Annotated in this window: 59 protein-coding genes, 1 pseudogene and 1 other annotated feature (1 of these 61 running past the window's edge); of the genes and pseudogenes, 52 read left to right on the top strand and 8 right to left on the bottom strand. The window is 32.9% G+C overall.

The annotated features are described in order from the left end of the window. From BO51_RS00300 to BO51_RS00280, 5 genes are all read left to right on the top strand, one after another. Positions 1 to 379, top strand: the 3' portion of a protein-coding gene (locus BO51_RS00300) for an NADPH-dependent oxidoreductase (protein ID WP_496483003.1). It extends 371 nt beyond the left edge of the window; 379 of the gene's 750 nt are visible here — the last part of the coding sequence; its start codon lies beyond the left edge, outside the window; it ends in the stop codon at positions 377 to 379. Then, a complete protein-coding gene (gene thpR, locus BO51_RS00295; protein ID WP_496483002.1) occupies positions 376 to 903 on the top strand; it encodes an RNA 2',3'-cyclic phosphodiesterase in 528 nt (175 codons plus the stop codon). The genes BO51_RS00300 and thpR overlap by 4 nt, the downstream gene beginning before the upstream one ends. A gap of 163 nt (positions 904 to 1,066) precedes the next feature. Beyond that, positions 1,067 to 1,954 carry a VIT1/CCC1 transporter family protein gene (locus BO51_RS00290; protein WP_496483001.1) on the top strand — a complete coding sequence of 296 codons (888 nt, stop codon included), beginning with the start codon at positions 1,067 to 1,069 and terminating at the stop codon, positions 1,952 to 1,954. Between the two features lie 25 nt (positions 1,955 to 1,979). Further along, positions 1,980 to 4,064: a sensor domain-containing diguanylate cyclase gene (locus BO51_RS00285; protein WP_496483000.1), complete on the top strand. Its 2,085-nt coding sequence runs from the start codon at positions 1,980 to 1,982 to the stop codon at positions 4,062 to 4,064. A gap of 4 nt (positions 4,065 to 4,068) precedes the next feature. Further along, entirely contained in the window at positions 4,069 to 5,127 is a 1,059-nt protein-coding gene (locus tag BO51_RS00280) for a DMT family transporter (protein WP_496482999.1), read from the top strand. Here BO51_RS00280 and BO51_RS00275 read toward each other — a convergent pair. Further along, positions 5,124 to 6,557 (bottom strand): alpha-amylase family glycosyl hydrolase, encoded by a 1,434-nt coding sequence (locus BO51_RS00275; RefSeq protein WP_496482998.1) that lies wholly within the window; start codon positions 6,555 to 6,557, stop codon positions 5,124 to 5,126. The genes BO51_RS00280 and BO51_RS00275 overlap by 4 nt on opposite strands. Before the next feature lie 101 nt (positions 6,558 to 6,658). Here BO51_RS00275 and BO51_RS00270 point away from each other — a divergent pair, with 101 nt between their 5' ends. The 21 genes from BO51_RS00270 (at position 6,659) to BO51_RS00170 (ending at position 28,759) form a co-directional block, all read left to right on the top strand. Then, positions 6,659 to 7,123 carry an NUDIX domain-containing protein gene (locus BO51_RS00270; protein WP_496482997.1) on the top strand — a complete coding sequence of 155 codons (465 nt, stop codon included), beginning with the start codon at positions 6,659 to 6,661 and terminating at the stop codon, positions 7,121 to 7,123. A 10-nt stretch (positions 7,124 to 7,133) separates the two neighbouring features. Continuing rightward, the gene (locus BO51_RS00265; RefSeq protein ID WP_496482996.1) at positions 7,134 to 9,059 is read left to right on the top strand and encodes a sigma-54-dependent Fis family transcriptional regulator; all 1,926 of its coding nucleotides are present in this window, start codon (positions 7,134 to 7,136) and stop codon (positions 9,057 to 9,059) included. 166 nt (positions 9,060 to 9,225) lie between these two features. Next, positions 9,226 to 9,582 (top strand): Lin0512 family protein, encoded by a 357-nt coding sequence (locus tag BO51_RS00260; protein ID WP_496482995.1) that lies wholly within the window; start codon positions 9,226 to 9,228, stop codon positions 9,580 to 9,582. Between the two features lie 14 nt (positions 9,583 to 9,596). Beyond that, positions 9,597 to 10,580: a pyruvate dehydrogenase (acetyl-transferring) E1 component subunit alpha gene (gene pdhA, locus BO51_RS00255; protein ID WP_496482994.1), complete on the top strand. Its 984-nt coding sequence runs from the start codon at positions 9,597 to 9,599 to the stop codon at positions 10,578 to 10,580. Beyond that, on the top strand, positions 10,577 to 11,548 hold the full coding sequence (locus BO51_RS00250; RefSeq protein ID WP_496482993.1) for an alpha-ketoacid dehydrogenase subunit beta: 972 nt from the start codon (positions 10,577 to 10,579) through the stop codon (positions 11,546 to 11,548). Before pdhA ends, BO51_RS00250 begins: the two co-directional genes overlap by 4 nt. Before the next feature lie 40 nt (positions 11,549 to 11,588). After that, positions 11,589 to 12,587 (top strand): ATP-NAD kinase family protein, encoded by a 999-nt coding sequence (locus BO51_RS00245; RefSeq protein WP_496482992.1) that lies wholly within the window; start codon positions 11,589 to 11,591, stop codon positions 12,585 to 12,587. 12 nt (positions 12,588 to 12,599) lie between these two features. Continuing rightward, positions 12,600 to 13,898, top strand: a complete 1,299-nt coding sequence (locus BO51_RS00240; protein WP_496482991.1) for a dihydrolipoamide acetyltransferase family protein — start codon at positions 12,600 to 12,602, stop codon at positions 13,896 to 13,898. Between the two features lie 4 nt (positions 13,899 to 13,902). Next, the gene (gene lpdA / locus BO51_RS00235) at positions 13,903 to 15,288 is read left to right on the top strand and encodes a dihydrolipoyl dehydrogenase (RefSeq protein ID WP_496482990.1); all 1,386 of its coding nucleotides are present in this window, start codon (positions 13,903 to 13,905) and stop codon (positions 15,286 to 15,288) included. Positions 15,289 to 15,487: 199 nt separating this feature from the next. Next, on the top strand, positions 15,488 to 18,133 hold the full coding sequence (gene ppdK / locus BO51_RS00230) for a pyruvate, phosphate dikinase (RefSeq protein WP_496482989.1): 2,646 nt from the start codon (positions 15,488 to 15,490) through the stop codon (positions 18,131 to 18,133). Positions 18,134 to 18,262: 129 nt separating this feature from the next. Beyond that, positions 18,263 to 18,958: a TVP38/TMEM64 family protein gene (locus tag BO51_RS00225; protein ID WP_496482988.1), complete on the top strand. Its 696-nt coding sequence runs from the start codon at positions 18,263 to 18,265 to the stop codon at positions 18,956 to 18,958. Further along, entirely contained in the window at positions 18,951 to 19,748 is a 798-nt protein-coding gene (gene proC / locus BO51_RS00220; RefSeq protein ID WP_496482987.1) for a pyrroline-5-carboxylate reductase, read from the top strand. The genes BO51_RS00225 and proC overlap by 8 nt, the downstream gene beginning before the upstream one ends. A 19-nt stretch (positions 19,749 to 19,767) precedes the next feature. After that, the gene (locus BO51_RS00215; RefSeq protein ID WP_496482986.1) at positions 19,768 to 20,475 is read left to right on the top strand and encodes a LiaF transmembrane domain-containing protein; all 708 of its coding nucleotides are present in this window, start codon (positions 19,768 to 19,770) and stop codon (positions 20,473 to 20,475) included. 206 nt (positions 20,476 to 20,681) lie between these two features. After that, positions 20,682 to 21,257, top strand: a complete 576-nt coding sequence (locus tag BO51_RS00210) for a glycerol-3-phosphate responsive antiterminator (RefSeq protein ID WP_496482985.1) — start codon at positions 20,682 to 20,684, stop codon at positions 21,255 to 21,257. Between the two features lie 17 nt (positions 21,258 to 21,274). Continuing rightward, entirely contained in the window at positions 21,275 to 21,892 is a 618-nt protein-coding gene (gene dhaL / locus BO51_RS00205) for a dihydroxyacetone kinase subunit DhaL (protein ID WP_496482984.1), read from the top strand. An 11-nt stretch (positions 21,893 to 21,903) separates the two neighbouring features. Further along, positions 21,904 to 22,305 (top strand): dihydroxyacetone kinase phosphoryl donor subunit DhaM, encoded by a 402-nt coding sequence (gene dhaM / locus BO51_RS00200; RefSeq protein ID WP_496482983.1) that lies wholly within the window; start codon positions 21,904 to 21,906, stop codon positions 22,303 to 22,305. Between the two features lie 18 nt (positions 22,306 to 22,323). Next, positions 22,324 to 23,319, top strand: a complete 996-nt coding sequence (dhaK, locus tag BO51_RS00195) for a dihydroxyacetone kinase subunit DhaK (RefSeq protein WP_496482982.1) — start codon at positions 22,324 to 22,326, stop codon at positions 23,317 to 23,319. 116 nt (positions 23,320 to 23,435) lie between these two features. Further along, positions 23,436 to 24,146, top strand: coding sequence for an MIP/aquaporin family protein (locus tag BO51_RS00190; RefSeq protein WP_496482981.1), 711 nt, complete (start codon positions 23,436 to 23,438; stop codon positions 24,144 to 24,146). 50 nt (positions 24,147 to 24,196) lie between these two features. Next, positions 24,197 to 25,693, top strand: coding sequence for a glycerol kinase GlpK (gene glpK, locus BO51_RS00185; RefSeq protein ID WP_496482980.1), 1,497 nt, complete (start codon positions 24,197 to 24,199; stop codon positions 25,691 to 25,693). 17 nt (positions 25,694 to 25,710) lie between these two features. After that, positions 25,711 to 27,150 carry an NAD(P)/FAD-dependent oxidoreductase gene (locus BO51_RS00180; protein WP_496482979.1) on the top strand — a complete coding sequence of 480 codons (1,440 nt, stop codon included), beginning with the start codon at positions 25,711 to 25,713 and terminating at the stop codon, positions 27,148 to 27,150. After that, positions 27,151 to 28,404 (top strand): NAD(P)/FAD-dependent oxidoreductase, encoded by a 1,254-nt coding sequence (locus BO51_RS00175; protein WP_496482978.1) that lies wholly within the window; start codon positions 27,151 to 27,153, stop codon positions 28,402 to 28,404. It begins immediately after the preceding gene. Then, a complete protein-coding gene (locus BO51_RS00170) occupies positions 28,397 to 28,759 on the top strand; it encodes a DUF1667 domain-containing protein (protein ID WP_496482977.1) in 363 nt (120 codons plus the stop codon). The genes BO51_RS00175 and BO51_RS00170 overlap by 8 nt, the downstream gene beginning before the upstream one ends. A gap of 53 nt (positions 28,760 to 28,812) precedes the next feature. Here BO51_RS00170 and BO51_RS00165 read toward each other — a convergent pair whose 3' ends face one another. Beyond that, positions 28,813 to 29,076, bottom strand: a complete 264-nt coding sequence (locus BO51_RS00165; protein ID WP_496482976.1) for a hypothetical protein — start codon at positions 29,074 to 29,076, stop codon at positions 28,813 to 28,815. Between the two features lie 20 nt (positions 29,077 to 29,096). Next, positions 29,097 to 30,338, bottom strand: coding sequence for a Y-family DNA polymerase (locus tag BO51_RS00160; protein WP_496482975.1), 1,242 nt, complete (start codon positions 30,336 to 30,338; stop codon positions 29,097 to 29,099). A gap of 128 nt (positions 30,339 to 30,466) precedes the next feature. On the opposite strand from BO51_RS00160, the gene BO51_RS00155 reads away from it, so the two are divergent. After that, a complete protein-coding gene (locus BO51_RS00155) occupies positions 30,467 to 31,615 on the top strand; it encodes a hypothetical protein (RefSeq protein WP_496482974.1) in 1,149 nt (382 codons plus the stop codon). Between the two features lie 15 nt (positions 31,616 to 31,630). Here the strand turns inward: BO51_RS00155 and BO51_RS00150 are convergent, their stop codons facing one another. Genes BO51_RS00150 through BO51_RS00135 form a run of 4 tightly spaced genes read right to left on the bottom strand, consistent with a single transcriptional unit; the run spans position 31,631 to position 34,705 of the window. Further along, a complete protein-coding gene (locus BO51_RS00150) occupies positions 31,631 to 32,044 on the bottom strand; it encodes an OsmC family protein (RefSeq protein ID WP_496482973.1) in 414 nt (137 codons plus the stop codon). 48 nt (positions 32,045 to 32,092) lie between these two features. Beyond that, the gene (locus BO51_RS00145; protein ID WP_496482972.1) at positions 32,093 to 32,860 is read right to left on the bottom strand and encodes an ABC transporter ATP-binding protein; all 768 of its coding nucleotides are present in this window, start codon (positions 32,858 to 32,860) and stop codon (positions 32,093 to 32,095) included. Next, positions 32,826 to 33,731: an ABC transporter permease gene (locus BO51_RS00140; RefSeq protein WP_496482971.1), complete on the bottom strand. Its 906-nt coding sequence runs from the start codon at positions 33,729 to 33,731 to the stop codon at positions 32,826 to 32,828. The genes BO51_RS00145 and BO51_RS00140 overlap by 35 nt, the downstream gene beginning before the upstream one ends. A 2-nt stretch (positions 33,732 to 33,733) precedes the next feature. Continuing rightward, positions 33,734 to 34,705, bottom strand: a complete 972-nt coding sequence (locus BO51_RS00135) for an ABC transporter substrate-binding protein (RefSeq protein WP_496482970.1) — start codon at positions 34,703 to 34,705, stop codon at positions 33,734 to 33,736. 50 nt (positions 34,706 to 34,755) lie between these two features. Beyond that, positions 34,756 to 34,994 (bottom strand) — a binding site (T-box leader). A gap of 115 nt (positions 34,995 to 35,109) precedes the next feature. On the opposite strand from BO51_RS00135, the gene BO51_RS00130 reads away from it, so the two are divergent. The 25 genes from BO51_RS00130 to BO51_RS00010 all read left to right on the top strand — a co-directional run bounded on the left by BO51_RS00130 (position 35,110) and on the right by BO51_RS00010 (position 57,353). Then, entirely contained in the window at positions 35,110 to 35,700 is a 591-nt protein-coding gene (locus BO51_RS00130) for an HD domain-containing protein (protein WP_496482969.1), read from the top strand. A 103-nt stretch (positions 35,701 to 35,803) separates the two neighbouring features. Further along, positions 35,804 to 36,511 carry a hypothetical protein gene (locus BO51_RS00125; protein WP_496482968.1) on the top strand — a complete coding sequence of 236 codons (708 nt, stop codon included), beginning with the start codon at positions 35,804 to 35,806 and terminating at the stop codon, positions 36,509 to 36,511. A 25-nt stretch (positions 36,512 to 36,536) separates the two neighbouring features. Continuing rightward, the gene (locus BO51_RS00120; protein WP_496482967.1) at positions 36,537 to 36,713 is read left to right on the top strand and encodes a hypothetical protein; all 177 of its coding nucleotides are present in this window, start codon (positions 36,537 to 36,539) and stop codon (positions 36,711 to 36,713) included. Between the two features lie 82 nt (positions 36,714 to 36,795). Beyond that, positions 36,796 to 37,554: an ABC transporter ATP-binding protein gene (locus tag BO51_RS00115; protein ID WP_496482966.1), complete on the top strand. Its 759-nt coding sequence runs from the start codon at positions 36,796 to 36,798 to the stop codon at positions 37,552 to 37,554. A gap of 1 nt (position 37,555) precedes the next feature. Next, on the top strand, positions 37,556 to 39,106 hold the full coding sequence (locus BO51_RS00110; protein ID WP_496482965.1) for a permease-like membrane multi-spanning protein: 1,551 nt from the start codon (positions 37,556 to 37,558) through the stop codon (positions 39,104 to 39,106). A gap of 10 nt (positions 39,107 to 39,116) precedes the next feature. Continuing rightward, the gene (locus BO51_RS00105) at positions 39,117 to 39,761 is read left to right on the top strand and encodes an HAD family hydrolase (RefSeq protein WP_496482964.1); all 645 of its coding nucleotides are present in this window, start codon (positions 39,117 to 39,119) and stop codon (positions 39,759 to 39,761) included. 158 nt (positions 39,762 to 39,919) lie between these two features. Beyond that, complete coding sequence (gene pyrB, locus BO51_RS00100; RefSeq protein ID WP_496482963.1) at positions 39,920 to 40,840, top strand: aspartate carbamoyltransferase; 921 nt, start codon at positions 39,920 to 39,922, stop codon at positions 40,838 to 40,840. Further along, positions 40,841 to 41,266 (top strand): aspartate carbamoyltransferase regulatory subunit, encoded by a 426-nt coding sequence (locus BO51_RS00095; protein WP_496482962.1) that lies wholly within the window; start codon positions 40,841 to 40,843, stop codon positions 41,264 to 41,266. Between the two features lie 5 nt (positions 41,267 to 41,271). Then, entirely contained in the window at positions 41,272 to 42,486 is a 1,215-nt protein-coding gene (locus BO51_RS00090; RefSeq protein WP_496482961.1) for a dihydroorotase, read from the top strand. Beyond that, a complete protein-coding gene (pyrF, locus tag BO51_RS00085; protein WP_496482960.1) occupies positions 42,476 to 43,345 on the top strand; it encodes an orotidine-5'-phosphate decarboxylase in 870 nt (289 codons plus the stop codon). Before BO51_RS00090 ends, pyrF begins: the two co-directional genes overlap by 11 nt. Next, entirely contained in the window at positions 43,326 to 44,060 is a 735-nt protein-coding gene (locus BO51_RS00080; protein WP_496482959.1) for a dihydroorotate dehydrogenase electron transfer subunit, read from the top strand. Before pyrF ends, BO51_RS00080 begins: the two co-directional genes overlap by 20 nt. Beyond that, on the top strand, positions 44,053 to 44,958 hold the full coding sequence (locus tag BO51_RS00075) for a dihydroorotate dehydrogenase (protein ID WP_496482958.1): 906 nt from the start codon (positions 44,053 to 44,055) through the stop codon (positions 44,956 to 44,958). The genes BO51_RS00080 and BO51_RS00075 overlap by 8 nt, the downstream gene beginning before the upstream one ends. Positions 44,959 to 44,960: 2 nt before the next feature. Then, entirely contained in the window at positions 44,961 to 45,521 is a 561-nt protein-coding gene (gene pyrE, locus BO51_RS00070) for an orotate phosphoribosyltransferase (protein ID WP_496482957.1), read from the top strand. 81 nt (positions 45,522 to 45,602) lie between these two features. Continuing rightward, positions 45,603 to 46,817 (top strand): NAD(P)H-hydrate dehydratase, encoded by a 1,215-nt coding sequence (locus BO51_RS00065; protein WP_496482956.1) that lies wholly within the window; start codon positions 45,603 to 45,605, stop codon positions 46,815 to 46,817. 22 nt (positions 46,818 to 46,839) lie between these two features. Then, positions 46,840 to 48,009 carry an alanine racemase gene (gene alr, locus BO51_RS00060; protein ID WP_496482955.1) on the top strand — a complete coding sequence of 390 codons (1,170 nt, stop codon included), beginning with the start codon at positions 46,840 to 46,842 and terminating at the stop codon, positions 48,007 to 48,009. Between the two features lie 88 nt (positions 48,010 to 48,097). Continuing rightward, the gene (locus BO51_RS00055) at positions 48,098 to 48,328 is read left to right on the top strand and encodes a hypothetical protein (RefSeq protein WP_496482954.1); all 231 of its coding nucleotides are present in this window, start codon (positions 48,098 to 48,100) and stop codon (positions 48,326 to 48,328) included. After that, positions 48,325 to 48,675 carry a type II toxin-antitoxin system PemK/MazF family toxin gene (locus tag BO51_RS00050; protein ID WP_463261366.1) on the top strand — a complete coding sequence of 117 codons (351 nt, stop codon included), beginning with the start codon at positions 48,325 to 48,327 and terminating at the stop codon, positions 48,673 to 48,675. Before BO51_RS00055 ends, BO51_RS00050 begins: the two co-directional genes overlap by 4 nt. A gap of 110 nt (positions 48,676 to 48,785) precedes the next feature. Then, positions 48,786 to 49,262: a hypothetical protein gene (locus tag BO51_RS00045; protein WP_496482953.1), complete on the top strand. Its 477-nt coding sequence runs from the start codon at positions 48,786 to 48,788 to the stop codon at positions 49,260 to 49,262. Then, positions 49,255 to 50,028: a GNAT family protein gene (locus BO51_RS00040; protein WP_496482952.1), complete on the top strand. Its 774-nt coding sequence runs from the start codon at positions 49,255 to 49,257 to the stop codon at positions 50,026 to 50,028. The genes BO51_RS00045 and BO51_RS00040 overlap by 8 nt, the downstream gene beginning before the upstream one ends. Before the next feature lie 14 nt (positions 50,029 to 50,042). After that, positions 50,043 to 50,990 (top strand): PIG-L deacetylase family protein, encoded by a 948-nt coding sequence (locus tag BO51_RS00035; protein WP_496482951.1) that lies wholly within the window; start codon positions 50,043 to 50,045, stop codon positions 50,988 to 50,990. 11 nt (positions 50,991 to 51,001) lie between these two features. Beyond that, positions 51,002 to 53,209 carry a polysaccharide pyruvyl transferase CsaB gene (gene csaB / locus BO51_RS00030; RefSeq protein ID WP_496482950.1) on the top strand — a complete coding sequence of 736 codons (2,208 nt, stop codon included), beginning with the start codon at positions 51,002 to 51,004 and terminating at the stop codon, positions 53,207 to 53,209. A gap of 4 nt (positions 53,210 to 53,213) precedes the next feature. Beyond that, a complete protein-coding gene (locus BO51_RS00025) occupies positions 53,214 to 53,978 on the top strand; it encodes a WecB/TagA/CpsF family glycosyltransferase (RefSeq protein WP_496482949.1) in 765 nt (254 codons plus the stop codon). Positions 53,979 to 53,989: 11 nt separating this feature from the next. Further along, positions 53,990 to 55,963 (top strand): transketolase, encoded by a 1,974-nt coding sequence (gene tkt / locus BO51_RS00020; RefSeq protein ID WP_496482948.1) that lies wholly within the window; start codon positions 53,990 to 53,992, stop codon positions 55,961 to 55,963. Between the two features lie 92 nt (positions 55,964 to 56,055). After that, positions 56,056 to 56,877 carry a Cof-type HAD-IIB family hydrolase gene (locus BO51_RS00015; RefSeq protein WP_496482947.1) on the top strand — a complete coding sequence of 274 codons (822 nt, stop codon included), beginning with the start codon at positions 56,056 to 56,058 and terminating at the stop codon, positions 56,875 to 56,877. Positions 56,878 to 56,885: 8 nt separating this feature from the next. Then, positions 56,886 to 57,353, top strand: coding sequence for a tRNA (cytidine(34)-2'-O)-methyltransferase (locus BO51_RS00010; RefSeq protein WP_496482946.1), 468 nt, complete (start codon positions 56,886 to 56,888; stop codon positions 57,351 to 57,353). A gap of 181 nt (positions 57,354 to 57,534) precedes the next feature. Here the strand turns inward: BO51_RS00010 and BO51_RS00005 are convergent. Beyond that, positions 57,535 to 57,671 (bottom strand): annotated as a pseudogene (locus tag BO51_RS00005) (IS110 family transposase); the annotation flags it as partial.

Raw genomic sequence — 57,671 nt, 5'->3', positions numbered from 1 at the left:
ATCTCTAGGACTTGGAACAGTTTATTTTGGAAGCATTTTAAATGATCCACAAAGGATAATTGATACTTTTGATTTGCCAGAGCTTACTTTTCCTGTTGTAGGATTGGGAATTGGGTATCCTAATCAAGAACCACAATTAAAGCCTCGTATGGATATGAGCTTGCGATTGTTTGAGGATGGATATAAAATTTTTGATAATTATTTAAAGGCAATAGAAGATTACGACAGGGAAATGACTCAGTATTATGATTTAAGAGATGCTAATAAGAGGGTAGATTCATTCTCTGATCAAATTGTGACTAAACTATATAATCCAATAATAAAAAGGCAAGAGATACTCAAGACGATTAGGAATCAAGGGTTTGATTTAAAAATATGAGACTGTTTATAGCAATTCAATTTGACGACAATACTGTTCACAATATATATAATGCTGTAAATACTCTTAAATCGCACTCGATTAATGGAAGGTTTGTGCATAAAGAACATATACATTTGACTCTAGAATTTTTGGGAGAAATTCAAGACGAAAAAGCTAGAGTAGTACAGCAAATGATAACAAACATTCAATTTGATCCTTTTGAGATTTTAATAAATGGTTTAGGTGTTTTTAATACTAGACATGGAGATATATACTGGCTAGGAGTAAAAGAAAACGAGGCTCTCTTAAAATTATACAATGATATTCATAATTTGCTTAAAAAAATGAATGTAGAAGTTGAAGAGAGGACCTTTACACCTCATATAACACTTGGGAGGAATGTAGTGATTAAAGACAGACCTGAGGAATTAGACAATATCAATATTTTATATAGAATCGAAAGGGTAGCTCTTTTTAAATCTTACAATAAAGAAAACAGACTGGTACATGAAGTTATTGCTGAAAGCAAATCTAGGGTCTGAACTAAGTTAGATTATAGAAACTATCTCGGGCATAAATTAGAAAGTGATTATGAATTTTATGAAATATTTTATAATTTTGAAATGCTTAATCAAAAAATATAGATTACGAACATTAAATAGGATATAATTGGATATTATATCCTATTTCTACGGAGGTGATTTTGTGAAAGAGTTGGATTTCCTCGAAACTGTTAAGAAAATGCAAGCAGACGAATTGATGGAGAGAGAAGTGTATTTAAGGTTATTAAATAGCATTAAAAACGAACACGATAAAGAAGTGCTTAAAAGAATTGCCGAAGAAGAAGATGGGCATTATGAAATATGGAAGAAATATACAAAAGTAGATGTGAAACCAAATATGCATAGAGTCAGATGGTATGTTTTACTAGGCAAGTTGCTAGGCTACACATTTACTGCCAAGATAATGGAAAAAAGATTAAATGAATTCAGTCAGATGGCCACCAAAGAGTTTATAGATGAATTGAGGGATAAAGTTCCAGACATTGATATTATATTAAGGGAAGAAGACGAACATGAAATAGAATTATTGGCTATGATAGATGAAGAAAGATTACAATACGTTGGGTCTATAGTTTTAGGGTTAAATGATGCTTTAGTTGAGTTTACAGGTAGTCTTGCAGGATGGACATTTGCTATGCAGAGCAATAAGCTTATATTTTTAGCAGGATTGATAGCCGGTATTTCTGCGACTTTGTCAATGGCGTCTTCGGAGTATTTGTCAACAAAAAATGAAGGTGGCAGGAACGCATTGAAATCAGCATTATACACTGGAGTTGCATATCTAATAACAGTATTTGTGCTGCTAATTCCTTATGCAATTTTACCAGATAGCAGTTACACTGTTGCCTTGATTATAATGTTAGGATTTGTTGTGGCTATTATTGCTGCTTTTAATTATTATATATCGATAGCAAAAGATTTATCTTTTAAGCATAAATTCAGAGAGATGGCATCAGTTAGTTTAGGAGTTGCAACTATATCTTTTCTAATAGGGATTGTAGTAAAACAATTTTTAGGGCTTGATATTTAAGAATTATTATGGATGGGGACAATTGATGAACAGAATATCTAGAAAATTTTATATTTATGCCTTGATCATGGCTTTCTTTGTCACCATACTAGGTGGAATTGGCTATAACTATTTTTCAAATATAATTGAGGCTCAAATAGAATCAAGGGCTAAATTTGAGATAGAAAGCAAAACGAACCTTATTAAAGCTACTTTTAAAGCGCATGAAATAGTAGTTGAGGATCTAGCATCATTTATGCAAATAGAACCTTCTAAAGAAGAAGTCCTGAAATATTTAAAAATTCTTATGGAAGAAAAGAAACAGTTTACAGCGCTTTATATTGGCACAGCTGATGGGGAGCTACTAGCAGGGACAGATTGGGTTCCGCCAGATGACTATGTTGTCCAGGAGAGACCATGGTATGTAGAAGCAGTAAAAGAAAAAAGACTTATATACACTGATGTATACTTAGATGCTTTTTTAAATAAATGGACAGTTACATTAGCTAAACCATATTATAATGAGCTGGGAGAATTGCAAGGGGTAGTTGCTAGCGACTTTGATTTTGACGCCATTACTGATATATTAAATCCATACGACAATATCAAGCAAGGGTATTCTTTTATGGTGGATTCAAAGGGCGTGATAGTTGGCCATAAAGAAATCAACAGTAATCTTAATTCAACCGGTGAAAATGTTATAACAGTTTATAAGCTGATACCAAATTTTAACCCCAATGTTAAAAATTATCTTAAACGCACAGAATTTGCTGGTGGAGAAGGTTTTCTTGCCTATACTTATTTAGAGGACGCGAATATGTTTCTTGTTAATTTTTCGCCATTAACTGGAACCTTGAAAACTGGGCAGCAATTAATACTAATTTTTAGTTTATTTGCGTTAATTTTATTTATCATAGTGTTAATTTTTGTCATGTTTCAAAAGAATGCTATTATCAATCCAGTCAACAAGTTGATAGACGATATATTAAATATTCCAAAAGGTATTGATTTAAATTACAAGATAGATGAAAAAAAAGACATGCTATATGACGTTCGAAAGACAATGAATGATCTATTAATTAATAAGAATGAGTTGCTTAGGCAAATGGAAATCGCACAACAAGAGATTACAACAATTGCAAATACTACTGATTCCATGTTACTCATAAATCGTGCTGCAAATACTGATAAAGAAATAGAAGAGATCTATGACATCATTTTAGAGGAATCATTAAAGGCAATAAAACATGCTAAATTAGGCAGTGTAATGGTAAAAGAGGACAACAATTTAAAGGTAGTAGCTCACAGAGGATATCGAGACAGCGAAATCAGCAATTTTTCACTTCCTCTAGAAGAAAGTTTTATATACAGGGCAACTAATGGGAAATTAGATACTGTAGCTATAATTAATGATGTATCTAGTTTTGAAATATTTGTACCACTAGAAACAACTGAAGGCGATTATTATATAAGATCTTCAATAGTAGCACCTTTATATGTAAAAAATGTGTTTTATGGTTGCATAAATCTAGATGCGATATATGAAAATGCATTTGATGAAAATGATTTAAAACTTATGGAATTCATTCAAACGAACACTGAAATTGCAATTAGCAATTACATTATGAACCATGCGAATTTTTATTTGGCAACACATGATTCTTTGACTGGTGTATACAATAGAAGGTATTTTGCCCAATTATTCCAGAGTTTTAAAGAAAGAGCATTAAGATATAATGAAACTTTTCATTTAGTAATGTTTGATTTAAACAACTTAAAATACATTAACGATAATTTTGGACATCTTGCTGGAGATGAGGCGATTAAGACTTTTGCAAAGAGATTATCAGTAATCATCAGAAGAAGCGATGTTTTTGCTAGATATGCTGGAGACGAGTTTATTGCTATTTTCTTAAATACTGATTTTGATAAATTGGATAATAGATTGAATGAGCTATTAGAGAACATGGAACAAAGTCCAATAACTGTTGATGGAAACTCAATCATTGTGTCATTTAGCTATGGCATATCAACATTTGAAAAAGACTCAATCAATTATGATGAACTTATTAAGATAGCTGATAAGAGAATGTATGAAATGAAAAACAAGAATCGCATTAAAAGGGAATGAACATATGAAAGATAATAAATATAAAGTGAATAATGCTATAATTTATGCAATCTTAGCTGCTGCATTATATGGCATTAGTACACCATTTTCAAAGATAATATTGAATGTACTTTCACCTTCTTTTTTGTCTGCTTTGCTGTATTTAGGAGCAGGAATTGGAATGTTACTTACCAAAATATTGACAATTAATTTGAAATCACAAAGTGAAGCAAATCTGGATAAAAAGGATTTACCATATATATTCGCCATGATAGTATTAGATGTCATAGCTCCTATATTTTTGATGGTTGGACTTGAGAGAACCAGTCCATCTACGGTGTCCTTGCTAAACAACTTTGAAATAGTCGCAACATCTGTTATAGCTTTAATTTTATTTGGTGAGCAACTAGGGGGCAAAATGTGGCTAGCGATTGGATTAATCACATTATCTTCTATCATATTGTCATTAGATACAATTGAAGGGATTGATTTTTCAGTAGGAGCTATATTCGTTTTGTTAGCGACTATTTCATGGGGCTTTGAAAACAATGTCACTAGAAAGCTTTCTATAAAAAATCCGATAGATGTAGTTATAATAAAAGGGCTAGGTTCTGGTTTTGCGGCATTAATGATCGCGATGTATTTACAATCCATTGAAATAAATTTCATTTACATAATTTCAGCTTTAATACTAGGTTATTTGGCGTATGGACTTAGCATTTATATGTATATAAGAGCTCAAAGAGATTTAGGTGCAGCTAGGACTAGTGCTTATTATTCCATAGCTCCTTTCGTAGGTGTTTTGACATCTTGGAGTTTATTTGATGAAGCAATCGAACTTAGATTTATTGTATCTTTAGTAATTATGATTTTAGGGGTTTACTTTACGATTGAGGAAAATCACATTCACGAGCATTCTCATGAATCTATTGTTCATGAACATTCTCATAGACACGATGACTTACATCATAACCATTATCATGATTATGATGTAAGAGGGTATCATTCTCATGAACACACACATGAAAAATTAATTCATACTCATGCACATACACCTGATATTCATCATAAGCATTCACACTAAAGTTTAACAGTAGAATAAATTTTGATTTCTAATGGTAGCAGATTTATATTTACAATTCCATTAGAAATTTTTATTTTGTCTTGACTGTCATATTCATATAATTTCTTTGAGCTTCCGCTAATTTTCAATTCAAAGTTCTTATCTTTGTTATTTAAATTCATGACGATTATAATGCTGTCTTTGTCATTAATATACTGGTAAGCTATACAATCATCATCTGTTTCTAATAATATAAATTCTCCATTGGCTATGACATCATTTGTTCTTAATTTTGATAGCGATTTGAAATATTCTAGCTTAGGTGAATTTTCAGTTTTTTCCCATTCCATATCCGCTCTATTCAATGGGTCCTCTTTTCCTTCCATGCCAATTTCAGTTCCATAATATATTACTGGAATTTCTGGGTATGTCATAATAAAAGTTAAAGCTTCTTTATAGTACTCGTCTGCAAAATGCCTATGCTTTGATATGAATCTTGGGTTGTCGTGATTATCGATAAATATGGCATTATTTGGATTGTTTAGCACTTTCATATCTACTTTGATAGCATTTTTTAACTTGCTGGATTTTCCATATTCATTGAAAGTAGTAGTGATAGCTTTGTATAGTGGATAATTTGTAAAACCTGTGATCCCAGTAGATTCATACTGTTCAATGTAATGAACATTTTCTGACCATACTTCTCCTAAAAAAAAGAAATCTGGGTATTTGTCAAGAATATTTGATGTAAATTTTGACCAAAATTCTTTTGGCACGTGTTTTACAGTATCTAATCTGAATCCATCTATTCCTGTTTCTTTTATCCACCATAGTGAGTTCTCTAAGAAGAAATCTACAACATCGGGATTGTCAAAGTTTAAGTCAGGTAGTCCTAAAAGCCAACCATTTTCTACTTGTGTTTGATCATTCCAATTATAAATCTCTTGGTTTTCATTAAACCAATCTTTATAGTTAGGATCATTTAGCCATGGGGAGTCATAGCCTACATGGTTTACCACATAATCTAAAATAACTTTCATATCACGTTTATGAGCTTCATCAACTAGTAACTTTAAATCATCGATAGTCCCTAAGTGGGGATCAACTTTATAAAAGTCGTTAATCCAGTAGCCGTGATAACCGTCTTTTTCATTTTCCATTACAGGAGTAAGCCATATAGCTGTAGTACCAAGAGATTTAATGTAATCCAATTTTTCAATTATACCCTTTAAATCTCCCCCATGCCTTTTTTTAAGATCAGTTTTATCTACATCATAATTATTTGTTGGATCTCCATCATAGAATCTGTCTGTCATTATGAAATAAATTAAATCATTTTTCGCAGTCTCTTTAGATGTTGACATTGAAGCTTTTTCAGGAGATACACCATTTGTGCATCCTGATAATATCATTGTTATAACAGTTAATAAAATCATAAATTTCATTTTCATAATAAATCCTCCAATTATAATATGTTGATATTATAACAAATTTGCTTATAATTAGAAAGTTCATTGATATTCAATAGGGTATAAATATTATGGTGATATATATGGTAATTAATTATTTTGTTACAGCCTTCTTGAAATACAAAAATTCTTATCTTCTTCAAAAAAGAAATGCAGACAATCTTATTGGCGGAGGGTTATGGTATGGAGTAGGAGGTCATATCGAAAAAGAAGAGCTCTTTAATCCAGATATTGCGGTTTTTAGAGAGATTAGCGAAGAAACCAGATTGAAAGAGTCTGATATTACTTCATTAAAATTAAAGTTCATAGCCTTAAATTTAAATGATTGCCTATTTATAAATTATATTTATTTTGGAGAAATTACAACAAATCAAGTCGTGGCAAATAATGAAGGGAGTTTGCATTTTATCAATGAAAGAGAAGTACTAACAAAAGAATTTCACCCATTCATTAAAGATTGTTTAAAGCATGAATTATATAATAATGATGATGAAGGTATAGTGGCCGCTGTAGCTAATGGATCTGAAACCAATTTTTTTAAATTGTGAGGTGAGAAGAATGGTTGAAGAAATATTGGAGAAATATAAAGAAAACTGGACAAAATTTGTTATGGAAGGCATTTTGGAGGATGATGTTGATGATTATATAAAGAAGTCTTGGATAAGGTGTTCTAAGAATTCACTTGACATAAATCTGGGGCAAGGTAAATTAATCTCTAAAGAACAATTAGAAAGAGAAAAAGAAAAGAATAAAGAGTTGATTGCAATAGCATTGCCAATTATGGAAAATTTAAATGATTTGGTCATGGGAACGGGATTTGCTCTTGTATTAACTGATAAAAATGGCCTTATTTTAGAAGTTATAGGGGAAGAGAAAATTTTAAAAGAAACTAGAAATTTAAATTTTGTTCCTGGAGCATTTTGGTCTGAAGAATGCGTAGGAACAAATGCTATTGGCACAAGTATATATGAAAACAGACCACTTCAAGTAATAGGAGCCCAACACTATTGCAATAGCCACCATAATTGGACATGCTCAGCAGCACCTATACATAGCGCAAATGGTGAAATAATTGGGTGTTTGGATATGTCTGGCCATTCAGATAAAGCTCATAGCCATACTTTGGGAATAGTAGTAGCTGCAAGTTATTCTATGGAAAATCAATTGCTCCTTTATCAATCCCATGCGATGCTAAAGAGTTCTGTAGAAGCAGTTTCAGATGGCATTATGATAGTTACGGATGACTATAAAATAAAATTGGTGAATAAATCTGGAGAGAAAATATTGGGTGTTGATGCAAATACACTTTATGATGTTGACATAAGAGATATTTTGGGAACTAGAATATTCAAGCATCCTGAAGCATTTAAAGATAGAATTGATTGGGTGTTTATTGTTAATGACAAGAAAATCCCTTGCAGTGTAAAGGTCTCCAATATTAGCATTGAAGAAAAAACAAAAGGTATGGCAATTTCCTTTAAAGAGATGAGAAGTGTGCAACATACGGTCAATGTAGTTTCTGGGAATAAAGCAATTTATACATTTGATGATATAGTAACTAATAGCGACGTTTTAAAAAGATCAATAAAAGATGCACAAAAGTTTGCTAGAACAAAGGGTTGCGTACTCATTGAAGGGGAAAGTGGAACAGGCAAAGAATTATTTGCTCATGCAATTCACAACATGAGCAATAGGAGCAATGGCCCATTTGTAGCAATAAATTGTGCATCATTGCCAAAAGATCTATTTGAAAGCGAACTTTTTGGATATGAGAAAGGAGCTTTTACAGGGGCAAACAAAGAAGGCAAGATAGGGAAGTTTGAGCTAGCAAATGAGGGTACTATATTTTTAGATGAAATAGGTGAGTTGCCTTTAGAATTTCAAGCGAAACTTTTAAGAGTTCTAGATGATTTTACTGTCACAAGAATTGGTGGAAAATGGCCAAAGAAAATTGATGTTAGAATAATTGCTGCAACCAATAGAAATTTGATTGATGAGGTCAGAAAGAAGAATTTTAGAGAGGACTTGTATTATAGGATTAATGTTTTTAGAGTCTATATTCCGCCATTAAGAGATAGGACAGGAGATGTGTTTTTGTTAGCACAACATTTTTTATCTAGATTAAATAAAACAAATGGAACATCTAAGTCTTTTTCAGAGGATTTTTTGAATAGATTAAATTTATATTCTTGGTATGGAAATGTAAGAGAGCTTGAAAACACAATTGAGAGAGCATATTACTTATGCGAAGACAATGTAATAACATCCGAGTGTTTACCTAAAGATATTTTTTTTAAAGAAACAGTTGTAGATGAAGATTCAGATGTTTTTACAATTACCGATGGAGAGAAATTGGCAATTAAAAAAACCTTAACTAAGACACGAGGAGATGTCCTAGCAGCTTGTGAATTGTTGGGAATGAGCAAATCGACTATATATAGGAAACTAAAATGTTACAATATAAATCCAAAAGAATTCAGGTAGAATTATTATTTGAATTCCCATTTATGATACTTTTATTTTCATAAGTGGGAATTTTTTTATGCTCATTTGGTTTGCACAAGAAATTCAAGGCTTTAAATAGATAAATCGTTTGGCATGATAATTGCATTAATAATGATTGAAATGAAATTTGAAAGGTGGTGGACTAATGAAAAGATTCATAGTTGAATTTGGCATGGGCTGTGATTTTCACGGCCAGGATGTCACTAATGCAGCTAAAAAAGCTGTAAAGGATGCTGTTTCACATTCTTGCTTGTGTGGATTAACTGAAATTTTGAACATAAGAGATTTAGATAATGGCATAAAAGTAAAGGCAACTGTTGCGGTTAGCAGACCTGAGGAAGTAGATATAGATAAAGTAAAAGAGAGTTTGCCAGTTGGGGAAAAGGAGGTGGTCGTTGTAAAGGGAGGCTTGACAGTCTCAGGATTGTACATCGCTGAATTTGGGGACAAAAATGACAGCATAGAAGCAGCATTGGCATGTGTCGAAGTAGAGATTAAGTAAGGAGGGGGATTATTTTGGAACTCAATAATACAAAGATAATAGAAATGTATAAGACTATGAAGAAAATTAGAGAATTTGAAAACAATGCAAGTAAATTGTTTGCTGAAGGACAAATACATGGATTCGTACACTTATATATTGGCGAAGAAGCCGTTGCTACAGGAGTTTGTGCGAACCTTAGAGAAGATGACTATATCACAAGTACCCATAGAGGACATGGGCACATAATTGCTAAAGGCGGCGATGTAAAATACATGATGGCAGAATTATATGGCAGAGAAACAGGATATTGTAAAGGAAAAGGAGGATCCATGCATATTGCAGATGCAACAAGAGGGATTCTTGGTGCAAACGGAATAGTTGGCGCAGGACAAAATATTGCTACAGGCGCTGGATTAAGTGCAAAATTAAGAGGCACAGATCAAGTGTGTGCATGTTTTTTCGGAGATGGCTCTACTAACCAAGGAACTTTTCATGAGTCGTTAAATCTAGCAAGCATATGGAGACTCCCAGTAATATTTGTATGTGAGAATAACCTTTATGGAATTTCCATGCATCAATCTAGACATCAAGCAATTCAAGACATTGCAGATAGAGCTGTGGCATACAATATACCAGGTGTTGTTGTTGACGGAAATGATATATTCGCTGTTTATGAGGCAGCAAGAGAAGCCATTGAAAGAGCAAGAAATGGGCAAGGCCCAAGTTTAATAGAATGCAAAACTTACAGACATCATGGCCACTTTGAAGGCGATCCAGCTAAATACAAACCAGCAGAAGAAGTAGCTGAATGGATGAGCAAAGACCCTATTCCAAGGTTGATAAATTACATGATTGATAATAACATTTTGAGCAAAGAAGAATTAAATGATATAGATAGCCAAATATCCAGTGAAATAAAGGAAGCAATTAAGTTTGCTGAGGAGAGTCCATGGCCTCCAATAGAGTCTGTTGTAGAAGACATCTATACTGATATAGTAGAGGAGGTAGAAAAATGAAAAATCTAAGCATGATGGAAGCAATAAGAGAAGCAATGAGTTTAAAGATGAGAGAAGACCCGACAGTATTTGTAATGGGCGAAGATGTTGGCGCATTTGGAGGATGCTTTGGAGTAACTGCGGGAATGTTTGATGAATTCGGAGCAGAGAGGGTTAGAGACACACCTATATCAGAAGGGGTAATAATTGGATGTGCTGTTGGTGCTGCAGCGACTGGAACAAGACCTATTGCAGAATTGATGTTTATAGATTTTGTCACAGTTGGAGCAGATCAATTAGTAAATCAGGCTGCAAAAATGAGATATATGGTTGGTGGCAAGATAAAACTTCCAATGGTCGTCAGACTCCCACTTGGGGCTGGAACTAGAGCTGCCGCTCAGCACTCTCAATCATTAGAAGCTTGGTTGGCTCATATACCTGGGTTAAAAGTTGTTTATCCAAGTTGTCCAAATGACGCATATGGACTAATGCTTAAGGCCATTGAAGATGATAACCCAGTTGTATTCCTTGAACACAAGATTTTATACGGTGTAAGAGGAGAAGTTGATGAAAACGCTAAACCAATCGAGTTCGGCAAGGCAGACATTAAAAGAGAAGGAAAAGATTTGACAGTTGCAGCTACTGGAAGAATGGTGCATGAAGCTTTGAAAGCTGCTGAAGAACTTTCCAAAGATGGCATAGAAATAGAGATCTTTGATCCGAGAACTTTATTCCCATTTGATAAGGAAACTCTGTTTAAATCAATCGAAAAGACAAACAAATTGCTTATTGTTTCAGAGGAGAATAAACGAGGAAGCTTTGCTGGAGAAATTTCTGCAATGGTCGCTGAAGAGTGCTTTGATAATTTAGATGCACCTATTAAAAGATTATGCGCTGTAAATTCTCCTGTTCCATTTTCGCCAGTACTTGAAGATTATTATGTTCCTAATGCGGAAGATATAGTAAAAGCTGTTAAAACTATGTTCTAAGAGAGGCAACTTTAAGTTGCCTCTTAAAAGAGGTGATAATATGAAGTCCATGGGAATCATAGCAAATCCAGCATCAGGCAAAGATATAAGAAGGCTTGTATCTCATGCAACTGTTGTTGATAATAATGAGAAGATAAATATAGTAAAGAGAATTATCTTAGCCTCACAAGGCACAGGTGTAGAAAAAATTTACATTATGCCTGATACTTTTTTAATTGGGCATAAAGCCATAGAAGATTTGAAATTATCGAAAGAACTTAAAGTGCCGGTTGAAATATTGGATATGAAAGTACAAGGAAACTTAAAAGACACTATTATAGCAGCTGAGTTGATGGAAGAATTAGATGTTGGCGTAATTGTGGTTCTTGGTGGAGATGGAACGTTAAGAGCTGTTGCTAAAGGGAATTCATCTATTCCAATCATTGGGATATCCACTGGTACAAACAATGTATACCCGAGGATGATAGAAGGTACAGTAGCAGGTATGGCTGCTTCTGCTATTGCAATGAATATGTGCGATAAAGATAGAACATGTATAAGAGACAAGAGAATAGAGATTTTTAAAAAATCAAAACTCGTGGATATAGCTTTAGTGGATTGTGTTATATCAAAACAGACATATGTCGGTTCTAGAGCAATATGGAATGAAGAGGATATAGTGAAAGTTATCGTTTCTAATGCTCATCCTGCTGCAATTGGTTTTTCAACAATAGTAGGAGTTAAAAAGATAATTACAGATAAAGATGATTTCGGTGCCAGCATTAATTTAAATGTAGGAAACAACTACTATCTCGCGCCAATTGCCGCTGGTACTATGAAAACTATTAGAATTGATGAACCTGTGATCCATAAAATAGATGAAAGCTTTAGGATTGAATTTAATTTCAATGGAATAATGGCTTTGGATGGGGAACGAGAATTGCCTTTTAAAAGCGGGGATGCTTATGAATTTAAAATTACCAAAAATGGGCCATTGAGAGTTGATGTTAGAAAGACAATCGAGTCAGCACAAGAAAAGGGATTTTTCATTTGTAAATAGAGGGGGATTGTTATGGCTAGAATTATAGTAATGCCAAAGCTTGGCTTGACAATGAAAAATGGGAAAATAATTAAGTGGCATAAGAAAGAAAATGAAGAGGTAAAAAATGGTGATAAACTTTTCAGCATAGAGACAGATAAATTGACTAATGACGTTATAGCTGATGAGGATGGTGTATTGCTTAAAATTATAGAGGATGAAGGCAAAACGGTAGACTGTCTAAAACCCGTAGCCATCATCGGAAAAGCAGGTGAAGATATTTCTAACTTACTTGGTAATGCTAAAACGGAATCACCTCAAGAAGAAAAAAGCAATGAAAAAATAGAAAAACCAGTTGAAGCAACAGCTAAAACTGATGAAAAGATAAAGATATCACCAGTGGCAAAGAAAATGGCGTTAGAAAATAAGATTGATTACACAAAGATTAAAGGGACGGGACCAAATGGAAGGATAGTATTAGAAGATATAGAAAGAGAATTAGAGAATAGAAAAAAGATTAGAATGACCCCTACAGCGAATGTAGTTGCTGAAGAACTTGGTTTAGATGCTGGTAGCATAGATAAAAAAGAAAGAATTGACAAAGAAGATGTCTTAAGATTGAGCGCAAACAAAGCTTATGATAATTTGGTACAGCCCGTTGAGAAGAGAATTCCAATGAGCACAATGAGAAAAGTTATATCCGAGAGAATGACACAGAGCGCTTTTACGGCTCCAACAGTAAACTACACAATTTCTGTAGATATGACAAAATTGAATGATATAAAAGAAGAAATATCCAATGACTATAAAATCACTTACACAGATTTGATTGTAAAAATAACATCAGTTCTGTTGTTGGACTTTCCGCTTTTAAATAGCACCCTTATTGAAGATGAGATAATAACTCGAAACTATGTAAACATGGGGGTTGCAGTAGCACTGGAAGAAGGGCTGTTGGTTCCAGTTGTAAAAAATAGTCACATCAAATCTTTAAAGCAAATTTCATTAGAGATTAAAGACCTCACATATAGAGCCAAAACAAACCAGTTAACAACAAATGAATTAGAAAATGGCACATTTACAATAACAAATATTGGGAAATTCGGCATAGAGAGCTTTACCCCAATAATCAATCAACCTCAATCTGCTATTCTCGGCATAAATGCCATAATTGATAAACCAATAGTAAAGAATGGGCAAATCATAGTATTGCCAATCATGAATCTGTCTTTAACGGCAGACCATAGAACGGTTGATGGGGCAGTAGCTGCGATGTTTTTACAAGAGTTGAAAAAAGCGCTTGAAAATCCATTTGCCAAGTTAGTGAGGTGATTAGATGAGAGTGGGAGTGTTAGGATCAGGGCCTGGGGGATATGTTTGTGCTATTAGATTGGCACAATTAGGAGCTGAAGTTACAGTTATTGAAGATAAAGATATAGGAGGAGTGTGTTTAAATAAAGGCTGTATACCTACAAAAGTTCTACTTCATTCGACTGAAATATACGATCTATTAATTAAAGATAGTTTATCATTGGGGTTAAAAATCGACAATATTAAACTTGATTTTGAGTTGTTAAATGTTAGAAAGGATTTAGTTGTAAATCAACTTGTTGAAGGTGTAAAAACTCTATTTAACAAAAACAATGTTGAATTAGTTAATGGGAGAGGAAAACTTATCAATAACCGCGAAATAGAGATTACAACACCTCAAGGGTTAAAAATCATGCAGTTTGACAAGATCGTTATAGCAACTGGTTCAAGACCAATGCTTATACCTATTGAAGGCAATAGATTAGATGGTGTATTGACTAGCGATGACTTGTTGAAAATAGATTATATACCTGATAGCATGTTGATTGTAGGAGGCGGGGTTATTGGAGTAGAATTTGCCAATATATATTCTAACTTAGGAACAAAAGTTACAATTGTAGAGATGCTGCCTAGTTTAATAGCAAATATGGACTATGAAATTGCATCTTATCTTGAAGAAAACTTGATAGACAAAGATGTAGACATATACAAAAATGCGAAAGTAGTGAGTATTTCAAAAAACGGGAAAGGGCTAAAGACTGAAATAATCACTGAGGACATACAGACTTATATTAGTTCCGATGTTGTACTGATGGCAACAGGCAGGCGTCCAAATATTGAAGATATAGGCCTAGAGCAATCAGGTGTAAAGTTCAACAAGAAAGGCATTGAAACAGATGAACTATTTAAAACCAACATTGACAACATTTATGCTATTGGAGATTGTACAGATGGCATACAATTAGCACACCAGGCTTCTAGTGCTGGAATTGTAGTTGCTGATACAATTTGTGGTGGAAATTTTCATATTGATTTTAATACTATACCATTTTGCGTTTATACTAAACCTGAATTGGCAGGTGTAGGAATTACAGAACAAGATGCCAAAAAAAATAAAATAGATTATAAAGTTGGCAGGTTCCCATTGTATGGTAATAGCAAAGCTGTAATCACGGGAGATGTTTCGGGAATCGTAAAGATAATCATAGATTCTAATACAAAAGAAGTATTGGGGATGCACATCGCTGGTTTAAATGCAACGGAGCTAATAGAAATCGGTGGATTAGCAGTAAGGCTTGAAGCAACTGCAAATGAGCTTGTCAGTATGATATTTGCTCATCCAACGGTAAGTGAATCTATACATGAAGCGAGTATGGATGTAATAGATAAAGCGATACACAATGTATATTAAAGTGAGTGGCTAAAACCATTCACTTTTTTCGTTAAACTTTTTTTAATCTGGGTATATTAAAAATCGATGGGTAAAATCTTTTGTAAAATATTGTGACAAATGATAGATTTTATGCTATAATTATTCATGCATTTAAATTTAATGAGTTAGTTAATCAAATTAAAATACAAGTTCTAATGAAAGAGCAAGGAGGGTTTATATGGCAAAAAAATATGTGTATTCGTTTAAAGAAGGTTCAAAGGAAATGAAATCCCTGTTAGGTGGGAAAGGCTCTAACTTAGCTGAAATGACAAATCTTGGGTTACCAGTTCCTCCTGGATTTACAATTACAACTGAAGCTTGCCTTAGGTTCTATGATGAAGGAGAACAATTATGGCCTGAACTTCTTGAAGAAGTTTATGAGCACTTAAGAGAAGTTGAAGAACAAACTGGCAAAAAATTCTCTGATACAGAAAATCCTTTACTAGTTTCAGTAAGGTCTGGTGCAGTTTTCTCAATGCCTGGGATGATGGATACTATTTTAAATTTAGGTTTAAATGATGTATCTGTAAAAGGGCTTGCAAAGTCGACTGACAACGAAAGATTTGCATATGACAGCTACAGAAGATTTATTCAAATGTTCTCTGATATTGCAATGGGTCTTTCTAAATCAAAATTCGATGCAATATTAGATGGATTAAAAGAAGAAAAAGGCGCTGCATTAGATACTGACTTAAATGCAGACGATATGAAAGTTTTAGTAGAAAGATACAAAGAGCTTTATAAAAAAGAAATGAATGAAGATTTTCCTCAAGAACCAATGAAACAATTGGAATTAGCTATAAAAGCAGTATTTGCTTCTTGGAACAATCCTAGAGCTATCGTTTATAGAAGATTAAATGAGATCCCAAATGACTTGGGAACAGCTGTTAATGTTCAATCAATGGTATATGGCAATATGGGAGAAACTTCAGGGACTGGGGTTGCATTTACAAGAAACCCAGCTACAGGAGAGAATAAATTATACGGAGAATTTTTAGTCAACGCTCAAGGCGAAGATGTTGTTGCTGGTATAAGAACTCCTAAACCTATTTCAGAATTAGCTGAAGTTATGCCAGAAGCATACCAAGAATTACAAAGAATTGCTCATATATTGGAAGCACATTATAGAGATATGCAAGATGTTGAATTCACAATTGAAAAAGGAAAGCTCTATATGCTTCAAACAAGAAATGGTAAAAGAACTGCTCATGCTGCTATAAACATAGCTGTTGACTTAGTAGATGAAGGAGTTATTTCAAAAGAAGAAGCTATATTGAGAATCGAACCAAATCAATTAGACCAACTATTGCATCCATCATTTGATGAAAAAGCATTAAAATCATCAAAACCTATTGCAAAAGGATTGCCTGCATCTCCTGGAGCAGCATCAGGAAAAGTTTACTTTACAGCTGAGGAGGCTGTGGAAGCTTCTAAGAAAGGTGAAAAAGTAATTTTAGTTAGACAAGAAACATCTCCTGAAGATATTGAAGGAATGGTACTAGCTGAAGGAATATTAACTGCAAGAGGTGGAATGACATCTCATGCAGCTGTTGTTGCAAGAGGAATGGGAAAATGCTGTGTTGCAGGTTGCAGCGATATTAGAGTTGACGAAGAAGCTAAAGAGATTAGATCTAATTCACTTGTTATCAGAGAAGGAGAATATATATCGATAGATGGTTCGACTGGAAATGTATATTTAGGAGAAATTCCTAAAGTTCAAACTGAGCTATCTGGTAAATTCGGGATATTCATGTCTTGGGTAGACGAAGCTAGAAGATTAAAAGTTAGAACAAATGCCGATACACCTAGAGATGCTGCAGCAGCTGTTAAATTCGGAGCTGAAGGAATAGGTCTTTGCAGGACTGAGCATATGTTCTTTGATGAAGCTAGAATTCCAGCTGTTAGAAGAATGATAGTTTCTAAATCATTGGAACAAAGAGAGAAGGCATTAGCAGAGTTATTGCCATTACAAAGAAATGACTTTTATGAGATATATAAAGTTATGGGTGAAAGACCAGTAACTATAAGATTATTGGATCCACCATTGCATGAATTCTTGCCAACTAGAAAATCAGACATTGAAGCTTTAGCTGAATCAATGGGTATGCCTTATAGCGAATTAGCTGATAGAATTGAAGAATTGCATGAATTAAATCCAATGCTTGGGCATAGAGGATGTAGATTAGCAGTGACTTATCCTGAAATTTATAGAATGCAAGTTAGAGCAATTATTGAAGCTGCTTTGGATTTAAAACAAAACGACAATATGCAAGTTATTCCTGAAATTATGATACCACTTGTTGGAGCTAAGGAAGAATTAGCATATGTAAAGAAAGAAGTAGAAGATGAAATAAAGAAAGTATTTGAAGAAAGAAATGACTCATTGAAATATTTAGTAGGTACAATGATTGAAATACCTAGAGCTTGCGTAACTGCTGACGATATAGCCAAAGAGGCTGAGTTCTTTAGCTTCGGGACAAATGACTTAACTCAGATGACTTTCGGATTCTCAAGAGATGACTCTGGTAAGTTTATAGATGCATATGTAGAGAAAGGCATTTTCAAAAAGAGCCCATTTGAAACTATTGACCAAGAAGGCGTTGGCAAATTAATGCAAATGGCTGTAGAACTAGGACGAAAAACCAGACCAGAAATTAAACTTGGAATTTGCGGAGAACATGGTGGAGAGCCAAATTCAGTTGAATTCTGCCATAGAATTGGGTTGAATTATGTATCATGCTCACCTTATAGAGTTCCAATTGCAAGATTAGCAGCAGCACAGGCTGTAATTAAAGAAAAAATGGATATTCAAAGAGATAAATAATTTTAAAAATCCCCTGTAATAAAATGCAGGGGATTTTATAAATTAATTGAGTATTTAGCTTTATATGGGTATCTATTAAAGAGACTCTATTTTTGTTAATGAGTTAAATATTTTTTATGGAGATTATAAATGACAAAAAAAAGTAGCGATAATTTATTTAATTATAAAAAAATCATAACTGCGGTATTGATAATAATTGGAATAATTATATATTTAATATTTGGTGAAGAAATTACAGTTGACAATATACTAAATATGTCACCTAGAAACAGGATTATTGCAAGCATATTAATTTTAATCCTATATTTAATAAAATCCATGTCAATAGTAGGACCTATAATGGCTTTGTATATAGCTTCTGGATTAATTTTTCCGCTATATTGGGCGATACCATTGAATATATTAGGGGTAGCAATAGGGTTAACATATTCATATAAAATTGGTTATTCATCTGGAGATTTTTTAAAGGAAAAGATATTATCAAGATATGATAAACTAAATGAATTTTATTCAGTTGTAAAAGACAATGAATGGTTTTCAGCATTTATCATAAGAATAGTTGGTTTATTACCTCATGATATTGTCAACATGTTTTTTGGCTCATTACGAATTTCTTATTATAAATATATGACAGCATCGATTATTGGGCTTATGCCAATGATGATTATTTCTACTGTTATAGGGAGAACAATAACAGACCCAACTTCAAGAGAGTTTTTATTGGCAGTTATAATGAGAGTTGTTTTGTCTATTAGTGCATCATTAATTTACAGGGTAATTTTAAATAAATCAAAGAAATCAACAAAGGAGGATAAAATTGAATAAAACAATTGGATTCATTGGCGCTGGTAATATGGGGGAAGCAATGATTAAGAAGCTTATAGAATCAGATGAATTTGGCAAGGAAAATATCATAGCAACTGCAAAAACAGTTGAAACAAGAGAAAAAATTAAAAATACATACGATATAAAAGTACTAGAAGACACTAGTGAAGTTGCAGAAAATGCAGATTATTTAGTGCTTGCTGTAAAACCACACCAATATGAAAATATATTGATCGAAATAAGAGAAGCATTAAAGAAAAATGCTATAGTCATATCAATTGCCGCAGGTATAAGCTCAAACTTTATGAGGAAAAACTTAAACAATGAAACTAAGTTTGTGAACATAATGCCAAACACTCCTGTAATGGTAGGTGAAGGAATGATTGCATTATATGCTAATGAGAGGTTAGATGTAAATGATATTAATGATTTGTTGTCAATATTTAGTATTTTTGGTAAAGTAGAAGTTATAGAAGAAGATTTAATGGATGCGGTTACAGCAGTAAGTGGATCTTCACCTGCATTTGTATATATGATGATTGAAGCAATGGCTGATGCAGCTGTTCTTTTGGGCATGAAAAGAGATAAGGCATATACATTTGCTGCTCAAGCCGTTTTAGGTGCTGCTAAAATGGTTTTGGAAACAAAAGAACATCCAGGGATATTAAAAGATAAAGTGTGTTCACCTGGAGGGACTACTATCGAAGGAGTTAAGGAATTGGAGGGAAAAAACTTTCGCTCAGCTGTGATTGATGCCTCGGTAGCGGTAGCAAAAAAAGCAAAAGTATGAATAAACAGGAGGGATTTGATTGAAAAGTAGACATGTTGCAGGTATTATTCTCATAATTCTAGGGGTTTTATTTCTTTTAGACGAACTAGATATATTTTATTTTGGAGATATACTGAGGACTTATTGGCCACTATTAATAGTATTTTATGGCCTTGGATCTTTATTTGACAAAACAAAATCTAAGGTATTTAGCGCTATTGTTTTAATATTTGGAGTGATTATCCAATTAAATAAACTCAACTATTTGAATAAAGGAATTATGAGCTATTTCTTGCCTTCAGTTTTGATTATCGTGGGCATAAATATGATATTTGAGAGTGAAAAAAACAAAAAAAAAATAAAAGTTGATTTTGATACCGATTTTGATTCCAATGATTTCGAAAAGAACACGATCAAGGATAATTTTATATCTCATACTGCTTTGTTCTCCGGATTGGAACTGAAGGTTATTAATGAGGATTTTGCAGGAGCTAAATTAAATGCAATTTTTGGCGGAATTGAGATAGATTTAACAAATGTAAAAACTACAAAAAAAGTCATTGTAATAGAGGCAAATGCAATATTTGGAGGTATAGAGATCACCATACCACAAGATTGGAATGTAAAAATCGAGGGCACTCCACTATTTGGTGGATATTCTATGAATCATAAAAGACAAGTTATTGAAAACGCACCTACTGTAGTATTCAGAGGGTTAGCTTTATTTGGAGGAGTTGAAATAGACTAACTAAAAACTTTGTTAAATTAAAAACATAGAATTTTCAAAAAATTCTTTTTACGCAGTTGACATATGGTTTTAACTGTATTATCATAGACTTAGTTAAACAATGAAATTTAACAAAGACATGAGATGAGAGAGTCTTTAAGTCCTCTTTCATTTTATGTCTTTTTTTATAGAGCATAGGAAATCGTTATTACTTAGGAGGTAGTATTATGAGAAGGGTTGATTTAACTCAGATATTAGAGGAAAACCCAGTGATAGCAGCGATAAAAGGGAAAAATGATTTGGAATTAGCAATAAATTCTAATTCTCCTGTTATTTTCATTTTAAACTCTGATATCATGGAATATACATATATTGTGGATAGCATACTAAAAGCTCATAAATTTCCATTTATTCATGTTGACATGCTTACAGGGCTTGCATCTAATCCTATCGTAGTGGATTTTATACACGAGAAATTTAATGGGAAATGTGGAATCATAACAACTAAAAACAACATAGCTGAAACTGCAGTACAGAAAGATTTAAGAGTTGTACAAAGACTTTTTGTAATAGATTCTCTTTCTATAGAATTAAACATAAAAAATATTAAAAAAGTAAATCCTGATTTAGTAGAAGTCATGCCAGGTGTGATACCAAAAGCAATATCAAAAATTAAAGCGGAGATACCTAATATCAATGTGATTGCTGGTGGATTGGTAGAAACTAAAAATGAAGTCTATCAATGCCTGAATGCAGGAGGAATAGCTGTTTCTACAACTAAGAAAGAACTTTGGAATTCTTAATATTTTGGGAGGATAATATGGAGAAAAGTATTTATAGCTATATAAAAGCAATGAGAGATGTAATTGTTGAAAATAAAGATTTTCTCACACAATTAGATGCTGAAATTGGAGATGCTGATCATGGGACTAATATGGCCAGAGGTTTTAATGCTGTATTAGATAAAATCAGCGAAAATGATTCAGATTTAAAAGAGGTGCTGAAAAAAGTAGGAATGGGTCTAGTTTCTACAGTAGGAGGTGCAAGTGGTCCATTATATGGAACAATGTTTTTAAAAGCGGCCAACGCAATTAAAGAAGATACCATAAATTCAAATATTCTATGCCAAATGTTTAAAGCGGCATTAGATGGAGTGAAAGAAAGGGGAAAGGCAACAAAAGGTGAAAAAACAATAATTGATGCTATGGAACCAGCGTATGAAGCATTCGTAAAAGCTATTGATTCTGGTGGGAGCATACAACAAGCCTTAGAAAATGCAATAAATGCTGCTGAGAACGGTGTTGAATATACTAAGACAATAATTGCCACAAAAGGAAGGGCTAGCTATTTAGGAGAAAGATCTATTGGGCACCAGGATCCAGGGGCTACATCTTTTACACTATTATTAAAATCCATTTTAGAAAATTATTTGAAATAAGGGGTGAATAAATGGTTGGCATTGTAATAGTTTCACACAGCAATAAGATTTCAGAAGGCGTCGTTGAAATGTGTAGAGAAATGGCAGGAAAAGAACAAAAAATAATTTCAGCAGGCGGACTAGACGACAACAGTCTCGGAACAGATGCGGTAAAAATTGCCAACGCAATTGAAAAAGCAGATTCAGGAGATGGAGTTTTAGTACTAGCTGATTTAGGCAGTGCTATACTTAGCACCGAAATGGCAATTGAAATGTTACTTGACAGCTCAAGCGATATTAAAGTTAAAATTGCTGATGCACCAATAGTAGAAGGGGCTATTGCAGGATCTATAGAAGCATATATAGGTGGAAGTTTGGAGTCTTGCCTTGTTAAAGCAGAAGAAGCAAAGAAATTTTCTAAACTAAATAAATAATGAAGGAGATTGATTTTTATGAAAAAAATAATTAATAGTCCTGAAAATGTAGTTGATGAGATGTTAGAAGGTTTTGTAAAAGCACATCCCCAATATGTAAAAAGATTGGAGAACTTAAATGTGATAGTTAGGAGCAATCGTAAAATTGGAAAAGTTGCTCTGGTTAGTGGGGGAGGAAGTGGCCACGAGCCAAGTCATGCAGGGTTTGTAGGTGAAGGAATGTTGGACGCAGCAGTAGCTGGTGAAGTGTTTACATCTCCTACACCGGATCAAGTTTATGAAGCTATCAAAGCTGTAAACACTGGAAATGGAGTACTTCTTATCATCAAAAATTACACTGGTGATGTGATGAACTTTGAAATGGCTAGTGATATGGCAAAGGACGAAGGAATTGAGGTAGAACAGGTTATAGTTAATGATGATGTTGCTGTTGAGGACAGCACTTACACTACAGGAAGAAGAGGAATTGCTGGGACTATATTTGTTCATAAAATAGCTGGAGCAAAATCAGAAAAGGGTGGTAGTCTACAGGAAGTAAAAAATGTAGCGGAAAAAGTAATAAAAAATGTCAAGTCGATGGGTATGGCATTAACTTCTTGTACTTTGCCTGCTGTTGGGAAACCTAGTTTTTCTCTAGGAGACAATGAAATGGAGATTGGAATAGGGATACATGGTGAGCCTGGGACTCACAGAGAGATTGTAAAACCCGCCAATGAGATTGTGGATGAGCTATTAGAAAAAATATTTGACAATCTAGAATTAAATAATGGAGATGAAGTTGCTGTTATGGTTAATGGCATGGGAGCAACTCCTTTAATGGAACTAAATATTGTGAATTCAAGAGTTTATGATGTACTTGTTGATAGAGGAATTCAAATAGTTAAAACATATGTTGGAAACTACATGACATCATTAGATATGGCAGGCTTTTCGATAACCATACTAAAATTAGATGATGAATTAAAAGAACTGTTGCTTTATAAAGCAAATACACCAGCTCTGATTCAGCTATAATTCTACAAACATTTTTTCATTTGTATATCAAGGGTAAAAGAGGAGAGATAACCGTTGAGTTATTCTCTCTATTTTTTTATCCTTATATAAATAAAATAATTATTGGAGGGATATGTATGTCAACATTCATGGCAGAATTAGTCGGAACCGCAATTCTAATTATATTTGGGGGAGGAGTTGTAGCTGGAGTTTCTTTAAAACACTCTAAAGCTGAAAATGGTGGATGGATTGTTGTTACAGCTGCATGGGGACTAGCAGTTGCATTGGCAGTATACGCTGTTGGTGATATTAGTGGAGCACACTTAAATCCAGCAGTTACGATCGGATTGGCGATTATTGGCTCTTTTCCTTGGAGCAATGTTCTACCCTATATAGCAGCACAGCTGATAGGCGCGTTTTTAGGAGCATGTATTGTTTATCTTGCATACCTGCCTCATTGGGAAAAAACTGAAAGTCCAGAAACAAAACTTGGAGTATTTTCAACAGCACCAGCAATTAGAAATACTTTTGCAAACTTTTTAACTGAGTTCATCGGCACAGCAGTATTGTTGTTTGGCATTTTGTTTATAGGCAGGAACGAAATATCACCAGGATTAGCTCCATTCATTACAGGACTTTTGATTTTTGCTATTGGGTTATCACTAGGTGGACCTACTGGGTATGCTATAAACCCTGCAAGAGATTTAGGGCCAAGAATAGCACATTTTGTTCTTCCAATAAAAGGTAAAGGTGGATCTGACTGGGGATATGCTTGGATACCAGTAGTTGGACCAATACTTGGTGGAATTTGTGGGGCATTGTTATTTAAAGTGCTTTTTGGAGTTTAATTTAATATATAATAAAATTGATATACTTACCATTAGAATGGAGGAATAAAATGAAAAATTATGTAATGGCATTTGATCAAGGTACTACTAGCTGTAGGGCAATACTTTTTGATAAAGAAGGGAAAATTGTCGGTGTTTCTCAGCAAGAATTTGCCCAAATTTATCCAAAAGCAGGATGGGTTGAGCATGATGCTATGGAAATATGGGGAACTCAAAGTGGTGTAGCAAGACAAGTTTTAGAAGTAAATGGCATAAGGCCAGATGAAATTGCAGCAATCGGGATTACAAATCAGAGAGAAACAACTGTAGTCTGGGACAAGAACACAGGAAGACCTATTTACAATGCAATTGTATGGCAATGTAGAAGAACTGCTGATATATGTGAAGAATTAAAAGCAAAAGGATATGAAGAGCTAATTAGAGAAAAAACAGGGCTTGTCATAGATGCATACTTTTCCGGAACAAAGATAAAATGGATTCTAGACAATGTAGAAGGAGCTAGAGAAAAAGCTGAAAGAGGAGATTTACTATTTGGGACAATGGACACTTGGCTTATTTGGAATTTAACTAGAGGCAAAGTGCATGTAACCGACTATACAAATGCATCTCGTACCATGATTTACAACATAAATACCCTTGAATGGGATGATGAGCTATTAGAAATACTTAACATACCTAAATCAATGCTACCTGAAGTAAGACCTTCAAGTGAAATATATGGGACTACAGATGAAAGAACATTTGGAGGAGCAAATATTCCAATTGCTGGTGATGCAGGAGATCAACAAGCAGCGCTTTTTGGTCAAGCATGTTTCGAAGAAGGCATGGCTAAAAACACATATGGAACAGGATGCTTTTTATTAATGAATACAGGTGAAAAACCAGTAAAATCAGAAAATGGACTTTTGACAACTATTGCTTGGGGACTAGATGGCAAAGTAAATTACGCATTAGAAGGAAGTATATTTATTGCTGGTGCTGCAATTCAATGGTTGAGAGATGAATTGAGGTTAATTTATGATTCACCACAAAGCGAATACTATGCAAATTTAGTTCCTGATACTAATGGGGTTTACGTAGTACCTGCTTTTACTGGACTTGGAGCACCTCACTGGGATATGTACGCAAGGGGAGCTATATTAGGGCTAACCCGTGGTGTAAAAAGGGAACATATTGTCAGAGCAACTCTTGAATCTATTGCTTATCAAACTAAAGACGTTATTAGAGCTATGGAAGAAGACTCAAAAATAAAACTAAATAGGTTGAAAGTAGACGGCGGGGCAAGCGCTAACAATTTCTTGATGCAATTTCAATCAGATATATTGGGAGTTCCTGTAGACAGGCCAAAAATAGCTGAAACTACAGCTCAAGGTGCAGCTTATCTCGCAGGACTTGCTGTTGGTTTTTGGAAAGACAAAGAAGAGATAAAAAATAAGTGGGAATTGGACAAGACCTTTGATGTGAATATGGATTCTGAAAAGAGAGAAAAACTATATAGTAAATGGTTAAAAGCCGTAGAAAGGTCTAAAGACTGGGAAAGAGATTAAATAGCGAGGTAATGGATATGTATGATTGTTTAATTATAGGTGCGGGTGTGGTAGGTGCTGCCACAGCCCGCGAACTATCAAAGTATAATTTAAAGATAGCAGTACTGGAAAAGGGCACAGAGGTTTGCCAAGGAACTAGTAAATCGAATAGTGCTATAGTTCATGGAGGTTATGACGCTTCTTATGGCACTTTAAAAGGGAAGCTTAATGTAAGAGGAACAAGATTGTTTGAAGATTTATCAAAAGAACTAAATATTCCCTTCGATAAGTGTGGTTCTTTAGTATTAGCGTTTAATGATGAAGATGAGAAAAAACTTGAAGAGCTATATGAAAATGGGCAAAAGAACGGTGTCAAAGGGTTAAAAATCATTGAAAAAGACGAAATACTAATGATGGAACCAAATGTTTCTAGAGAAGTTACCAAAGCTTTATACTGCAGTGAAGCTGGAATTATTTGCCCTTTTAATGCAACTTTCGCTTTTATAGAAAATGCTATGGACAATGGAGTAGAACTATTTTTGGATGAAAAAGTTATTGGTATAGATAAAGGCGACGATGCTATTATAGTTCGAACTGAGAAGGGAATTGAGTTTCAAACAAAAATATTGATTAACTCAGCAGGACTATATTCCGATGAAATTGCAAACCTAGCTGGTGATTATGAATTCAGTGTAAAACCAAGAAGAGGAGAGTATAGAATTTTAGACAAGAAAGTTTCTGATATCGTTAAGCATGTTATTTTTACTACGCCAACTAAAGCTGGGAAGGGTGTGCTTGTCTCACCAACTGTTCATGGCAATATAATTGTAGGCCCAACATCTGATCCAATAGAAGATAAAGAGGATACGAGAACTACTGATTTAGGGATAAATAAAGTCGATGAGGTCGCATTAAGATTAGTCCCAAATTTAGCACTAAATGAAACCATAAGAGTGTTTGCTGGTGTAAGGGCTTCTATATCGCAAGGTGATTTTTTGATATATGAATCTAAAAACATAAAGGGAATTCTTCATCTTGGTGGAATAGATTCTCCAGGATTAGCTTCTTCTCCTGCTATAGCTGAGGAAGTTAGGAATTTTGTCGCAAAATATATAGATTTAGTCGAAAAGACAGGTTTTGTCAAAGAAAGAAGAGCTATCCCTCATTTTTACGATTTAAGCGATGCTGAAAAAGAAGAGATATTGAAGACAAATCCAAATTATAAAAAAATAATATGTAGATGTGAAATGATAACAGAAGGAGAAATAGTAGAAGCTATCCATAGAAATGCAGGTGCTAGAACTGTAGATGGTATAAAAAGGAGAGTTAGACCAGGCTCAGGCAGATGTCAAGGCGGATTTTGTGGGCCAAGAGTACTGGAAATACTTTCAAGAGAACTAGGGATACCTGTAGAAGAGATTTTAAAAGAAAGCCAAGGATCGAATATTGTTGTGGGTAGAACTAAAGGGGTGCTTTAAATGGAATATGATTGCATAGTTATTGGCGGAGGACCAGCAGGACTTGCAGCTGCAATTGAAGCTAAAGATAATGGAGCTGACAAGGTGTGTATAATTGAGAGAGACAGAGAATTGGGAGGAATATTAAACCAGTGCATTCACAACGGTTTTGGGTTGCACGAATTTAAAGAAGAACTTACAGGCCCGGAATATGCATATAGGTTTATTGAAGAAGTTTATAAAAGAGATATAGATGTGTATTTAAATACAATGGTCATGGATTTATCAAAAGACAAGGAAGTAGTAGCGCTTGGCGAAAAGGGATTGATGAATTTTAAAGCTAAGTCAGTTGTATTGGCCATGGGTTGTAGGGAAAGAACAGCAGGAGCTATTGGTGTTAAGGGGTTTAGACCAGCTGGTGTATATAATGCTGGAATGGCACAAAGATTAATCAATATGGAAGGATACCTTGTTGGGAAAGAAGTTGTGATATATGGCTCAGGGGATATTGGGCTAATAATGGCAAGAAGGATGACTTTGGAAGGGGCTAATGTAAAGGCAGTTGTTGAAATCATGCCTCATTCGAGTGGACTCAATAGAAATATTCATCAGTGCCTGAATGATTTTAACATACCACTTTTGCTCAGCCATAAAGTAGTGGAGATTCATGGAAAGAGCAGAGTAGAAGGGGTTACTATAGCAGAGGTTGACAATAAATTCAATGAGATTGATGGTACACGAGAATATATAAGTTGTGACACATTGCTTTTATCTGTTGGTCTCATTCCTGAAAATGAATTAAGTCAAAAAGCTGAAGTGACTTTAGACCCTAGAACAAAAGGAGCACTTGTTGACAGCAATATGCAGACAGAAATACCAGGCGTTTTTTCTTGCGGGAATGTATTACATGTCCATGATATAGTGGATTTTGTTACAAGAGAAAGTAGAATAGCAGGTAGAAATGCAGCTAGATTCGTAAGAGGAGAATTAAATAACAGCAAATACGTAGATGTATATGCTGGAGATAAGCTTAACTATGTACTTCCTCAAAGGATTGCCCTTGATGATGAAAATGGAGCACTGATATGCTTTAGAAGTAGAAAAATATATAGAAATCCAACAGTAAAGATATATACAGATGATAAATTATTAAAGGAAAAAAAATATAAGATTATAGTTCCTTCAGAAATGATTCAAATACCATTAAAAAGCGATGTAATAAGGGATATAAAAGGAAGTATAAGAGTTGATATTGAAGGTGAAGAAAATGATTAGAGACATTACATGTATCGCCTGTCCTTTAGGATGTGAAATAAAAGTTGAAGATACAGAAAATGGATATTTAATAACTGGATACACTTGCTCAAGAGGTAAAGATTACGCACTGCAAGAAGTGACTGACCCAAGAAGAATTTTAACGACTACTGTTGCAGCAGAAGGTGGAGTACTTCCGTTGCTTCCTGTGAAAACCGATAAAGCTATTCCGAAGGATATGATATTTAAATGCATGGAAGAGATAAACAAAATTAAAGTAAAAGCCCCAATATCTTTAGGAGATGTAATACTAGAAAACATATTAAACACTGGGGCAAATTTAGTAGCGTGTAGAAACTTAGATGTTAGAAAATAATTTAATTTAAGCATATCATGGAGATGGGAGAGAGATATGCTTGTTTTGTTAGCTTACATTTTGAATAAAAACCACTTGCATGTTGCAAGCTCGTATTTTAATTCAAATATTCTCTTTAAATTATCAATAACGCCTTCACACCTGTATAAGACCATTCTATTGCCTGCAATTTTTTCTTCTTCTTTAAATATGATTTTATCTATTTTTATAACAACATTTGTTTTGTCCTCAGTTTCAATTTTAAATCTCAAAGGAATTGGATAATTTGTATTGTTGAACCATGCAATCATTTCAATCGGTTTCATAATTATTTTCATATAAATCTCCTCGCAAAATATTATAAATAGCTTGACATCATAGGATAACTCTCTTCAGCAACCACACCGCCTATAATAGGGTCTATCCCAGAGTAAAGGAATGAGGATCTTATTATAGAATCCTGTCCAAACTTGACTCTAAGGTTGTCAATGGATTTATCTAATAGTATGTCTTTTTCATTAAAATCTTCAAACATAGACAATTGAATGAAATTTTCATCTAAAAGTGATGATAGACTTATGGAAAAACATCTAAGCGGATTTCCGTCCCACATTTCATCAAAGAGAGCAGAGACCATTTTATATATTGTATTTGTTGATGAAGTAGGAATGTACAATTTCTTTTGATGAGAATAAGAGAAAAATTCACTTGTCTTAAGAGAAACTGATATAACTTGAGATTTCATATTCAACTCTCTTAGTCTCATTCCCACCATTTCGGAAATTCCTAAAAGGACTTTTAAAGCTTCATCCCTGCTTGTTACATCAAAAGGAAGAGTAGTTGAATTTCCGACTGATTTGACTTTTGATTTATCAGCTCTTACATCAGAGTTTTCTATTCCATTTGCGTATTCCCAAATCAAAATGCCTGGCTTTTTAAGCCAAGAATATATATAATCTCTATCCAAACGAGCTAGTTCACCTATTGTAAATATCCCCCTTGAATTTAATTTCTTCTTTGTTCTATGGCCTATCATGAAGAGATCTTCTACTGGCAAAGGCCACATTTTTTCTTCTATTTCATCGTAAAAAAGAGTATGTATCCTATCGGGTTTTGTAAAATCGGATGCCATTTTGGCCAAAAGCTTATTTGAACCGATGCCTATATTTACTGTAAATCCCAATTCTTTTTTTATCCCTTCTTTCATCTTTACAGCAGCTTCCATATATGGCAAATTTCCATTTGAGTAGTCTAAAAACACTTCATCTATTGAATAACGCTGAATACATGGAGAATAATCATACAAGAAATCTACCATTGCCTTACTTGCCTTCATATATCTTGTGTAATGTGGTTCCACAACTATGAGTTGGGGACATTTTTCTAAAGCACTGTATACACTTTCTCCAGTTTTTATTCCATATTTTTTTGCTGGAATTGATTTTGCTAAGACTATTCCATGCCTTTTTTCTTGATCCCCTCCAACGATAGATGGCACTTCTCTTAAATCTAAATTAGACCCCATTTGTAGATTATAAGCTGCTTCCCAAGAAAGATAAGCTGAGTTTACATCAATATGAAAAACAATTCTATCATTCATGTTAAAGGACTCCAATCTGAAATATTATAGTTTCATTGTATACGAACAAATGTTCGATGTCAATATATTTTTTAAATTATTAAAAAAGGGTATAATAAAAAAATAAAGCGATAAGAGGAGATGGTGAGATGAAAGTTTTTTTAGTTAGAACTGAATTGAGTAATCTTGATAAAGAATATAGTTTGATAAAACTAAGAGAACCTATAGATTTTGCGTATTTAGCAGGAAATTTAAGAGACTACATAAAAGATAAATGTGAATTGGAACTAATTGATTTAGCTGTGACAAAATATAATTTTAAAAAGGAATTGTTAGATAAAAAACCATCTCTTATTGTGTTTCAAGGTTATTATGGACAAGAGAATACAATAAATGAATTCAGTACTTTATCAAAAAACATATTGCCAGAGTGCATTATAGCGATAGTAGGAGAGTTAAAGCCTACCAAAGATTTTCCTTTTGTAGACTTATATTTTAATTTAAATCCTATTGAACAATTTAACGAAACCTTATTAGGCATTGAAGTGGATAGGAGTTTAGATGAAATAAAAAAGAAAGTAGAGAACATAAACATTCAGGATCAAGTAAAAGTAAATCTCCCAGATAGGAGCATATATAATGATCTAGATAAATATTATTTCTTAAATAATGAATCAACTATAGAAGTATTTACTAGTTTTAGAGACGATATATATGACAGAGAACTTGTTGGAATAAAAGATGGTAGATTGTATGATTTAAAAGATATATCTATGCAAATAGATAGTATAATTTCAAAAGGTGTGTATTTTAAAGATTTCGATTTATTTGATGATGAATTGAGATTAAAGAGCATAATAAATTTGCTCAGTGAAAAGAGATATGATAAAAATTATTTTGCCATTGGGAATTGGAATACAATAAAAGAAAATGAAAACCTCATAGATAAATTCGCCCAAATCGGATTGAAAGCTTTGATTATGCCTTTCGAGTTTCCTGAAGATGAAGAAAAATGGATTGTCATGGGCGAAGTTTTTGATATTTTAAATAAATACAATATAGAAGTCATTGTATATATAGATGCTTCATTAAATGAAGAAGAGGAAGAAACATTGAATTATTGGCTTAAGGAGAGAAAACAAGCTTTAGTTTATTTAACGAATGGGGCTTTAGCTAAAAATAAAGCTATATATAAAAAATTGCCACTTGGATTTGTTCAATGGTTTAGATGGTTTAACAAAGTAGGATTTAAAGAAACACAAAGAAGAAGGAATTACTATAAAAAATATGTGATATGAAACATTTGTTTAGTTTCATATCACAATTTCATAAGTCACAGGACCTATCATTCTTAGCATAGCGCTAACGCCACAGTATTTTTCTTGAGATAACTTTACAGCTCTATTAAGCTTTCTAATATCTAAATTGGTGCCTTTAAATTTATATATCACATGAAACGAGGTGTATACTTTTGGATTTTCTTCTGTTGCAGTCGCCGTAACTTCAATTTGTATATCATCAACTTTTTCTTTCATCTTATCTAAAATCATCTTTACATCAAGTCCTGTACACCCAATGAGACTTGCTAGCATAAGAGCTTTGGGTCTTGGTCCAAGGTCATTACCACCATTTTCAACGCTTACATCGGTTATTATATCGTGCCCATCAATGTTCATTTTATAGGCAGTGTTGCCAATTAAATTTCCAACAACTTTTACTTCTTTCAATATACCATCTCCTAAACAAATGTCTACATTTATTATTTACCCAACGGGCTATGATGCAAACTTTTCTTTCAATTTTTCTTTATATATATCAAAAATCTCAGATTCCTTTATATTTAAACTCGGCCTGTCAAATACAATTTTACCACTATCAAGCATTATCATTCTGTCAGAGTATCTTAAAGCATCTCTTATGTTATGTGATACCATTAAAGTAGTTATTTTATTTTTTTGTATCAATTCTTGAGTTTTTTCTAATACTAAAGCTGAAGCTTTAGGATCTAAAGCTGCAGTATGCTCATCTAATAATAACAATTTAGGATTCTTCATACAGGCCATTATCAAGGATAAACTTTGTCTTTGACCGCCAGAAAGAAATTTCACTTTCTCATTAATTTTGTTTTCTAAACCGATATTGAAAGATTTTAGGATTTCTATATATTTATCTTTTTTCTGTTTGCGAATGAGTTTATTTAGATTGAAGCTTTCTCCTTTTTTGTCTGCTAAAGCTAAATTTTCTAAAACAGTAAGATTTAATGATACAGACTTTGAAGGGTCTTGATGCACTCTGCTTATGTGTACTGCTCTTTTTTCTTCTGCTTCATCTGTTATATCAATGCCATTTAATATTATATTTCCATTATCGGCTTTTTCATTTCCAGAAATTAAATTTAGCAAAGTTGTTTTCCCACACCCATTTGGGCCTATTATAGCAGTGGTAGTATTTGCTTTAATTTTTAAATTTAATTCTTCAAAAACAACTAATATATTGTCTCTATCTAGATTAAAGCTCTTTTGCAACTTTTTTATTTCCAACATATCTTTTTCCTCCAATCTTATTTTTTAATTTTTTAATATTTATCTGAGATGCAAAATTATTATATGAAATAAACAATATAACAATTATTGCACTGATGGCTCTTAAATCTGTAGGATTTAAACCTAGCTCAATGGCTATTGCACCTATAAGCTTATATACACATGCACCTAATATTGAACGAGTAGTTAATTTAAATAATGAAGAATTTTTTCTTATACTGTCTCCAATAATGACTGATGCTAATGCAGTGACAATTATTGAGTTTCCCATGGTAATATCAGCAAATCCTTGATATTGAGCCATTAAACTTCCACTTAGCGCAACAAGACCGTTTGAAAGCATAAGGCCCAATGCCTTAAATGAATCGCTGTTTTTACCTATCGATTTTACTAAAGTTTCATTATCTCCTGTAGCAATCAATAAATATCCAATTTCAGTCTTTAAAAATATATCCAACAATATTTTTACCACTAATGCTATCAAAAGAGCGAAAACAATAGTTGATGTATTGCTGAACAATGTTTGGTGGTTAAAAAGCGCGACATTGGCTTTTCCATTTAATCTTAAATTAATCGAATAAAGTATTGTCATAGTAAGTATCCCTGACAATAGGGGTTTTATCTTTAGCTTTATATATAAGAAAGATGTTATGCCTCCAGCTAAAACGCCAAATATAAATGACAAAAATGTAGCAATATAAGGATTAAAACCCAGTATAGCAAATTTTGCAAAAGCAAAAGCACCCAATGAAAAACTTCCTTCTACTGTTAAATCTGCTATGTCCAGTATTTTATAGGTTAGCATTACACCCATTGCAAGGACTGCAAATATAAGCCCTTGCTCAATAGATGTTTCTAGTAAATTGATCATTTTTATATCTCTCCTTCTTTGACAGCTACAGCATCTTTGAATGCGTCATTATTTAAATCAATGTTTAAAAGCTTTAAAGTGTTTTCATTGTATACAGTAGATATAGTTTTAGCTTTTTCTACAGGGATATCTGATGGAGTCAAGCCATCTACTAGTATTTTCTTTGCCATTGACGCAGTTTGTTTACCCAATTCATAGTAGCTAATTCCTTTAGTTATTAGCAATCCACCTTTTACATGTGCTTCTTCAGCTCCAACAGAAATTATTTTGTTTTCATTGAGTTTTTGAGAAATAACTGTTATAGCTGAAGCTATCATATTATCAGTAATTGCATAGAAACCATCTATATCTTTAACCAGTGAATCCATAGCTTGTGGTATTTCATTTATATTTGAAACGCCCTTTTCAACTATTTCGAGATTTAATTCTTTAGCTATAGCTTTTGCATTGTTTATTTGAATTTCAGAATTATTTTCACTTGTGTTGTAGAGAATGCCTATTTTTCTAATATCTGGATTTAATTGCTTGAATATTTGGAGCTGGTCTTTAATTGGACTTTCATCGCTTGTACCTGTAAGATTGGTATTAGGTTTATCTAGTGATTCTACGAGTTGACTATATACTGGATCTGTTACAGCGCTAAAAAGAATTGGTATATCTTTAGTTGCTTGCTTAGCGCTTTGAGCAGCAGGAGTTGCTATAGCATAGATTAAATCTACATTATCATTTGCAAATTTTTGTGCAATGGATAGTGATGTTGGGATATCACCTTGTGCATTTTGATATACTATTTTTACATCAACATCCAATTCTTTAAGTCCATCTACAAAACCTTCTCTTGCCGCATCCAATGCAGGATGGTCTGCTAACTGTACAATGCCTACTGTAATTTGATCTTGATCATTTGAAGTGCTGCAAGATGTCATTAGAAGAGTCAATGCAAGCAATAATGCGATAGACAAATTTTTTTTCATTTCTAATTCCCCCTTTATAAAATAAAAAATCTCTCGTTCCTATATAAATATATAGGGACGAGAGATATCTCACGTGGTACCACCCAAATTGTGACAATTGTCACCACTCTTATTCAGACCTAACAGTCCTATTCCATGTAACATTGGAAATACGAATTTGTCTACTTAGAAAACATTTCAACAAATTAGCTTGGGAGTGTACATTGTCTCAGGATATTATCGGATTCCACCAACCTCCGACTCTCTTTAAATATCTCTTTGAAACACTTCTCTCCGTCAAAGCTTTTATGTATTAAATACATCATAAAGTCATTTTGTTGTTTTGTCAAGCGATATTTTAAAATTTTATTATTTTCAATAATATGTTAATATATTAATAAAACAATAAGAAAGAGGCAGATATGATGAATGAGAGATTGCTTAAAGATATTAATTTTATCGTTGAACTTGATAAGATGAAGAGCATTTACAGGAGGACTGAGGTAATAAATGAAAGGAAAAAAGAAGACGACGCCGAACACTCATGGCATATTGCTATCATGGCTATGGTTCTTCATGAGTACAGCGATGAGGAAATAGATTTACTTAAGACCATAAAAATGCTTCTAGTACATGATTTAGTTGAAATATATGCTGGCGACACATTTTGCTATGACAAAGTATCAAATGGAGATAAAAAAGATAGAGAAGAGAGGGCAGCAGAAAAGATATTTGGCTTATTAGCAGAAGATAAAGGGGAAGAATTCAAAGCTTTATGGGAAGAATTTGAAGCTATGGAAACCCCGGAAGCTAGATTTTCAGCATCTATGGATAGACTTCAACCCATGTTAAATAATTACAATAATGGCGGAGGCACATGGAAAGAATATAGCGTTTCAAAAAAAGACATATACAAGAGAATTGAACCAGTAAAATATAGCTCTAAAGAACTGTGGGAATTTGTTTTATATATGTTGGAAGATGCTTACAATAAGGGATATATTGTAAAAGATTAGTAGTGTACCAAGTTGTTTGAGCTATAAATAAAAATAATCTTAATTATGATCATAATGGGTAAAGGTATATAAAGAGTTATAAATAAGGTAGGAGGAGTTTATAATGATTAAAAATAGAAGTTATTTATTCGTTGTATTTTTAATGACAATTCTTTTACTAACAGGATGCTCTAATAATCAATCAGAAGAGGAGCTTGCTAAGAGAGATGAAGAAATAAGTCAGTTAAATGCAAAAGTTGAAGAATTAAACAACAAAATTAAAGATTTGGAACAAAAATTAGAAGAAGCTGACAATATGGAGAAATATAAAAACAATGAAGTGTTGCTAAGAGCAATTGAGACTGTAAATTACCTAAAAAACAAAGATATGGAAGGTTTAGCAAGTGTTGTTCACCCATTAATGGGTGTTAGGTTTACACCATATGAATATATAGATTTACAAAATGATTTGGTTTTTACAAAAGATAGAATTGCTACCTTCTTAGACGATACTCAAAACTATACATGGGGATCATTTGACGGATCAGGAGAACCTATCATCATGACCTTTAGTGAGTACTTTGATAGATTTATATATGATGTTGATTTTGCAAATGCTCAGATGATAGGCAATAATTACTCAATTGGAAAAGGGAACAGCCAAAACAATATATCGGAAGCTTACCCAGATGCATATTATATTGAATTTCATTTCCCAGGGTTTGAATCTGAATATGAAGGCATGGATTGGAGAAGCTTAAGACTTGTCTACGAAAAAATGGACGGAGTATGGTACTTAGTTGGTATAGTACACGGAGAATGGACCATATAAATCGCAATGAAATGGGGGAATATCAATGTTAGGTGGATTTTTAATCGGAATATTAGTAGCTTGGATTTTGTCGTTTTTTGGAATTGATAGTATGATAATTCAAGGGTTAAATGAACTTTTTAAAATAGAGATTACGAGTGCTGGGTATTATACATTATTTGCTCTAATTGGATTAGTTGGTGGAGCTATTAAGGATAAATAATTTTAATTATGGCAATGATTTGTTAAAAATTTATTTTAGCAGTATAATGAACTAGTAAAATAAATTTATGGAGGATATTTTTATGGAAACATATGTAAAGTCAGTTAATTTATCAAAGAAGTTTGGGGATTATCTCGCAGTTGACAAGATTAATTTAGATGTTAAAAAGGGCGAAATATATGGATTCTTAGGGCCAAATGGAGCGGGTAAAACTACTACTATTAGGATGCTCACAGGTACTCTAAAGCCATCGGAAGGCGAAGTTTACATTTGTGGATTGCCTCTAAAGGATAAAGAAATTGAGATAAAGAAAATGATAGGAGTCATTCCAGATGAGCCCAAATTATATGAAGGCTTGAGAGGAAATGAATTTTTAGATTTTATAATCGGAATTTATCAGCTAGATAAAAAAGAAACAATAGCAAAGTTAGAAGAACTAACAAATGCGTTTGGTGTAGATTATTTAAATGATTACATTGGCGATTATTCTCATGGGATGAAACAAAAATTGATGTTAATTTCAGTGCTAATGAGAGAACCAAGAGTGATGTTTTTAGATGAGCCTACAGTAGGCTTAGATGCAAGATCAGCAAGACTACTAAAAGATTTACTTACTAAGATTGCTCAAAAAGGTTCTACCGTATTTATTACTACACACGTGCTAGAGATTGCTGAAAAGATGTGTGATAGAATAGGGATTATAAATGAAGGGAAATTAATTGCAGAAGGCAACTTAGAGGAATTAAGGGCATTGAGTAAAGAAGGAAACACAAGTCTTGAAGACCTTTTCTTAGAATTAACAGGCAACGAGGATGTAGTTGACATAGTGGAGGCACTTTAATATGAGAGAGTTTTTACTATTAAACAAATACGCATCTAAAATTACAAAACCCAATAAGAATAGCAAGATAAGCTATACTGGTGCTTTAGGATGGGTTATATCAATAATTGTAATGCTTTCCATTACTGTCCCTTTAGGATTTGCCTTTTACGAGATCGGCAAGGCTTTTATGATTCCGCTGTCTAGTATAGGTTTAGATTTTGATGGGTATTTATTTGACATTTATATGTTTATTTATCCGCTCACATTTGGGCTTATGGCTGTATTAACATTGGTGCCAAGTATGGTATTTAATATATATGAATCAGAGGATTTAGAGTTTTTATTTACATTGCCAATTAGAAAATCAAGTATTTTTATATTTAAATCCCTTATGGGATTGTCAATGGGAATGATTCCACTTGCAATGCTTGTTGTAGTAGGGATATCATATGCTCTATTACTAAAAGTAAATATAGTTCTTAGCATCATAGCTATACTACTTTTTATAGTATTTTTGCTATTTTTATCATTATTGTTAGGCTCGTTTTTTGCTAGGATAATGACAAAATCAAGTGCTAAAACTATTTCACAAATATTTTTATATGTCAGCATAATCGGCTATGTAGTACTAATGAATTTAATTCCTAAACAGATGGAAGCCTCACCTCAAGACATATTAAATAGTTTTAACTCATTCTTTGGAATAATTCATGGGGATTATTCGTATTTGTTGCCAATAAATTGGTTTATGTATCTTGTGAACTTAGACATTAGAGTTTTCGGGATAGTTATTTTAGCAATATTCATTTTGGGATATTTTATATATAAGAATTCTAGTCATTTTGCATTAGAAAGTGGCAGAGGTAAAACTAAAAAAGCTAAGGGAGTCAGTGTTTCAAAACACCCTGTAATAAACAAAGAATTGAGATTGACTTTTAGAAATCCTCAGAATTTGTTTGGCATTGCTTATGCCATTATATTTCCAATAATTATGCTATTAATAAATAAACAATTTTTAAGCGGGGCTATGTTTGTAGCTTTATTCGCATCAATGTATACATCAAATTTAAGTATGCAATTGATGAGTGTTGAAAGAAAAACATGGCCACTTATAATACTCTTACCTGTTGATGACAATTTTATACTTAGGGTTAAAGCGCTGATTCCTACTGCGATATACACATTAGTATATTTAATAGTTTTAATAGTTTCATATTTTGGAATCGGATTAAATCCTATAATGTTTTTAAGTATCATCCCAATGATCGCAGTATTGTTATTTTCATCATATTTTGGATTATATATATTTTTAAAGGATCCTAACAGAGACTTTAATGGTCCAGCAGTAAAACTCAACTTTAGAGAGAGCATATCAATACAATTTACATCCTTTTTATTTGGATTAGGCTCAATAATACCATTTGTAATGTTAGATTACATTGATAAAAATACAAAATTATGGTTCAAAGCTATCGCATGGTTTGGTCCTTGGCTAATTTTGATAGTCACAGTAGCTATTACCATTAGGGTTGTAAAATCAGCTAAAAAAGCTTTGCTGAATTGGGAATAGAGGTGATTTATTGAAGGGATATTGTTTTGATTTGGATGGCACATTAATTGATTCTATGTGGGTATGGGATAGATTGCCTTATGATTATCTATTGTCTAAGGGGATAAATCCTCCCGAGAACATTAGAGAACAGTTAAAGCCATACAGTCTTAAAGAAGCGTCATCAATTATAAAAGAAGAGTTTAATTTAAAGGAATCTGCAGATGAAATTAATTTTGAGATGGAGAATATACTTAAACGCTTTTATGAGAACAATGTAGAGCTTAAGGATGGGGCTTTAGAATTACTTCAATATTTAAAAGCTAACGGGTCAACATTGTGTTTAGTCACAGCTACTGAAGAGAAACTTTTACTTCCAGCAATTAAGAGATTGGGGATTTATGAGTATTTTGATTTTATTCAAACTTGTGGCAATGTTGGATTTGAAAAATATGACATCCATTTTTTTAAAATTTTAATTGATAGATTGAAATTGGAAACCAAAGATGTATTTCTATTTGAAGATGCGCTACATTCTATGGAGACAGCTAAGAAATTGGGAATAAAAGTAGTAGCTGTAAAAGATCCATCAAATATTTCAGATTGGGACAAAATAACTAGAGTTGCTGATATTGCTGTAGATAATTTGTCAAATTTGAATTTTGATATTTTATAAATAGTTGTTGATAATTATCTCAGACTATGATATTTTAAAATAAATAAATACCTTTAATCTAATCCAGAGAGGTTAGAAAGGAGAGCGGACGAGCCTTCTTATAACTTAATAGAAGGCTTTTATTCTAGCGCATCCTTCAGGTAAAAAGGAGGAGTAAAATGTTAAAAGGAAGAAATCTAGTAGACCCAGATGACTTTACTTTGGAAGAATTAGAAAGCATCTTTGAATTAACTCAAAAAATAATTGAAAACGAAAAGGATTTTAGCGACATTTGTCATGGTAAAATCCTAGCTACTTTATTTTATGAGCCTAGCACGAGAACTAGATTTAGCTTTGAAGCCGCCATGCTTAGATTGGGTGGCCAAGTAATCGGTTTTTCGGAGCCAGGCTCTTCTTCTGTAGCGAAAGGAGAGAGTTTAGCGGATACATTGAGAACTGTTGGTGCTTATGCAGATATTATAGCCATGAGACATCCAAATGAAGGGGCTCCAATTCACGGAGTAGAGTATTGCCCGGTTCCACTGATAAACGCAGGAGATGGTGGACATCAACACCCTACTCAAACTTTAACAGATTTATTCACGATTTTAGATGCACACAAGAGATTAGACAATCTCACAATCGGCTGTTGTGGAGACTTAAAATTTGGTAGAACAGTACATTCACTTCTGAAAGCAATGTCTAGATATGAAAATGTAGACTTTGTTCTAATTTCACCTCATGAATTACAAATCCCCGATTACTTAAAAGAAGATTTGAAAAGAAAAAACATAAATTTTAAAGAAGAAGAAAGACTTGAAAATGTCATTGACAAATTAGACGTTCTCTATATGACAAGAGTTCAAAAAGAAAGATTTTTCAATGAGGCAGATTACGTTAGACTAAAAGACAGCTATATATTGGATCTGGAAAAATTAAAAAATGCAAAAGAAAACCTTGCTATACTACACCCACTCCCAAGAGTAAATGAAATAAAAATAGAAGTTGATGATGACAAAAGAGCTTGGTATTTTAGGCAAGTTAAAAATGGCATGTTCGTAAGAATGGGACTTATTGCAAAGCTATTGGGGGTAAGATAAATGCTAGAAATAACAAGTATAAAAAAAGGAATTGTCATAGACCATATAAGACCAGGAATGGGGCTAAAAATATTCGAATATTTAAAATTGGATAAAGCAGATTACACTGTGGCTTTGATAATGAATGCATCAAGCAAAAAATATGGGAGAAAAGACATAATAAAGATTGAAAATACAATAGACATTGACTTGAATGTATTAGGATTTTTAGATCCTAACATCACTGTTAATATAATAGAAAATGAAAAAATAATTGATAAGATTAAATTGGCTATGCCTGAATACGTTGAAGACATAATAAAGTGCAAAAATCCTCGATGTATAACTACTGTAGAAAGAGAAATAACACATAGATTTAAGCTAGTAGATGAACAAAATGCAACTTATAAATGTGTGTACTGTGATCATATATACAAATGGGAGTAATTCAAATGCTCATAAAAAATATACGGTTGGTCGACGAAGGAAAAGATTTTTTTACAGATGTATTGATAATTAACGATAAAATAGTTCAGCTTAATAAGTCAATTGAAGCAGATGGCGAAAAAGTCATCATTAATGGAGAAAATCTTGTATTGATGCCATCTTTCATAGATTTGCATGCTCATTTTAGAGACCCTGGATATGTTTATAAAGAAGACATTTTAACTGGTAGCAGAGCTGCGGTAAGAGGTGGATTCACTTATGTAAATTTAATGGCAAACACCAATCCAATTTGTTCAAATGAAAAAATAGTTTCTTATGTATTAGAAAAAGCTAGGAATATTGGATTGATTGATGTCAATCAAACTCTTTCCATAACAGAAAACTTTGACGGAGTTACTCTAAACCATTTGGATAATATTTCTAACGCAATCAAAGTAATATCCGATGATGGCAAGGGAATAAAGAGCACAAAAGTTATGTATGAAGCGCTCATTAAAGCAAAAGAGAAAGATTTAGTTGTATTGGTACATTCAGAGGATGAAGAAATATCAAAGATCGACTATAGACTAGCAGAGAATTTGGAAACAGTTAGGGATATATATTTGAATAAAAAAATAGGTGCAAAACTGCATTTAACCCATGTTAGCACAAAAGAAGCCATTGATGACGTAGAGAGAGCTAAGAAAGCCAATAATAATGTAACATGCGATGTGACACCTCATCACATCGCATTATGGGATAATGATTATAGGGTAAATCCGCCAATTAGAGGAAAAGAAGATGTAGATAGACTAATAAAAGCCATAAGAGATGGAGTGGTAGATGCAATAGCAACTGATCATGCTCCTCATAGTGTAGAAGACAAACAAAAAAATGCTCCGGGAATGGTAGGGCTAGAGACTGCATTTAAAGTGGCTTATACGACTTTAGTAAAGCCAAATCATATTGATTTAAAAAGACTTTCCGGTTTATTGACTTATGGGCCTGCAAGAATACTGGGCTTAGAATACGGAAGATTAGAAAACGGAAGTAAAGCTAATTTTGTCATAGTAGATCTTACTTTAGAATCTACTGTGGATTCAAACAAGTTCCATTCAAAATCAAAGAACACTGCATTTGAAGGTATGAAATTTAATGGCGAAGTATTAATGACCGTCAAAGATGGCGATATAAAGTACATCGATGAAGATTTTAAAAAGGAGAGATTTTGTGGTAATTGATAAGCTCTATAAGAGAGTTGAAGAAAAGGGATGTGTATGCGTAGGACTAGATACTGATACTGATTATATACCAACTCAAATTAAAAACAAATATCAGGATATTGATGAAGTTGTATTTCAATTCAATAAAAGGATTATTGATGCTACTTATGACATTGTAAGCACGTACAAATTACAAATAGCATACTATGAAGCTCTAGGTGTAAAAGGATTGATGGCTTACTCAAAGACTTTGAAGTATCTAAAATCAAATGACCTAATTTCAATAGGGGACATTAAGAGAGGAGATATATCAACTACAGCAACTATGTATAAAAAAGCACATTTTGAGGGTGAATTTGAAGCTGATTTTGTTACATTAAATCCATATATGGGATTTGATAGTATTACTCCTTATTTGGATAATGTAGCAAATGGTGACAAAGGGATATTTGTACTTCTTAGAACTTCAAATCCAGGGGCTAAGGATATAGAATATTTGAAGTGTGAAGATGGCAGAGAAGTTTATTTTCATGTAGGAGATAAACTTTATGAATTATCAAACAAATATTTATCTTCATGTGGATATTCACCTATAGGAGCTGTAGTAGGAGGGACTCACACTGATGAAGCGATGGAAATAAGAAATAGATATGATAAAATGTTCTTCTTGATTCCAGGATATGGAGCACAAGGAGCTAAAGGAAATGATGTAAATTTATATCTTAAAAATCGAAACGGTGGGATAGTTAATTCTTCAAGAGGGATTATTATGGCACATAAAGGCAAAGAAGATGAATATGAAAATTTCAATCAACATATTAGAAAAGCAGTATTTGACATGAGGGAGGATATTGGTTTTGAAAGAGGCAAATATTAAATGCAAGGTCGTAAAAAATGTAGAAATTGCTAGAAATATATATGAAATTACTTTGCAAGGTAATATTTCAGGAATCCCAGGCCAGTTTTACATGGTAAGGGCATGGGAAGCTCTTGATCCTTTCCTATCAAGACCTCTCAGCATATCAGATATAGAAGGAGATACCATCCGCTTCGTATATGAGGTAAAAGGAAAAGGTACTAAAGAATTGTCCTCAATGAAGACAAATGAAGAAGTACAATTGATGGGGCCTTTAGGCAACGGTTTTACTGTAAAAGAGAATATGAGATCTGCGGTAGTTAGCGGAGGAGTAGGTATAGCTCCAATGATTTATTTGCTTAAACAGAACCATAAAATGATGGATATGTTTGCTGGTTTTAGAGAAGAACCATATTTAATCGATGAATGCAATGTTCATTCTAAAAACTTGTATGTTGCATCAGAAAAAGGTTTAGGTGGGATTAAAGGGTTCGTAACAGAGCTAATAAATGTTGAGGATTATGATGTTATATATGCTTGCGGACCTTATCCTATGTTAAAAGCACTAGCTGACGTTAATAAAGATAAAGCTATACTTTATGTATCAATGGAAAAATATATGGCTTGTGGCATAGGAAGTTGTTTAGGATGCACAATCCAAACAAGACGTGGAATGCGGAGAGTTTGTAAAGACGGTCCAGTTTTCGAGGCTAAAGAGGTGTGTTTTGATGAATAGCAATGTAGAGTTTTTAGGGATAAATTTTAAGAACCCCGTAATTGCAGCTTCAGGAACTTTTGGCTATGGTAAAGAGTATGATGAATATTTTGATATAAGCGTATTAGGTGGAATTTCCACAAAAGGATTGACATTGCATGAAAAGATCGGAAACTTTGGAAGGAGAATATATGAGGCCCCTTCAGGACTTATGAATAGCATTGGTTTACAAAATCCAGGTGTTGATAGATTTATTCAGGAGGAACTTCCCTTTTTATTGAGCAAGGACATTGTGATATTAGCAAATTTAGGAGGTGGAAGTATTGAAGAGTACATTTTAGGAGCTATGAAATTAAATGAAACAGACATACCTATTATAGAACTCAATATATCTTGCCCTAATGTAAAAGAAGGTGGAATGGCTTTTGGCATTGATGAAAAAATAGCCTATGATGTAGTCAAAGAAGTAAGAATGGTGACAAATAAAAAATTGGTTGTAAAACTTTCACCAAATGCTAATGATATTTCTAAAATGGCACAAGCTTGTGTAAAAGCAGGTGCAGATGGATTGTCTTTGGTTAATACTTTCAATGCACTTGCGATTGACATATATAAGAGAAAACCTATATTCAATAATATAACAGCTGGGTTATCAGGGCCATGTATTAAACCTATTGCGTTACGAATGTTATATGAAGTAAAAAAAGCAGTCGATGTGCCACTCATAGGAATAGGCGGAATAACAAACTTTGAAGATGCAATTGAATTTATCATGGCGGGAGCGGATTTAATACAAGTAGGCAGTGCTAATTTTAGGGATATATACGCTTCAAAGAAAATTGCAGAGGGAATTGAAGAGTTTATGGCGAAAGAAAAAATAAGCAGTTTGAAAGAAATTAAAGGGATTATTGGAGGTTAGCGATGGAGATATTAGATCTACTGATTGAAACTGGAGCTGTTTTAGAAGGACATTTTTTATTGTCATCAGGTAAACATAGTGACAGGTACATACAATGCGCAAAATTGCTACAATACCCAGATAAAGCTGAGATTGTAGTAAAAAAGATAGTTGAAAAAATAAATGATCTGGATATAGATGTTGTGGTTGGTCCAGCTATGGGCGGCATAATCGTAAGTTATGAAATCGGAAGACAACTTAGTAAGCCTGCTATATTTACAGAAAGAGAAGACAATATAATGAAATTGAGAAGAGGATTTGAGATTGTAGAAGGCCAAAAGGTACTAATTGCAGAAGATGTTGTAACAACTGGAAAATCTTCATACGAAACTATTGAAGTAATTGAGGGCTTAGGTGGGAAAGTCATTGGAATCGCAGCAATTATCGACAGAACAGTAGAAGAGATAAATCTACCTATATACTCTGCGCTTAAATTAGAGGCAAAAGTATATGACGCTGATGACTGCTATTTATGCAAAACTGGTTTACCTTTAGTAAAACCAGGAAGCAGAAAGTTTAAATAAACTTAATATTTTGAAATATTGAATAACACCTCTTTTAATTTAATAAAATAGGTGTTATTCTATTATTGTGGAGATGATATTATGCTAACTGGAATTGATATAATAAACAATGAAAGAATTAAAAAGATCTTAACAGAAAAAAAAGATTCATTTTATAAAAAAGTTTTCACGGAGAACGAGTTAAATTACATTAAAGAGAAAAAAGAATCCATAGGTACTATTGCAGGATTATTTGCTGCTAAAGAAGCTGTTTCTAAAATGATAGGTACTGGTATAGGTGAAATTTCATGGAAAGATATTGAAATAGCACACAATAGTGAAGGAAAGCCATATATATGTGTAAATAGGAAACTTAAGCAAATATTTAGTTTGTTGGGAATTGAGGATATAGATATATCTATATCGAACGAAAAAGAGTATTCAGTTGCTACAGCTGTTGGTCTGACAGGTAAAAAAACTAAGGTTGAAATACCTGTAAACATGCCATATAGACTCAATAGAAGAAATCTTGATTCACATAAAGGGGATTTCGGCAAAATTGGAATTATTGCTGGCAGCACTGGCATGACTGGAGCATTATATTTATCTTCATTTTCTGCTTTAAGAAGCGGAGCAGGACTTGTATATGGATTGGTTAATTCATCTTTTATAAACAATGCAGGCATTGTACCGACAGAGGTAATACTAAGAGATATTGAAACGTATGTTTCTAATAAAATAGATATAAATGTATTTTCATCATTGCTAGTTGGTCCTGGATTAGGTATTGGGTATAAGCAATTGACTCACACTAATTATTGCATAAATAATTTTAAAAACACATTAATATTGGATGCAGATGGTCTCAATATTGTATCAGATGATTTAAATATCTTGAAAGAAAGGAGTGGTAAGACAATAATAACACCACATCCTGGAGAGATGTCTAGATTGATAAATAAAGACATTAAGTACATAAATGTGCATAAAGAAGAATGTGCCGTTAATTTTTCTAAAGAGATGAATGTGATCACAGTACTAAAAGGATATGAAACTATAGTGACAGATGGCAATAATGTTTATAAAAACTATTCAGGGAATCCGGGAATGGCAACGGCTGGTAGTGGAGATGTTTTAGCTGGTGTGATCACTTCTTTTGTTGGACAAGGATATAGCCCTTTTGACGCTAGTGTAATGGGAGTTTATGTACATGGACTTGCTGGTGATTTAGCTAGAGAAGAATTTGGGGAATATGGAATGATTGCAAGAGACATAATAGAATATTTGCCAAAGGCAATTAATTGTATAATAAAATAATATTGTACTGGAGATGCATAAAATGTTAACAAATCACAGGGAAACTTTTATTGAAATTAATTTAGATAATGTTGAACACAATTTCAATGAGATAAGGAGAATTGTGAACAAGTCAACAATAATAATGCCTGTAATAAAAGCAAATGCTTATGGACATGGGTCAGCAGTATTGGCTAAAAAGTATTTACAAATTGGTGCAACTAGATTTGCAGTGTCAGTATTAGATGAAGCAATTGAACTTAGAAGAGAAAATATTGATGTCCCTATTTTATTGCTTAATTACACTAATCCAAGTAGATATGAAGAAATTTTATTGTATGATTTAATTCAAACTATATATAGATATGAAGATGCGAGAGAATTATCCGAAAAAGCTATGGGCTTAGGGAAAACCGCAAAGATTCATATCAAAATTGACACCGGAATGGGGAGATTGGGATTTTTACCAACAAAGGAATCTATTGACGAAATATTGAAAATAAGCATGCTACCTAATGTGCAAATAGAAGGTATATTCACGCATTTTGCGAAGGCGGATGAAAAAGATAAAGCTGAGACAATAAAACAATTTGACAAGTTCATGGACATAGTAAACAGTTTAGAGCAAAGAGGATTGTTCTTTGAGCTTAAGCATGTTTCTAATTCCGCGGCTATAATAGACATGCCCGAATATAATCTCGACATGGTTAGACCGGGAATAATTCTATATGGACTCTATCCATCAGACGAGGTAAATAAGGATAGAATTAATTTAAAACCAGTTATGACACTCAAGTCGATGATATCAAATATAAAATTAGTTCCTGAAAATACGGGCATTAGCTATGGACACAGGTTTATAACAAATAAGCCTTCCAAAATTGCAACAATTCCAATTGGATATGCGGATGGATACACGAGGCTGCTCTCAAACAAAGGAAAAGTTTTCTTTAAAGGCAACTTAGTTAATATAGTAGGCAATATTTGTATGGATCAACTTATGTTAGATGTCACAGGAATACAGGATGCAAATATTGGAGATGAAGTAGTTTTGTTTGGAGACAAAGACGAAGGATATCCTCATGTCGATGACATTGCTAAATTAATAGGGACAATCAATTATGAGATCACATGCATGATAAATAGGCGGGTTCCAAGAGTTTATATGGAAAATGGGGAAATTGTCGATATTGTAGAATATTTGACAGATTGATATAACTATTGACATAGTTTTTATTAAAGTTATATAATCATCATGTAACAATATTTTATATCTCTAAGCCTATAAGGGGGTGGATTTCTTGGCACAAGTTAATTTTGGACTTCCAGTAATATTGAGTGAAAATGACATCATGTTTAAACAACTACAATCTTTATGCAATAACGGTTGCAAATGTAAGAAATATCAAGAATTTATAAAAGCTTATGAGGAGGTCAGCCAAATCAACTTAACCCTTGCTGAAATAGGCATTGAGGAGGATATGATTGACTTGATGTATTATGAAATAAACTTGGGGCATGAATTTCTATGATAGTTAAAAGAGGAGAAATATATTATGCAGATTTAAGCCCTGTGGTTGGATCTGAACAAGGTGGAGTAAGGCCTATACTTATAATCCAGAATGATGTTGGAAATAAGTATAGTCCTACTGTGATAGTAGCAGCAATCACATCTCAAATTAATAAAGCGAGGCTTCCTACCCATGTAGAGATAACTGCCCAGGATTTTGGTTTGCCGAAGGACTCTGTGGTGCTGTTAGAACAAATTCGGACTATTGATAAAAAAAGGCTTAGAGAAAAAGTCGGAAAATTTGATGATGATATGATGAAAAAAATCGATGAGGCATTAAAGATAAGTGTTGGGCTTGGAGATTACTAACAAATTACATATTTTAGCAATAATAAGCACTTTGAATAGTTTAAAGTGCTTATTATTTTTGTCCATATATAGTATAATGAAAATTGATAATTAATAGAGGGGTGTTTTAAATGAAAACCAAAAATAAGTTAATTATATTTACTATGACAGGAATTATGGTGGGCAGTGGTTTATGTATGAGCCTTGGTAATATTACTAGCTTAGCAAGTGCTGGTTCTGAAAGTGATCCGTTGATAACTTTAAGTTACTTAGAACAAAGAATTTCAGAAGTTAAAAGATATGTTGATGACAAGACAAGTAGCTCAAATAACTCTAATCTGAACAAACTAGAAGTAATAGAGCTTAAAAACGGACAAAAGTTAATTGGACGTGAAGGAACAGAGATTATATTGAGAAGTGGAAAAGCAACTGCAAAAGTTAGCGATTTAGGCGGAATTTCTGATGTCACAGATGGAGTCGATCTTAAAGAAGGAGAGAGCATACCTAAAAATCACCAATTGATAATTCCTAGAGATGACGGAAGAGGATTAATTATAATACAAGACTCAACTTTTGTTCTAGTTAGAGGTGAATATATAATTGAATAAGAACAATATTCACTTCGAAGTAAAAATGACGAGTGAAGTCTCAAAAGACGATCAACTATCATTTCTAGAACTCTTCAATTTTATTTTCAAGGAAGATATGAATAGCTTATGGTTTGATTGGAAATACAGACAAAACATCTATGGTGATTCTATTCACGTATTTGCATATGATGACATAAAATTAATTGGAATAAGATGTTTCTGGAGAAATGATTTAAACAATCAGATTTCTTATCAGCCATGCGACACTGCAGTATTAGAGGAATATCGTAAAATGGGGATATTTTCTCAGATGAGTAAATTAGCTTTAGAAAAGAGCAAAGGCTCGTTTATATATAATTTTCCAAATGAAAATTCTCTTCCTGCTAATTTGAAGTTAGGGTGGCAGATATATAAAAAAAGATACCTTACTTTAAGCCTTAAGGAAAATGATTTGAAAAATGAAGAAGATTATATAGATGAAGAATATTTGAAATGGAGATTTATCGGGAATCCAAACAATAAATACTTTTATTCCAACGGGAAAGGACTTTCTTATTTGCTATTAAAGAGGGAAAATGGCATCTACTATTATTTAGGTAATTTCAATCCAGCATACAATGATCATTTTGAAAGGTCTAGCTTTGGGATGATATTTAAGTATGTAGATGAGAAGACCCTTCTCTATAATATATTTAAAAATAAGAGCGTTACAGTTTACTATGACAACAGATTAGACTCAAAAGCTCTTCCCAACATCCCAATGAATAAAGCAGACTATTTTTAGATGAAGGTGATATTTTGAACAAGAGCAAATTAAAAAAAATGCTAAAAAAACCAATGAATATTATTAATAGAATTTACACTAAGTACGTGTATTTTAGATATCCCAAAAAAGACATGTATGACGTAGATCATTTAATGGGATTAAAAGATAGAGTAATTGTATTTGCACCTCATGTAGATGATGAGACTATTGGTTTGGGGGGTACATTGTTTAAATACAAAGAAAAGTCAGATGAAGTTTATATAGTGTATTTAACAGATGGCAGTGGAGCAACTACTGAACTCAGCGAGAAGGAACTGATAAGTAAAAGAAGAAGTGAAGCACAAACTCTTAAAGAAATTTATGGCATAAAAGAAATTATATTTCTAGATTATAAAGATTCGAAATTAGACTATAGAGATGATAGACTAATTCGTGATTTAAAGGGAGTTATCGAAGATATAAAACCTACTATAATATATACTCCATTTTTAATAGACTCGCATATAGATCATTACAATACTACATTAGCTGTTGTAAATGCCATGGAAAACATAAACACTCTTGACAAAAATAATTTGAAAATACTATGTTATCAGGTAAACAGCCCGATTATGCCTGAATTAATCACAAATATAACAGCTCTTACAAAAGAACAATTTGAAAATAAAAATAGAGTTTTTCGAGTTTTTACATCGCAATGGGCTATGGGTTTTAATGTTTTTATATTGATCGATGAGAGGCAGACAATTTATTACAAGAAGGGTGTAGCAGCTGAGCTATTTGTCAAAGCAGACTTAGATTCACTAAGTATAGCTTCAAAATATCTTATAGAGAATGGATATAATCCTTTAGATTATGTTCAAGTGAGCAGTGAATTTAATTTAATAAAAGCATTTAGACATAACAAAGATAAAAAGAGAGAGTTTAGCAACAAAATTGCAGAGATTCTCTTCGGAAAGGAGGGAGGCTCTGCTAACTAGAGCCATTTAGCTTGAAAGTATTGCATTTGATTAGCGGAGGAGATAGTGGAGGCGCAAAGACTCATATCATATCTTTGTTAAAAGGTTTAAGCAAATCGATAGATGTTAAATTGATATGTTTCATAGAAGACTCTTTTTATCAAGATGCTTTAAAAGAGGGAATAAATATCGAAGTATTTCATCAAGACAAGAGATTTGATTTATCAGTAGTAGATAGGTTGGAAATTGAAATAAATAAAGAAAATTATGATATAATTCATTGCCATGGGGCTAGAGCCAATTTCATAGCTACATTTTTAAAACGTAAAGTTAAAAAACCATTTGTTACTACAATTCATAGTGACTACAAACTGGATTTTAAAGATAATTTTTACAAAAGGCTTGTATATACAAACCTGAATAGAATTAGCTTGAAAAAATTCGATTATTATATTGCTGTTTCAGATACTTTCAGAAATATGCTGATAGATAGAGGATTTAGGCGAGATAAGATTTTTGTGACATATAATGGAATAGATTGCGACAAAGACGAGGAGTTTGTTTCAAAAAAAGAATTTTTAAAAAGATACGATATCGATTATGATGAAGACGATGTATTTATAGGCATTTTAGCTAGATTAGACAAAGTCAAAGACCATATTACATTTGTAAAAGCAGTTAACGAAGTATTAAAGAGTCGAAAAATCAAAGTTCTAATTGCTGGAGAAGGGCCTGAAAAAGAAGAATTAGAAAAGACAATAAAAGAGTATGGAATAGAGAATGATGTTTATTTGTTAGGATATATAAAAGATGCTTATTCTTTTATAAATGCGATTGATATAAACTGTTTGTCCTCTATTAGTGAGAGTTTTCCTTACACTATACTCGAAGGGGCTAAATTTAAGAAGCCTGTGGTCACCACAAATGTAGGTGGCATAAACAAACTTGTGAAAAATGGCGTAAATGGATTTTTGATAGAAGTTGGTGATTATTTAGATTTAGCCGATAAAATACTTTACTTAGCCAATAATAGTGAAGAGAGAACTAAAATGGGTCAAAGGCTGCATGATGATGCTTGTGAAAAGTATTCTTATGATTCTATGGCACATAATCACATAAATATCTACAATCATATTTTGAGCTCTGCTCCAAAGGTATTGATGTCAGGGTATTTTGGATTTGATAATAGCGGAGATGATGCTATACTTAAGGCTATAGTTAATGACTTGCTTGAATATGACGATAGCTTAAGAATCAAAGTTTTATCTAATAATCCAGACAAGACTGAAAATATGTGTGGAGTATTTTCTGCAAATAGATTTAAAATCAGAGAAGTAATTTATTCAATCAAAGAAACAGATTTATTAATAAGTGGTGGAGGGAGTTTACTGCAGGATATAACTTCTACTAGATCTCTTTTGTATTACTTGGCTTTGATGAAATTAGCATTAATATACAAAAAACCTATATTTGTATATGCAAATGGTATTGGGCCAATAAATAAAAAAATAAATAGAGTGCTAACACGAAGCATTTTAAATAAAGTGGACTACATTTCTTTAAGGGATAATTTATCCAAAGAATATCTTGATGAATTAGGTGTAAAAAATAACAACATAAAAGTTACAGCAGATCCTGTGTTCACACTGAAACCATCTGAAGAAAATAAAGTGATGGAGATTTTAAGAAATGAAGGAATACCTTTAGATAAGCCAATTGTAGGCATATCAATCAGAAGATGGAAAGATGATGAAAAAGTACTGATAGAATTAAAGAAAACTATAGATTATTTGATAAGCAAGAAAAAAGTAAATGTCATATTAATACCCATGCATTACAAAGAAGACTTTGATATAAGTAAACGCTTATTAGAATTGACAAATTTTGAAGGATGCTTTATTCTTAAAAATGAATATCCTGTAGAAAATTTATTGGGTATAATTAAAAAAATGGACTTGATTATATCAATGAGATTGCACACTTTAATATATGCGGCTTCTCAAGTGACACCTATGATTGGAATTGTATATGATCCAAAAGTAGAAGGATTCTTGAAAGAACTAGAATATGATTATTATGTGACTGTACGGGATATAAAATCAGAATATTTAATTGAGTATATCGAGAAAATATATACTGATAAACCTGCGATTGTAAACAAAATGTCACAAAAAAGAGAAAACCTAATAAAAATGTCTAAAGAAAATGTCGAATTGGTCTATAGCTTGTTGGGAAGGTGAATTGATGGATAGAGTAAATTTCTTTGGAATACATGTTGAAGATACAACTCTAGAGGATATTAGCAAGGATTTAGAAAATGCATTATTGAACAAGAAAAAAACAATTGTATTTACGCCTAATACTGAAATTGTGATGATGGCTAAGAAAAATGAAAATTTAGTCAGACTCATAAACTCAGCTGATCATGTTATTCCAGATGGAATAGGATTAATCTATGGAGCTAAGATAAAAGGAATTGATTTAAAAGAAAGAGTCACTGGATATGATACCTCTATAAAGCTGCTGGAAATAGCCAATGAACATGGGCTTGGCCTATACTTACTCGGTGGAAAAGACGGAGTAAGCAAAGATGCTTTTGAGAATATATTAAAGAAATATCCCAATATTAGATTATGCGGATATCATCATGGATACTTTAGTGGTTCACATACAGGAAATGACAATTCTTTAGAGGAAAAAGAAGTGATAGAGGACATAAATAGATCTAAGCCTGATATTGTATTTGTTGGATTTGGATTTCCCAAACAAGAAATATGGATAGATAAAAATAAGGATAAGATTGATGCAACAGTTATGATAGGCAACGGAGGGGTTATTGATGTGCTATCAGGAAGAGTTAATAGAGCACCTGATGTATTCATCAAATTGAACTTAGAATGGTTTTATAGACTGATTAAAAACCCTTCTAGAATAAAGAGACAAATATATTTACCTATGTTTTTAATAGAGGTAATATTTGATAAAAATGCTATAAATGAGTTAAATTAGGAGGAGATTTTATGAATATTGATCAACTATGCGTAAACACAGTTAGAATGCTAGCTGTAGAAGCTGTAGAAAAAGCAAAATCAGGACACCCTGGGATGCCGTTAGGCGCAGCACCTATGGCATATACTTTATGGGCAAAAGTTATGAATCACAATGGTAAAAATCCATATTGGATAAATAGAGATAGATTTGTTTTATCAGCAGGTCATGGGTCTATGCTACTATACTCATTGCTCCATTTATTTGATTATGGGTTGACTATTGATGATTTAAAAAACTTTAGACAACTTGATAGTCTAACACCTGGGCATCCTGAATACGGACATACAAAAGGTGTAGAGGCAACAACTGGACCATTAGGACAAGGCATATCAATGGCCGTAGGAATGGCAATGGCTGAGGCTCATTTATCTAAAATATTTAATAGAGATAAATACAATGTGATTGATCACTACACATATGTGATAGCTGGAGATGGAGACTTGATGGAAGGTGTAAGCAACGAAGCGTCTTCTTTAGCAGGGACATTGAAATTAGGAAAGCTCATTGTACTTTATGATTCGAATTCCATCTCAATAGAAGGTAGCACTAAGATAGCATTTACAGAAAATGTAAGAAAGAGATATGAGGCATTAGGATGGGAAACACTTTATGTTGAAGACGGAAATGATATAGCAGCTATAGAAAAAGCTATATTACAAGCAAAGAAAAATTTAAGTCAACCTACATTAATTGAGATAAGGACACATATAGGTTATGGCACAGAAAAAGAAGACAGTGCATCTGCACATGGCGAGCCATTAGGAGAACATAACATTGAAGTGCTTAAGAAAAACTTAAATTGGAATTATCAACCATTTGAAGTGCCAGAAGAAGTAAAAAATCATTTGAAAGAAGTGTGCGACAACTTAGCAAACAAAGAAAAAGAATGGAATGAAATGTATAAAAAATATATGGATGATTATCCAGAACTGGCTAAAGAGTTAAAAGCTTGGTTTAACAAAGATATTCCTATTGATTATTTGGATTCAGATGATTTCTGGAGTTTTGAAAAGGATCTATCAACAAGAGAGGCATCGGGAATATTGATTAATAGATTAGCAGATGTAATTCCTAATTTTATAGGTGGCTCTGCAGACTTAGCTCCTTCTACAAAGACATATATGAAAAATAGAAAAGATTTCTCTCACGAAGATTATACGGGCTCCAATATTCATTTTGGAGTAAGAGAACATGCAATGGGAGCTATATTAAACGGGCTTTCATTACATGGAGGAGTTAGGCCATTTGGTGCTACATTCTTTGTTTTCTCTGATTATATGAAACCAGCAATGAGGCTATCATCTATGATGAAACAACCAGTCACTTATGTATTGACTCATGACAGCATTGGAGTAGGAGAAGACGGGCCAACTCATCAACCTATTGAACAATTAACTGTATTCAGAGCACAACCTAATTTTATTGCTTTTAGACCATGCGATGCAAGAGAAACAGCTGCGGGATGGTATACTGCAATAAAATCAACAGAAACACCTGTAGGATTAGTTCTTTCCAGACAAACTCTTCCTTTGCTAAATGGAACTGGTAAAGATGCATTAAAGGGAGGATACATCCTAAGAAAAGAAACAAAAAAACTCAAATTAATATTAATGGCATCAGGTTCTGAAGTGAATTTAATTTACAAAGCAAGCGAATTATTAGAGGAAAAGGGAATTGGAACTAGGGTAGTAAGTATGCCTTCATTTGAACTCTTTGAAATGCAAGAAGATGACTACAAAGAAAAAGTTCTTCCTTCTAATGTAAGAGCAAGAATTGCTGTAGAAGCTGGTTCATCATTAAGCTGGTATAAATACGTTGGGCTAGATGGCAGAGTTATCTCTATAGACAGCTTTGGAGCTTCTGCGCCTGCAGATAAGTTGTTTGATAAGTTTGGGCTCAATATAGAAAATATAGTTGAAAAAGCATTAGAACTAGTAAAATAAAGGGGAGGCCTTTTGGCTTCCTCTATTGATGTAATAAATTTATATTTAATATTTCTAATAATTGTGTTATATTAAATATTCGGAGGATGATTATGAGTATAAAATTAGTTGCCATTGATATGGATGGCACATTGTTAAATGATCATGGAGAGGTAAGCAGTACAACAATAGAGACATTAAAAGCCGCTCAAAAGAAAAATGTAGAGATTGTTATTTCAACAGGAAGAGTTTTAAAGTCAGCTCTATATTTTGGGGAAAAATTAGGGTTAAAGAGTTACACCATAGCTTCAAATGGTTCAATTATAACAGATAGAGATTTAAAGATTATATATAATTCTCCTATAGATAAACAAACAATTAAGACAGTTGTGGAGGTTGCGAAAGAAGAGAATATTTATTTTCATTTTTACAATGAAAATACTTATTTCTCAAATAAATATATAAAAGAAATTGACAAATATTACAATTCATCTAAAGAAAGATTAAAGGGGCAAAACATCAATTTTGTACTCTTCGATGATGTAGATGAAATATTAAATCAAAAAGATATAAATATATATAAATTTTTATTCATTGATGATGATTTAGATAAATTAAATAAAGTAAGAGAAAGATTAGGGAAAATTGGAGGAGTTAATTTATCTAAAAGTGGAATAAATAATATTGAACTAACTAGAAAAAATGTTACAAAAGGCGAGGCATTGCAATATGTTTCCAATTTACTCGGCATTGATAAATCAGAGATCATGTCAATAGGAGATAATGACAACGACATTTCTATGCTAGAAAAAGCTGGTATTTCAGTTGCTATGGGCAATGCAGAAAGAACGATAAAAGAAATTGCTGACTTTGTGACAAAAACAAATAATGAAGATGGAGTAGCATATGCATTTAGAAAATTTATATTAGAATAGGTGATAAAATGGCGTTAAATATAGTGTTAGTTGAGCCAGAAATACCTCAGAATACTGGCAATATATCTAGGACTTGTGCTATAACTAAAACAAGGCTTCATCTTGTGAAACCTCTTGGATTTTCTGTTGACGATAAGCATTTAAAAAGAGCGGGGCTTGATTATTGGGATTTGCTTGAAATATATTACTATGATAGCTTTCAAGAATGCATTGCAAAATACAGCGACTATCCTTTTTATTATTCTACAACTAAAGCAAAAAAAATCTATACAGATTTTAAATATGAAGATGAATCTTTCTTTGTCTTTGGAAAAGAGACAAAGGGGTTGCCAGAGGATTTAATATATAAAAATATAGATAAAGCAATAAGAATACCCATGAGGGGCGACTTAAAAAGGTCACTAAATTTATCTAATTCAGTAAATATAATTTTGTATGAAGCGCTAAGACAGTTAGGTTTTCCTGGATTGGTGTAGAATAAAACTAAAAAAAGACCAGCTAATTAAAGTCAATAGATTTTAGCAAAATAATATTAAATATTTTTTGAAAAATTAATAATAAAAAAATGCACACCTAATAAACCAATGATTATTGGTTTAAAAAACGAAGCTGTTATTTAAAATTGTTCTTTGAAAACTAAACATTAAATACAGATCATTAGGCTACTGAAGACCTAGTAAGAAGTAGTTCCTCATGCTCTTCTGGGGTTCTTAGCTCAAAAGGCTTTTTGTCTCTCATGACGGCGAATATAATATTTACTAATTTTCTCATTACAGCACCTAATGCAACCTTTT

This window comes from Soehngenia saccharolytica DSM 12858 (genome assembly GCF_059568515.1).
Note: the sequence above shows the minus strand (reverse complement) of the source record. Positions and strands in the feature narration are given on the sequence as shown.

What these genes read in the sequence shown, in the direction of transcription:
- BO51_RS00025 (WP_496482949.1), top strand. Translation starts at nt 53,214, where the DNA reads ATGGATAGAGTAAATTTCTTTGGAATACATGTTGAAGATACAACTCTA.
- BO51_RS00225 (WP_496482988.1), top strand. Translation starts at nt 18,263, where the DNA reads ATGACAAAAAAAAGTAGCGATAATTTATTTAATTATAAAAAAATCATA.
- BO51_RS00115 (WP_496482966.1), top strand. Translation starts at nt 36,796, where the DNA reads ATGGAAACATATGTAAAGTCAGTTAATTTATCAAAGAAGTTTGGGGAT.
- BO51_RS00260 (WP_496482995.1), top strand. Translation starts at nt 9,226, where the DNA reads ATGAAAAGATTCATAGTTGAATTTGGCATGGGCTGTGATTTTCACGGC.
- dhaK (WP_496482982.1), top strand. Translation starts at nt 22,324, where the DNA reads ATGAAAAAAATAATTAATAGTCCTGAAAATGTAGTTGATGAGATGTTA.
- BO51_RS00140 (WP_496482971.1), bottom strand. Translation starts at nt 33,731, where the DNA reads ATGATCAATTTACTAGAAACATCTATTGAGCAAGGGCTTATATTTGCA.
- BO51_RS00190 (WP_496482981.1), top strand. Translation starts at nt 23,436, where the DNA reads ATGTCAACATTCATGGCAGAATTAGTCGGAACCGCAATTCTAATTATA.
- BO51_RS00245 (WP_496482992.1), top strand. Translation starts at nt 11,589, where the DNA reads ATGAAGTCCATGGGAATCATAGCAAATCCAGCATCAGGCAAAGATATA.
- BO51_RS00095 (WP_496482962.1), top strand. Translation starts at nt 40,841, where the DNA reads ATGCTAGAAATAACAAGTATAAAAAAAGGAATTGTCATAGACCATATA.
- BO51_RS00130 (WP_496482969.1), top strand. Translation starts at nt 35,110, where the DNA reads ATGAATGAGAGATTGCTTAAAGATATTAATTTTATCGTTGAACTTGAT.
- BO51_RS00145 (WP_496482972.1), bottom strand. Translation starts at nt 32,860, where the DNA reads ATGTTGGAAATAAAAAAGTTGCAAAAGAGCTTTAATCTAGATAGAGAC.
- glpK (WP_496482980.1), top strand. Translation starts at nt 24,197, where the DNA reads ATGAAAAATTATGTAATGGCATTTGATCAAGGTACTACTAGCTGTAGG.
- thpR (WP_496483002.1), top strand. Translation starts at nt 376, where the DNA reads ATGAGACTGTTTATAGCAATTCAATTTGACGACAATACTGTTCACAAT.
- BO51_RS00155 (WP_496482974.1), top strand. Translation starts at nt 30,467, where the DNA reads ATGAAAGTTTTTTTAGTTAGAACTGAATTGAGTAATCTTGATAAAGAA.
- BO51_RS00120 (WP_496482967.1), top strand. Translation starts at nt 36,537, where the DNA reads ATGTTAGGTGGATTTTTAATCGGAATATTAGTAGCTTGGATTTTGTCG.
- BO51_RS00015 (WP_496482947.1), top strand. Translation starts at nt 56,056, where the DNA reads ATGAGTATAAAATTAGTTGCCATTGATATGGATGGCACATTGTTAAAT.
- pyrE (WP_496482957.1), top strand. Translation starts at nt 44,961, where the DNA reads ATGGAGATATTAGATCTACTGATTGAAACTGGAGCTGTTTTAGAAGGA.
- BO51_RS00270 (WP_496482997.1), top strand. Translation starts at nt 6,659, where the DNA reads ATGGTAATTAATTATTTTGTTACAGCCTTCTTGAAATACAAAAATTCT.
- BO51_RS00280 (WP_496482999.1), top strand. Translation starts at nt 4,069, where the DNA reads ATGAAAGATAATAAATATAAAGTGAATAATGCTATAATTTATGCAATC.
- BO51_RS00110 (WP_496482965.1), top strand. Translation starts at nt 37,556, where the DNA reads ATGAGAGAGTTTTTACTATTAAACAAATACGCATCTAAAATTACAAAA.
- BO51_RS00090 (WP_496482961.1), top strand. Translation starts at nt 41,272, where the DNA reads ATGCTCATAAAAAATATACGGTTGGTCGACGAAGGAAAAGATTTTTTT.
- BO51_RS00285 (WP_496483000.1), top strand. Translation starts at nt 1,980, where the DNA reads ATGAACAGAATATCTAGAAAATTTTATATTTATGCCTTGATCATGGCT.
- BO51_RS00135 (WP_496482970.1), bottom strand. Translation starts at nt 34,705, where the DNA reads ATGAAAAAAAATTTGTCTATCGCATTATTGCTTGCATTGACTCTTCTA.
- BO51_RS00075 (WP_496482958.1), top strand. Translation starts at nt 44,053, where the DNA reads ATGAATAGCAATGTAGAGTTTTTAGGGATAAATTTTAAGAACCCCGTA.
- BO51_RS00050 (WP_463261366.1), top strand. Translation starts at nt 48,325, where the DNA reads ATGATAGTTAAAAGAGGAGAAATATATTATGCAGATTTAAGCCCTGTG.
- BO51_RS00250 (WP_496482993.1), top strand. Translation starts at nt 10,577, where the DNA reads ATGAAAAATCTAAGCATGATGGAAGCAATAAGAGAAGCAATGAGTTTA.
- BO51_RS00210 (WP_496482985.1), top strand. Translation starts at nt 20,682, where the DNA reads ATGAGAAGGGTTGATTTAACTCAGATATTAGAGGAAAACCCAGTGATA.
- tkt (WP_496482948.1), top strand. Translation starts at nt 53,990, where the DNA reads ATGAATATTGATCAACTATGCGTAAACACAGTTAGAATGCTAGCTGTA.
- ppdK (WP_496482989.1), top strand. Translation starts at nt 15,488, where the DNA reads ATGGCAAAAAAATATGTGTATTCGTTTAAAGAAGGTTCAAAGGAAATG.
- BO51_RS00165 (WP_496482976.1), bottom strand. Translation starts at nt 29,076, where the DNA reads ATGAAAATAATTATGAAACCGATTGAAATGATTGCATGGTTCAACAAT.
- BO51_RS00065 (WP_496482956.1), top strand. Translation starts at nt 45,603, where the DNA reads ATGCTAACTGGAATTGATATAATAAACAATGAAAGAATTAAAAAGATC.
- BO51_RS00175 (WP_496482978.1), top strand. Translation starts at nt 27,151, where the DNA reads ATGGAATATGATTGCATAGTTATTGGCGGAGGACCAGCAGGACTTGCA.
- pyrB (WP_496482963.1), top strand. Translation starts at nt 39,920, where the DNA reads ATGTTAAAAGGAAGAAATCTAGTAGACCCAGATGACTTTACTTTGGAA.
- BO51_RS00240 (WP_496482991.1), top strand. Translation starts at nt 12,600, where the DNA reads ATGGCTAGAATTATAGTAATGCCAAAGCTTGGCTTGACAATGAAAAAT.
- dhaL (WP_496482984.1), top strand. Translation starts at nt 21,275, where the DNA reads ATGGAGAAAAGTATTTATAGCTATATAAAAGCAATGAGAGATGTAATT.
- BO51_RS00275 (WP_496482998.1), bottom strand. Translation starts at nt 6,557, where the DNA reads ATGAAAATGAAATTTATGATTTTATTAACTGTTATAACAATGATATTA.
- BO51_RS00010 (WP_496482946.1), top strand. Translation starts at nt 56,886, where the DNA reads ATGGCGTTAAATATAGTGTTAGTTGAGCCAGAAATACCTCAGAATACT.
- BO51_RS00265 (WP_496482996.1), top strand. Translation starts at nt 7,134, where the DNA reads ATGGTTGAAGAAATATTGGAGAAATATAAAGAAAACTGGACAAAATTT.
- BO51_RS00045 (WP_496482953.1), top strand. Translation starts at nt 48,786, where the DNA reads ATGAAAACCAAAAATAAGTTAATTATATTTACTATGACAGGAATTATG.
- dhaM (WP_496482983.1), top strand. Translation starts at nt 21,904, where the DNA reads ATGGTTGGCATTGTAATAGTTTCACACAGCAATAAGATTTCAGAAGGC.
- alr (WP_496482955.1), top strand. Translation starts at nt 46,840, where the DNA reads ATGTTAACAAATCACAGGGAAACTTTTATTGAAATTAATTTAGATAAT.
- BO51_RS00170 (WP_496482977.1), top strand. Translation starts at nt 28,397, where the DNA reads ATGATTAGAGACATTACATGTATCGCCTGTCCTTTAGGATGTGAAATA.
- BO51_RS00125 (WP_496482968.1), top strand. Translation starts at nt 35,804, where the DNA reads ATGATTAAAAATAGAAGTTATTTATTCGTTGTATTTTTAATGACAATT.
- BO51_RS00160 (WP_496482975.1), bottom strand. Translation starts at nt 30,338, where the DNA reads ATGAATGATAGAATTGTTTTTCATATTGATGTAAACTCAGCTTATCTT.
- lpdA (WP_496482990.1), top strand. Translation starts at nt 13,903, where the DNA reads ATGAGAGTGGGAGTGTTAGGATCAGGGCCTGGGGGATATGTTTGTGCT.
- BO51_RS00180 (WP_496482979.1), top strand. Translation starts at nt 25,711, where the DNA reads ATGTATGATTGTTTAATTATAGGTGCGGGTGTGGTAGGTGCTGCCACA.